Below are 42768 nucleotides of genomic sequence, written 5' to 3'. Positions count from 1 at the left end.
GAGAAGCCCCATGGAGCGCCCAAGACCGGCTCCGGATCAGGACTTCAGCCCAGAAGAGCCCAATCCGGCGTCCGGCTCCGGCGCGAAAAATGGCCCACCGGAAAAACCCGGGCATAATAGATCCGCCTTAATCAGCGGGCTCCTAGGCTTATAGGTCCGCGCCGAGCCGCTGGCTGATCACTGTCGAGACGCCGTCGCCGCGCATGGTGACCCCGTACAGTGCGTCGGCCACCTCCATGGTGCGCTTCTGGTGGGTGATGATGATCAGCTGGCTGGACTCGCGCAGTTCCTCAAAGAGAGTAATCAGGCGGCCCAGGTTCGTCTCGTCCAAGGCAGCCTCCACCTCGTCCATGACAGAGAACGGGGATGGGCGCGCCTTGAAGATGGCCACCAGCAGGGCGACGGCGGTAAGCGAACGTTCGCCACCGGACAGCAGTGAGAGGCGCTTGATTTTTTTGCCGGCCGGGCGGGCTTGGATTTCGATCCCGGTGGTGAGCATGTCTGTGGGCTCGGTCAAAACCAGCCGCCCTTCGCCGCCGGGAAACAGGCGGCCAAAAACTTGCTCAAAGTGGGCGGCGGTATCGGTGTAGGCGGCGCTGAAGACCTCCTCCACCCGCTGGTCCACCTCCCGGATGATGTCCATCAGGTCCCGGCGGCTGGACTTCAGATCCTCAAGCTGAGTGCTCAGGAACTGGTGCCGTTCCTCCAGCGCGGCAAATTCCTCCAGCGCGAGCGGGTTGACCCGGCCCAGCGCCGCCAGATCGCGCTCTGCCCGCCGCAGCCGTTTTTCCTGCTCCGACCGGACAAATGGCACGCCCTCCCTGACCTCCTGGCCGTTTTCGTCCACCGGCGCCCGCAGCGCGGCCCACTTATCCGTCACCTCGCCGGGCCCCGGCGGGACCAGCGTGTCAGGACCGTATTCCTTGACCAGGTGCTCCGCGGTCAGGCCCAGTTCCTGGATACAGCGGTTCTCCACCGCTTCGATCCGCAGCCGCTGCTGGGTCCGTGCCAGTTCGTCACGATGCACCGAGTCTGTCAGTTCCGCCAGTTCCGCGGTCAGCTTCTCATTGCCGGCGCGGACAGCGGCCAGCTCGGCCTCGTGTGCGGCGCGCACCTCCTGCGCCGCGGCTCGTTCGCCGTCCGCGCGGGCCACGGAGACATCGGCGAATTTGAGCAGCTGCACAACGGCGTGGGCCACCGCCGCTGCCTTACCGGCCTGAAGCTGCCGGCGGCGGGCACGTTGGGCGGCCTGCACCCGAGCCTGCCGCTCGGTGGCTGCCGCACGTTCCAGCGACGCCGCCCGATTCGAGGTGGAACTCGATTGTTCCTCCGCGGTCCGTACTGCCAACCGCGCCTCCATTTCGTGGGCACGGGCAGCCGTGGCAGCGGCCGCCAGCCGGTCGCGCTCCTCCGGGGACGGAGCCGCGTCCGCGGGAGCCTGCTGCGCGGCGGTAAGGCGGGCGGAAACGGCTGCCAGCGCAATGCGTTCCTTCTCGATATTGGCCTCCGCACCTTCAATCAGCTTCGCCGCCCGGCCGCTCTCCGCAACGGCCGATCGCAGGGATGAGCCGAGCTGGCCCAGCCGCTCGGCCACGGCGGCGAAGCGGGCATCGGATTCGTTCAGCCGCTCCAAGGCGGCATCAGTGCGCTCCTGCAGTTCCTGCCGCCGCGCGGTGGCACCAGCCAGGGCAAACCGCAGCTGTTCGGCTTCGGCCGTGACCGTGTCCAGCTCCCCCACGGTTTCATCGACAGCCGCCTGGACCTCCAACAGCGAAGGGGCGCTTGAGGATCCGCCGCGCACGCTGAACGCGCTAAGTACATCCCCGGACCGGGTGACGGCGGACAGTTCAGGACGAAGGGAAATCACGCTGCCGGCAACGGCGAGATCGTCCACGACGACGACGGCGGCCAGCAGCCGTGCGATCAGCTCACCGAGCCTGCCGGGCGCGGCTACAAGGTCTCCCGCGGGAAGTGCCCCAGCTGGCAGAGCTTGCTCGGACTCAGGCGCCAAGGTATCCGCTTCGGGACCAGCAGAAAAACTGGCCTCCAGGAAGCCACCGGCGCCCGCAGTAGTAAGGGCCGGACTATTCGTTTCGGGACCAGCCGAGGGGTCAGCTGAAGGATCAGCGGCGGCCGGGCCACCAGCCGGGATGCCGCCGGCCGCCGTGTCCGCAGCCCACGTTTCCTGCCCGGCGCCGACGGCTGCGGGACCTGTGACGATCAGCTCAACCCGACCGCCGTCGTCGTTCTTCACCAGCTCCAGGGCGGCAATGGCTGCCTCGAGGTCGGTCACGGCGACCGCTTCGGCGACCGATCCCAGCGCGGCCGCGATGGCGCTCTCGTAGCCGGCCTTGACCGTCATCAGCTCCGCAACCGAAGTGAGCACGCCAGCCTGCCCGGAGGCCAGCAACAATTGCGCGCCGTCCTGCCGGCGCAGGCCGAGCGCCAGCGCATCACGACGCGCCAGCAGCCCGGCGCGGGTGCGCTCGGCCTCACGCTGTTGCCCGGTCAGTTCCGCTATCTCGGCCAGCACGGCATCCAGCGCCTCATTGGCCAGCTCATAGTCCGCGTCCAGGCTCTCTTCGCCCTGCTCCACCCCCGCCACCTGGGATTCCAGCGCGGTGAACTCCTGCTGTGCCTGCTGGCGGCGCTGGTCACCGTCCAGCATCGAGGCCTGCAGCCGGCCCAGCTCCGCCTGGGCGGATTCAACCCGGGATCGCGCCGCGCCTACCTGTCCGGCGAGGGTGGCCAGCCCTTCCCGCCGGTCCGCGGCGGCGCGCAGGATCGCGGCAAGCCGCCGCTCTTCCTCGAAAGCTGCCTGCTCGGCGCCGGTCTTCGCCCCGACAGCCTTCTCCAGCGTGGACCGGCGCTGCAGCAGCAGGCGCTCCAGATCGGCCTGTTCGGCGCGGACCCGGGCAGCATGGCGTTCCAGCTGCTCCGGATCCCGCCCCGGATCCGGCGCAGCGTCCGCGGTACCCAGCAACCGCTGGCGTTCCGTCGCCAGATTTCCCAACGCCCGGAGCCGCTCTCGAACAGCCGACAGTTGGTACCAGGTGTCCTGCGCTGTGCTCAGCCGGGGTCCGGCCGCCGCCGCGTGCTGTTCCAGCTCCGCCTGCCGGGTGCGGCCCGCGTCCAGGGTCTTCTCCACCTCGGCCCGGCGCGCCTTCAGGGCTGACTCATCCGCAACCTCCTGTGCCAGGGCGGTGCTGAGCTGGACCAGGTCATCGGCGAGCAGGCGTGCCCGGGCGTCCCGGACCTCGAACTGCACCCGCTGCGCGCGGCGGGCCACTTCGGCCTGCTTACCCAGCGGCGTCAATTGGCGGCGGATTTCCCCGGTCAGATCCGTCAACCGGGTCAGGTTTGCCTGCATGGCATCGAGCTTGCGGAGCGTCTTTTCCTTGCGCCGTCGGTGCTTGAGGATTCCCGCGGCCTCCTCAATAAAGCCGCGGCGCTCCTCCGGTGTGGCATGCAGGATCTTATCCAGCTGCCCCTGGCCAACAATGACGTGCATCTCCCGGCCGAGCCCCGAGTCGGAAAGCAGTTCCTGGATGTCCAGCAGCCGGCACGAGGTGGAGTTGATCGCGTATTCGGAACCGCCGGTGCGGAACAGGGTCCGCGAGATGGTGACTTCGCTGTAAGCGATCGGCAGCAGGCCATCCGCGTTGTCGATGGTCAGCGACACGTGCGCCCTGCCCAGTGGTGGCCGGCCGGATGTACCGGCGAAAATCACGTCCTCCATCTTGCCGCCGCGCAGTGTCTTGGCTCCCTGCTCCCCCATGACCCAAGCCAGAGCATCCACCACGTTGGACTTTCCCGAGCCGTTGGGACCAACGACGGCGGTGACGCCGGGCTCAAAGTCGAACGTCGTGGCGGACGCGAAGGACTTAAACCCCCGGACTGTCAGGCTTTTCAGATGCAAGGTGTTCGGGATCTTCCGGATCGGTTGGGTAAGAGGGGCGTCCCTAAATCTACCGGGTTAGCTCCCCGATGCGCTGGATATAGGATGGATATCCCGGGATGGGTGGACGGAAGCATGCCCGCGGGCGCATGTGCAGGAAGTGTCGCGTTGGTGCATAGTTAAGATCTCGGACGGTTAGCGGGCGTCCTTTTCCCGGCAATCAGACCAATTACGGATAAAGGCTGGATTTTGATCGGCAACGCGACGTTTCGGCATGACAACACGGCCCTGTTGGCCGTTACAAGTGTGGAGGCGCCGGTTGTCGTCAGTTCCGCCGACTTTGACCAGCGGCTGGCGCCGAGCCTGAAGCGGCTGAGGCTGTCCAAACGGCTGCTGGAACGGGTGGCCGGCGTCAGTGAACGCCGCTGGTGGTCCCCCGGCACCGGCTTTGACGACGCCGCCATTGAAGCAGGCGCCAAAGCTCTCGCCGAATCGGGTATCGAGCCGGGGCAGATCGGACTGCTGATCAACACCTCTGTCACGCGACGGAACCTGGAACCGTCCGTGGCGGTCAAGATTCACCACAGTCTGGGCCTCCCGTCGTCGGCCATGAATTTCGATCTGGCCAACGCCTGCCTGGGGTTCGTCAACGGCATCACACTCGCTGCGAACATGATCGATTCCGGCCAGATCAAATACGCCCTGATCGTCGCCGGCGAGGACGCGCAGGGGACCCAGGAAGCCACTTTCGCCCGGCTCAACCACCCGGACTCCACCCGCGATGATTACCTGCGGGAATTTGCCACGCTGACGCTCGGCTCCGGAGCCGCGGCTGCGGTGATCGGCCCGGCGGACCTGCATCCCGGCTCGCATCGAATCCTGGGCGGCGTTTCCCGCGCCGGCACCCAGCACCACGAATTGTGCGTCGGCGGCGTGGACGGGATGTACACCGACACGAAGGGCCTGCTGGATGGCGGCCTGGAACTGGTGGTGGACGCCTGGAACGAAGCGCACACCGACGGCTGGAACTGGGCCTCGATGGACCGGTATGTCACGCACCAGGTCTCCACGTCCTACACCAACGCCATCATCAAAGCGGTCAACCTGGCTCGGGAACGGGTGCCCATCACCTTTCCGCACTGGGGCAACGTGGGACCGGCTTCGCTGCCGATGACCCTGGCCCAGGAAGCGCAGACCCTGGCGCAAGGTGATCGGGTGCTGTGCATGGGCGTCGGCTCCGGCCTCAATACCACCATGATGGAAATTGCGTGGTAGCAGAACCTTGGCCCGGGGTAGATCCATCCTGGTCCCGCACTCTTCGCGTGCCCTCCACCGCCTCAGTCGACCCAGCCGGTACCGTGCATCGCTGGCATCTGCTGGACAATGGCGCGGAACTAACTGAGCGCGGTCTGGAACCGGCCGGCACCCTGCTGTGCGTGCACGGCAACCCCACGTGGTCCTATCTGTGGCGGACCCTGCTGGCGGCGGGAACGGCCGCCGGTTCCGCACCTTGGCGGGTCATCGCCGTGGATCAGCTGGACATGGGATTTTCCGCCCGGACGGGCAGCCTGCGCCGGCTGCCCGTCCGGATCACGGACTTGGGCGACCTGACCCGCACCCTGGACCTGCAGGGCCCGGTGGTGACGGTGGGCCACGACTGGGGCGGGGTCATCAGTCTTGGCTGGGCCTTGGCACACCGGGACCAGCTCGCCGGCATTGTGCTGACCAACACGGCGGTCCACCACGACCCGGGCAAACCCATTCCGGCGGCTCTGCGGCTGGCACTGCACCCGGCTGTCCACGGTTGGGGCACTACGACGACGTCGGCCTTCCTTGGTGTGACGCACGCACTGGCGCATCCGCCACTGGCCAAGGACGTCGCTGCAGCGCTGATGGCGCCGTACCGCACCGCCCGCCGTCGGGCTGGTGTGGGCAACTTTGTCGCCGACATCCCCGCCGACGCGGCTCATCCCAGTTTCGGCGCCCTCCGCGCAGTCGCCGAGGGCATCCGTGACCTGGACGTCCCGGCACTGCTGCTGTGGGGACCGCGGGATCCAATCTTCTCGGACCGCTACCTGCGCGACCTGGTGGAGCGGCTGCCGGCCGCAAAGGTTCACCGTTTCGAGGGAGCCGGCCACCTGCTGGCCGAAGACGTCAACGTGGCCGGAGCCGTCTTCGACTGGCTCGGCGACAACGCCGCCGGCAGCCGCAACACCGCCTCAACCGGCGGCGACACAGAGAGCACCAACGCTGCCCAAGGCCCCGACTCCTACGTGCCGATGTGGGCCGAGTTGGTTCGGCGCGCGCAGGAGACCTCCCCCGCGGTGGTGGACATGGCCCCCCTGAGCAGGACCGCCGATGCCACAGGTGCAGCGCCGGCCGTGATGAGCTGGGCGCAGCTCGCCGATGAGGTTTCCCGGCTCGCGCAGGGACTGACCGCCATCGGCGTCCGCCCCGGCCACCGCATCAGTTTGCTGGTGCCTCCGGGGTCGGAGCTGACGTCCTTGATTTACGCCTGCCTGCGGGTGGGCGCGGTGATTGTGCTGGCCGACGCAGGGCTGGGAGCCCGTGGGCTTAATAGGGCCATCCAGGGTGCCGGCCCGGACTTCGTCATTGGCATCGAGCGCGCCTTGACGGCCGCCCGGCTGTTCGGCTGGCCGGGAGTGCGCATCAGCGCCCAACCGTTGTCGGCCGCGAAGCGGGCGCTGTACAGCGTTCGTTCCTCCCTCGCCGAGCTTCCCGGTGGTACATCGCCCGCAGCAGGCGCGACGATGACGGCGGCTGGTGCCGCGACGCCCGCAGGAGGTCCGACGACGGCAGCCGGTCCGTTTCCTGCCGACCACCTGCCGCCGGAACCAGATCCGGACTCGCCCGCGGCCGTCCTGTTCACTTCCGGCTCGACCGGACCTGCCAAGGGTGTGCTGTACACGCATCGCCGGCTTTCGGCCATGCGGGCTGCCTTGGCCGCCTCTTATGGTCTGACGTCCGGAACGGCCCTGGTGGCCGGCTTTGCCCCGTTTGCCTTGCTCGGACCGGCGCTGGGAGCCACATCGGTGACCCCGGATATGGACGTCACTGCGCCCAAGACGCTCACGGCCACTGCCTTGGCCGCCGCCGCCGCGGCCGTGTCCGCGACGGCAGTGTTCGTCTCCCCCGCCGCGCTGCGGAACGTTCTGGCGACGACGGCGCAGCTCGGGCCAGGCGACCGGGACGCGCTGGCGCACGTGACGCTGCTGCTGTCCGCCGGAGCGCCGGTGCCGGCGTCATTGCTCGACGCCGCTTCCGACTTGGTGCCCAACGCTAAGCTGCACACGCCCTACGGAATGACCGAGGCGCTGCCCGTCACGGACATCGAACTCGGCCAGATCCACGCCGCGGAAACAGATGCGGGAGCTGAGAACGTCGTCGGCGCGGGCAACGGTGTCTGCGTGGGCATACCGGTGCCGGGTGCCGCCGTCGTCGTGAGCCCGCTCGACGTCGAAGGCCGCGCCAGCGGCGACCTAACCTCGGCGCCGGCCATCACCGGCGAGATCCTGGTCCGCGCGGCGCATGTGAAGGAAACCTACGACCGTCTGTGGCTGACCGAACGCAGCAGCGCCCGCAACCCCGGCTGGCACCGCACCGGTGATGTGGGGCATCTGGATGCGAAAGGCAGGCTCTGGGTCGAGGGCCGGTTGGCTCACATACTCAGCACGCCCAACGGGATTCTCACCCCCGTGCATCTGGAACAGCGGGTGGAAAGCGTGCCCGGGGTGGACCGGGCCGCCGTCGTCGGGGTTGGCCCGGTTGGAAACCAGGTCGTCGTCGCCGTCGTGGAAACCTCGCCCGGAACGGCCCGGCCCTCGCTCGCCGCACCGGAACTCACCGAACAAATCCGCCGTGCCGTTGCCAATGCCCGGATCGCCGCGGTGCTGGTGGTTCGGGAGCTGCCAACCGACATCCGGCACAACGCCAAGGTGGACCGCGCCCGGATTGCCGCCTGGGCGAAGCGGGTGCTGGCCGGCGGACGGATGGGCACGCCGTGAAAGTCCTGGTCACCGGAGCCAGCGGACTGCTGGGCGGAGCGGTGGCTAGGCTGCTGCTCGATCATGGACACACCGTGCGCAGTTTCCAGCGTCGGCCAAGCAACGTTGCCGGCGTAGAGGATGTTCTGGGCTCGGTCACGGACGCCGCGGCGGTCGTTCGGGCTGTGGCTGGTATGGATGCGGTATTCCACCTGGCCGCCAAAGTTTCCTTTGCCGGCGCCGCCGAGGAGTTCGACCGGGTCAACGTTGACGGCACCCGGACGCTGCTTGATGCGGCACGCGACGCGGGTGTCGGGGATCTGGTTTTTGTCTCCTCCCCCTCCGTGGCCCATTCAGGCACGTCCATAGTGGGCGCCGGTGCCGGGCCAGCCGTACCGGAGCTGGCCCGCGGAAATTACGCCCGCAGCAAGGCGGCCGCCGAGCTGCTGGCCCTGGCCGCTGCCGGTCCCGGCTTTCGGGTTGCAGCCATCCGGCCGCATATTGTTTGGGGCCCGGGAGACACACAGTTGGTGGAACGCGTCCTGAACCGGGCCCGGTCCGGTCGGCTGCCGCTGCTCGGTCATGGCGCAGCGCTGATCGACACCACCTATGTGGACAACGCGGCCGGCGCCATTGTTGCCGCCCTCTCACACATGGAGGCTGCCAACGGGTTGGCGCTGGTGGTCAGCAACGGCGAGCCGCGGCCCGTTGAGGAACTGCTGGCGCAGATCTGCGCGGCCGGCGGCGTCCGGGCACCGCGTATTCGCGTCCCCGGCTGGCTGGCCCGCGGCGCCGGGACCGGCATTGAGGCCGTGTGGTCCATCCGGCCGGGTCAGGACGAACCGCCGATGACCCGGTTCCTGGCCGAACAGCTCTCCACCGCGCACTGGTTCGATCAGCGGCGAACCCGCCAGGTATTGGAATGGGAACCGGCGGTGAGCCTGGACGAAGGCTTCCAACGGCTCGCCGCCTACTACCGCCCCTGACACCAGCGGAAAGGCCGGAACACGTCGCGATCATCCCGGCGCTTCCTCGCTGTTGCCGTGCGGTCGACTCCAGTTGGCACTTCCCGCTAAGTAGGCGCCGTTCGTCCTGACCATTTGAGACTAAGGGCTACCAGAATGAGTGCGTCCGATTAGAGCGCATGGCGCGGGGCGTTTCTAAATACCCCGCCGATCACAGTTTAGCCACGGGATTTTAGGTTTGATTTTGAGCGGAGATGCATACTGAGACAATGGAGGAATCGTTAGCTGCACCCGCCCGTCGACTCGGTATCCGTGCTGCGATGTTTGTCGATTTTGACAATGTCTACACAGGCTTGAAAACACTAGACTCGCCAGCAGCAGAACGGTTCGCTACTGACCCAGGGCAATGGATCAAAGCCATCGCCTATTCTGACGGTTCCGGTGACGGCAATGGCCGGCGCTTCCTAGTCAGAAATTGTTACCTAAATCCTGAGATCTATTCAAAGTACCGGCCCTTCTGGACGCGCGCGGGATTTCGCGTTATTGACTGCCCCTCACTGACTCAACAGGGCAAAAGCAGCACGGACATCAACCTCGTACTTGACGCGATGGATGTGCTAGCCGGCTCGGCCCATATGGATGAATTTTTCATCGCTTCTGCGGATGCAGACTTCACGTCATTAGTCCAGCGGTTTAGAGCAGCGGATCGGCGCACCACTGTCATCGTTGCAGGTGCCGCCGCTGCAGCCTACCGAGAAATGGCGGACGCGGTGATCCAATCGTATGATTTCCTCGCAATGCTCAATGGTTCCAACAGCCCGTCCGTGGCATTAGGCGCTGGCCGAAGCCAATTGTCCTTGGCAGCCGGAGCCGCGAACCATGGTTCGGCTGCAGAAGCGGTTCGCGACTTTCTCCGCACGGCTCCCGGGCCGGTAAAGGGTGCTATCGTCGCCCAGCGCGCCCTGTCCAAGGAGCCCTCGCTGGCCAATGACTGGGGCGGACGAGGCAAATTCGGGACATGGGTTGGGCAAGTCGACGAGCACATTCAATATTCGTCCACACCTGCTCCTGGCTGGGTGTGGGACTCGACCCGGTTCTCAGTTGAGGAGTTGCCCATGGAGCAGGCGGCACCAGCTATCGAACAACAGGTGTCGCGGGTGACTGACGTCCCTGATCTGTCAGCTGAGCAGTATCGTCAATTGTTCGTTTCTTTGGAGGTCAGTGCACGCCAGACGCCTAATCGCAATGAGTTGTCGAAACTGGTCAGGGACGAATGCGTCGCAGCAGACGTTCCAGTCGCGCGCAACGCCATCAACTTCGTGATTCAGGGCCTGAAATATGCCAAAGTTCCGCTAAATGGAGAGTCCTCAGCGATTAGGCTTGCCACCGCATGGACGAAAAACGTCGAGACCATGTGCCGCATTGCAGGAATGCAGTTCGATGATGAGGAGACGGACGCATTGCGGGACTGGGCCAGTGGTGGTCTTCTGGAGAAGGCTCCAGCCGAAGCGGCTCCCTGATCCTGCACCGCAGGCTGCCGGAACAACTGTCATCCGATGGAATGACGTGGTCTTACCACTGGTTAGTGGCATAACCGATGGTAAGGGATCGGGCAGTCATCGGTTGCGGATAGGCGCGACGCCGAAAGGATCGCTGGTTGCTGTAGTGATTTTGAAGCGAGGCGGCCGCGTCTGCGGCGGTTACCAGCGCCCGTTGCGTGGCCGGGGCTGACAAACCGGGCAGCTGTAGGAGGAGCGGTTCATGAAGGTGTCGCGGCGAATTTTGGTGTTGAGGCCCAGGCCGGCGCAGCGCGGACAGGGTTGGCCCTCGCGGCCGTAGGCGTTCAGGGAGCGTTCGAAGTAGCCCGAGGTGCCGTTGACGTTGACATAGAGCGAGTCGAAACTGGTTCCCCCAGCGTCCAGGGCACGGAGCATCACGGCCCGGCTCGCCTCGAGCACGCGGTCAGCTTCGGCCCGGCGAAGGGTGTCAGTGGGGCGCGCGTAATGCAGTTTGGCCGCCCACAGGGCTTCGTCGGCGTAGATGTTGCCGATGCCCGAGACCAGACCCTGATCCAGCAGCGCGCGCTTGAGTCCGGTCTTGCGGGCGTGCAGTCGGCGGTAGAAGTGGTCCATGGAAAAGGCGGGATCCAGCGGGTCGCGGCCAATATGGGCAGCCTCGGCGGCGATCAAAGGCAGGGCCGCCGCGGAATGGCCGCCCGGATGACCGTCCGCCGTCGGTATCAGCGAGGTGACGAACAGGCCACCAAAAATCCGCTGGTCCACGAAACGCAGTTCATCCGGCGCACCGTCTTGGGGTGAAAGGGTCAGCCGGACCTTGAGATGTTTTTCGTCGGGCTGGCCGGGGTCCTGCATCAGCAGTTGGCCGCTCATGCCCAAATGCGCCATCAGTGCCGTGTGCGGCAGGCCGTCGCCGCCCGCTTGGACCAGACCGCCGTCGCCGCCCGCATGGACCGGGCCGCCGTCGTCGTCCGCATGGACCAGACCGTCGTCGTCGGGCTTCATCTCGCCCAGCGGGAGCCACAGGAATTTGCCGCGTCGCACCACGTCGAGCACCGTGGTCCCGATCAGGTTGCCGCGGAAATCCTCGACTCCCAGCGCATGCCGACGGATGGAGCGTGGATCGAGCACCTGAACGCCGGTGATGGTGCGGCCGCTCACCCAGCGGGCCAGGCCGCGGCGCACCACCTCAACTTCGGGCAGCTCAGGCATTGAGGGCAGGGCCACCCATGCGCCGTTTCGCAGCCAGCGCCTTCCACGCGTCGGCCGCGGCCTCCTGCTCCGCTTCCTTCTTGGAGTTGCCGCCGCCGTTGCCGTGCTCACGGCCGCCGATCAGCAGCTTCGCCTCAAAGGTGCGGGCGTGGTCGGGGCCGGAACCAGCCACCACGTACTGCACAGCGCCCATCCGGCGGCTCGCGGCGATCTCCTGGATGTTGGTCTTCCAGTCCGTCCCCGCTCCCAGAACGCCTGCATCCTGGAGCAGCGGACCGGTCAGGCGCATCACCAGGGCGCGCGCCACTTCGATGCCGCAGTCCAAATAAGTGGCGCCAATCAGCGCCTCCATGGTGTCGGCCAGGATGGAGGACTTGTTCTTGCCGTTGGTCAGCCGCTCGCCCTGGCCAAGGTAGATGAACTCGCCAATCTCCAGGTCGCGGGCAATCCCGGCCAACGCCCGCGTGCTCACGACGGCGGAGCGGCGCTTGGCCAGCTCGCCCTCGGGCAGCTGCGGGTTGTCCCGGTACAGCGCGTCGGTGACCGAAAAGCCCAGGATCGAATCTCCCAGGAACTCCAGCCGTTCATTGGTGGGAATCCCACCGTTCTCATACGCGAAGGAGCGGTGCGTCAGGGCAAGACGAAGCGTCCCGGCGTCGATATCGACACCGAGACGCTTCAACAAAACGTGCTCACGGCCCTGCTCAGGCGGGGCCGACGCGGACGCCGACCCTCCGGCGCCGCCGGCAGCACTATTTGAATTTTTCAATCCGGCGTCCTTAGACGTCGGCGACCTTGCGGCCCTTGTACTCAAGGTACAGCGCCGTTCCAGCGGAGTCGGTGACAACCTTGGCCTGGTGCGGCAGGCTGTAGCTGACGCGGCCGTTCTCCACGGTCTTCACCAGTGCGGGCGCGGTGGCCTTCCACTGGGACCGGCGGGCGTGCGTATTCGAGCGGGACATTTTCCGCTTGGGAACAGCCACGGCAAACTCTTTTCTCTCTCAGCGGCCCCTGGTGGGACCGGAAATCTTATTCAGCTCTCGGTCAAACTGTCTTTGCCGGTCAGCCCCTGCAGGCCGGCCCAGCGAGGATCCAGAACCTCGTGGTGGTGCCCCGGTTCGTCCGCCAGATGAATTCCGCATTCGGAACACAAGCCCTGGCAATCTTCCCGGCACACCGGCTGGAACGGCAGTGCTGTTACCACTGCGTCCCGCAACACCGGTTCAAGATCGATCATGTCGTGCTCGATCCAATGCTGCTCTTCTTCATCCTCCCCTGCCGCAGCACCGTCATGGGACGGTTCCTCGTAGGAGAAAAGTTCCTGCACATCAACTTCAAGGTCATAGGCAAGGGGATCCAGGCATCGGGAACACTCACCCGTCACAGGGACGAGCACGCTTCCGGAAACCAGGATTCCTTCGTATACGGCCTCCAGTGTCAGGTCCAGGTCCATGTCGGACCCTTCCTGCACACCGATCATTGCCACACCAAAATCCTTCGGTGCTGGCACATGTTCCTGCAGTGCTCGGCTGCTGCCTGCGCTGCTGCGTCCAAGATCTTGGACCTGCAGCATCAGGGGTGAACCCGGATTGCTCCGTTTGGTCGTGCTAATGAGAACTCCTGTAGAACATATGACCGACGTATCATCTTAGCGTGAAAGCTCCGCCGGTCCCAAAACGGCCGCCGCTACTGCCGGAAACGACACCAGCGTCCGATGCGCAACGGCCTCAATAAGTTTAGTGTCCCCCGGGGGAATCCGGGCGAGGCGCGCCCGCGAGAAGTCTTTTCAGCACTGCCTTGGGGACAAAGTCCGATACATCCCCGCCCAGGGTGGCAACTTCCTTGATCATGGTGGAGGACAGGTGCTGATAGCGGCTTTCGGCCGGCAGGAACACCGTTTCAACGCCGCTGAGCTGGCGGTTCATCGTGGCCATGGGCAGCTCGTAGTCAAAGTCCGACGACGACCGCAGGCCTTTGATGATGGCCGACGCCCCGCGGTCGTGGCAGTACTCCGCCAGCAGACCCTCACCCATCGGCTCGATCGAGATGCCGCGCAGGGAGGCAAAGGCGGACTTGGCCATCTCCAGCCGCTCGTCCAGGCTGAAGCGATACTTTTTGGAGTAGTTGGTGGACACCGCCACAATCAACTCATCGAAGAGGCCCGCAGCCCGGGCGATCACCTCAAGGTGGCCGTTGTGGATCGGGTCAAAGGATCCGGGATACACGGCGCGTCGCATAATCCGAATCTAGCTTATGGATGCCACCGCCGTAACTATTACCCCGGCGGCCGGTCACGGTCCGACGTGGTCCGGAATTATGTAAACGGGCACAGCGTCGATTGTGCGGGGATGGCTAACTAACGCGCTTATTGCCAGACCCAACTTTGGCGACGGAAGCAACTTTCGCCAGGAGGGTCCGTTCCGTGAGCTGCACAATTTTGCGTGTCGCGGGCGACAAATACGACGCCTCGCGCTGCACTATAGCGAGCGTGTCATAGAGTGGCTCGGCAAAGGGGACGAGCGTGATGTTGCCCGGAAAGGAACGGCCTTCCGCGACGGCCTTGCACACAATGGTGTCCGCCGCACCGGTTGAAACCAGATTCAGTGCTGTTTCGACGTGCTCGACTTCAATGGCCGGATCGATGGTCAGACCATTGAGCTGGGCGCGCTCCTGGATCTGTTTGCGGGTGGGATCGTTCCAGCCCGCGTAGGCATCGTAAAGCACAACTTTGGCAGTCGACATTTCCTCAATGGTCATCGGTCCTTTGCTGGGGTTCCGCCGCGTTGACGCATAAAAAATTTCGTCTCTGAACAGCGGTTTCACCACCAAACCGGTCTCTAAAACAGGAAGCACTACGAGCCCGGCTTCGAGTTCGCCTCGTGCAATGGACTCGGCCACCAAGGCAGAATTCAATCCGACCAGCCGGACCTTAACGTTGGGATATCGCTTGTGGAAGCGCTGGACGAGGTCGGAGAGGTCGTAGTAGCCGGCGTTGCGCATAACCCCGAAGGTGCACACCCCGCCTTCCAGCGACGCAATGGATTTCATGGCCTGCAGGCCATTGTCGACCGATGTAACGGATTGCTGGGCGTGAACACGCAGCTCCACTGCTGCGGCGGTGGGGACCAGCCGTCGACCACCGCGGGTAAAGAGGCTGATTCCCACTTCCTGCTCCAGTCGGCTCATCAATTCGGAAATCGAGGCCTGGCTCGTCTCCAACTTCACGGCGGCGGCGGTAAATGATCCCAGGTCGTAGGCAGCCAGGAAAGCCCGAAGTTGCGCGAGAGTCATAGCCAGAATCATATGCTCACGGCGACGACTAAAAGCGGCCCTGACCGGAAAACCCGCTTTCCTCCCATTGACCATGCGCCATCGGGTTACCCGATGGCAAGAATCGGTTCTCATAGGGTTGTGCGGGGGCATCCATGCGCATAAGTTCTCCCTATGCAGATTAATGAAGCCGAGAAGTTTTACATACGGGGTAAGTTTACGACTCTAAAGGAACCCGCCATCGGAGGAGTGCCGGCCCAGCGCTTGCCAGCGGTCATCAAGACGGTCTCCGACATGTTGGGCACGATTGAGAAAAACGGCATGGACGCAGTTATTGATTACTCCAGAAAACTGGATGGCTGGGAAGGCAAAGACGTTGAGATCAGCGCCTTCGATCTGGCAAAGACCGGCGACGCACTCACACCTGTCCTTCGCGAAGCTTTGGCCGCCGGAGCTGAGCGCACCCGAATCTTCGCCATCGAACAGCGGGAACACCTGACGGACTTCGAAACCGAGATCCTTCCCGGCGTCGTCGTCGGACAGAAATATGTCCCCGTTCCCCGGGTCGGCGCGTACCTTCCCGCCGGGCGCTTTCCCATCCTTGCAAGTGCCTTCATGACGGTGGGCGTCGCCAAGGCCGCCGGCGTACCGACGGTCCTCGCTTGCACGCCGCCCACGAGCCCCACCGGTGGACATCCGGCCGTCCTGCACGCCGCATACCTCTCCGGAGTCGACCGGGCCTTCGCCATCGGTGGAGTCCAGGCTGTGGCGGCGATGGCATTCGGACTGCTTGGAGAGCAGCCAGCGGACATCCTCGTCGGAGCCGGCAATGCGTACGTTACGGAAGCTAAACGCCAGCTTTTCGGCCGCGTTGGCATTGACCTTCTGGCCGGCCCGTCCGAAGTCGCGGTGATCGCCGATGACACCGCCGATCCGGAACTTGTCGCGGCCGATCTGCTCGGCCAGGCCGAGCATGGTCCGCAGTCCCCGGCATGCCTGGTCACGACATCGCGCTCCTTAGGGGAGGAAGTCGTCCGCCATATCGAAAAACAGCTTCAGACCCTCGCCACCAAGGACATCGCCGGCCCGGCGTGGCGGGACTACGGAACCGTGTACGTGGCCGAAGACCGCGACACTGCCATTGAAATAATGGACCAACTCGCTCCTGAACATCTGGAGCTGCAGACCAGTGACGATGATTATTACCACCAGAATCTGAAGAACTACGGCTCGATCTTCCTGGGTCCATGGTCAACCGTCGCTTACTCCGACAAGGGCATTTCAGGCACCAACCATGTTCTGCCCACCGGCGGGGGTGCACGCTCCGCAGCGGGCCTGTCCGTAGCCCGGTTCCTCAAGCCCTTGACCTTCCAACGCATCGAGAAGGAGGCGACCCCGCGGCTGGCAAATTACGTCGCGGCAATATCCGAATTCGAGGGCATGGAAGCCCATCGGGCGACTGCTACTCTCCGGCTTGAACGCTTCACCCGGTAACCCCGCAATTCCACTTAGAAAAAGGAATGCTCATGAAAAATACATTCAAACTCTCCTCGCCGTTGAAAGCCCTGGTACCCATGGGAATGGTGGTGGCCCTTGCCCTGACGGGCTGCGGTTCCGGGGGCTCAAGCAGTGCCGGGGGCACGGAACAGAAGACCATCACGATCGGCACGTCCAACGACGCCCCGTTCTCCTTCACCGATCAGGGAACCGGTGCCCTCAAGGGCATTGACGGCGAAATGATCAACGCAATTGCCGCCAACAAAGGTTGGAAGATCAAGGTTTTCACCTCTGAGTACGCCACCCTGATCGCCGCCCTGTCGGCCAAGAAGGCCGACGTCATTGTCGATGCCATGTACATCACGGACGAGCGAAAGAAGAAGATCAACTTCACGGATCCCTGGTACACCGAGGGCGAGGCCATGGTGGTTCCCGGAGACTCCACGCTAACCTCCCGCGATGACGTAAAGGGCAAGGTCTTGGGTGCCCAAACGGGAACGGTATTCAAGGACCTCGTCGACTCCCTGGGCGGAAAACAGGTGAAGCTCTTCGACTCTCAGGCAGCCTTGCTGGCAGCGGTCGAAAACAAACAGGTTGACGCGGTGTTCACCGACAGCGCTGTCATCGCCTACAGCTTGGTGCAGAAGCCGAACCCGAAGCTCAAACTGGTTTCCCCTTACAAGCCCTACTATCCCGGCATTATCGGCGCCGGAGTACGCAAGGACGATATGCAGCTGCTGAAGGACCTCAACTCGGGGCTTGCCGACTTGAAAAAGACACCGAAGTACATGGAGATCCTCAAGAAGTACGGCCTCGGCGAGGCCAACTCCTCGAAATAGATCTTTGCACCGCCTGCGTCCGGGTGCCCGCTGCGATGATGCGGCGGGACCCGGATGCCGGGCTGTTCCGGTCGTAACCGCCTCTTAGTAAGGCCTCACCATGGACTTCATCAATAACACGCTCGCCGTTTTCCCGGCACTGATCCTCGCCGTACCTGTGGTCGTCCAACTGGCTCTGGGCGCAATGATCCTGGCTCTCGTTCTGGGCCTGCTGATTGCGCTGGCGAGAATTTCCGCTGTCAAGGTGCTTCGCGGCGCAGCGGTTTTCTACCTGGAAATAATCCGCGGAACGCCCCTGCTCGTCCAGTTGGTCTACATCTTCTTCGTCTTGCCCAGCATCGGTATCCAGATTGAACCCGTTCCCGCCGGTATTTTGGGCCTTGGGTTGAACTACGCCGCGTACCTGTCGGAGGTGTTCCGTTCGGCGATCCTGTCGGTCGAACATGGCCAGACTGAAGCGGCCTTGTCGCTGGGATATACGCCGACCAAGACCTTGTGGAAAGTGGTCATTCCGCAGTCGTTCGTCGTTTCGATGGGCCCGATCGGAAACTACTTCATCGCCATGATCAAGGACACTGCCCTGACGTCGGTCATCGCTGTGACCGAGATCCTGAAAACAGCCAACATCCTCAACAGCGAAACGTTCCAGACCACGGCGATCTACACTGCCGCGGCGATTCTCTACCTGATTATCAGCCTGCCACTTTCACGTATTGTGGTCGTGCTTGAACGAAAGGCACGCTCCCGTGGCTAACGACACCAATACCATCATCAGTGTGCGGGACGTCCACAAAACGTTCGTGACCGAGTCCAAGCGGACGATGTGGAGTCGGCTGAGGGGCCGTGCCCATGTTCAAAAGAGGGTAGAAGTACTCAAGGGCGTCGACCTGACGGTTCACCGCGGCGAAACAGTGGTCATTCTCGGTTCCAGCGGATCCGGTAAAAGCACGCTCCTGCGCTGCATCAATAAACTCGAAACCATCGAAGCCGGCCGAATATACGTCAATGACCACCTGATCGGATACGAGGAACGCGACGGGCAGCTGGTCAGCGAGAAGGCATCGGTCACCGCGAAAAAGCGCACCGATATTGGCATGGTGTTCCAGCACTTCAACCTGTTCCTAAACAAGACCGCACTGGGGAATGTCATGGCGCCCCTGCGCGACGTGAAAAAAATGACAGCCGCGGCTGCCCGCGACCTCGCCGTGCCGACGCTTGAAATGGTCGGGTTGGGAGACAAAATGGACAATTATCCGAGCAAGCTCTCCGGTGGACAAAAACAACGCGTCGCCATCGCCCGAGCCCTGGCCATGGAGCCGAGTGTCATGCTCTTTGACGAGCCGACCTCCGCGCTCGACCCCGAGCTCGTCGGCGAGGTCCTGTCCGTTATCAGGAAGATTGCCCAGCAGGGAACGACAATGGTCATCGTTACCCACGAGATGCAGTTTGCGCGGGAAATCGCGGACCGAATCGTCGTCATGGACCAAGGCATTATTGTCGAACAAGGTCCGCCGGAAACCATTTTCACCAACCCCCAACACCTGAAAACACGCGCTCTGTTGAGCAGATCCGGTTTCATTCCAAAGGGATTGGCGGACGAAACTGGTCTCTCCGGCGACTAGACTCGAAACCCCGGATGGAAATGAGGACCAGCATGAGCGCACCCTGGCAACGAACAGCCCGTGGAGCTAATCTTCTTGCCGCCGATGGTTCCTTGGGTGTGACGATCTTCGAGGAGATCACCACCTTGGCCACCCACACCGGCGCCATCAACCTGGGCCAGGGCTTTCCCGACGAGGACGGTCCGGAGGCCATCAAGGATGCGGCCCGGGCCGCCATCGCTGCCGGAGCCAACCAGTACGCCCCGGGCAAGGGAACGGCGGAACTGCGCGCTGCCGTGGCCGCCCACCAGGAGCGGTTTTACTCGCTCACGCCGGACCCGGACACGGAAATCATCATCAGCACCGGAGCCACCGAAGCGATTGCCGCCGCGCTGTTGGCCCTTGCCGGCCCGGGCGATGAGGTGCTGACCTTCGAACCGTTCTACGACTCGTACGGCGCCATCATCGGCCTCAGCGGAGCCACTCACACCACAGCTCCCCTGCTGGCCCCCGATTTCCATCCAGACATGTCCGCGCTGGAGGCCGCCTTCACCGAACGGACGAGGGTGGTGCTGGTCAACAACCCGCACAATCCCACCGGGGCGGTCTTTCCCGAGGCCGTCCTCACCCGCATAGTGCAGTTGGCCACCAAGTACGACGCGGTCATCGTGACGGATGAGGTGTATGAACACCTCACGTTCGGCCCCCGGCATATTCCGATCGCCACGCTGCCGGGTGCGGCCGGGCGCACCCTGACCATATCCTCGGCGGGCAAGACGTTCTCCTTCACCGGCTGGAAGATCGGCTGGCTGAGCGGCCCGGCGGATCTGGTGGCGGCGGCCCGGACGGTCAAGCAGTTTTTGACATACAGTTCCGGCACTCCGTTCCAAAATGCGATAGCGCTGGGATTGGGGTTCGACGACGATTTCTACACCGGGATCGCCGCCACCCTGGCCCACAAGCGGGATATTCTCAGCGACGGTCTGCGCGCCGCAGGGCTGGAGGTCCTTGCATCGCAGGGCACATATTTCGTCAATGCGGACACCTCCGCGCTGGGAATCACCGACGCCACAGCGCTGGCCCGCAGGCTTCCATCGCTGATCGGCGTGGCAGCCATTCCGGTCCCGGTTTTCTGCCACCCGGAGGGTGCGGAGCGCACCAAATCGCTGCTCCGCTTTGCCTTCTGCAAGAAAGTGCCGCTGCTGGAGGAAGCTGCAGCTTGGCTGTCCACGCTCCGGGACCGGCTCTAGTCCATGCAGCCGGTACCGGAAGCCTCAACACGCTTCCTACGCGCATCCGGCCAGCATGCCTCCATCGAACCGGACCGGTGGCATCCGGGTGCCTATGTCCTCAGCATCGGCGGTGCGGAGCAGTCGCACGTCAATCTGGGGCATCCCGACGATATTTTTTATGAATACCTGCGGCGGATCGGGCACCTGATTGACCTCGCAGCACCAGGCGGAGAACCCATCAACGCGCTGCATCTGGGCGCAGGAGCCCTCACGCTGGCCCGCTACATCCAAAGCACGCGCCCCGGATCCGTCCAGCACACCGTGGAGCTGGAGCGCGAACTGCTGGACTATGTCCTGAAACAGCTGCCGCTCCCGCCGGGAACCGACTTGGTACCGCACATCGGCGACGCCCGCTACGCCCTCGCGGAACTGCCCAACGACCTGGCTTTCGATGCCATCATCGTGGACATTTTTTCGGGTCCGGAGGCGCCGGAACATCTGGCCTGCAGGGAGTTCTATCAGGAGGCCGCGGCGCACTTGGCTCCGGGCGGCATCCTGGTGGTCAACGTGGGAGACGAGCCCGGGCTCACCCTGGTCCGCAGCCAGGTCAGCGCTCTCCGGCGAGCAATGGCGGCGCCCGCGGCAGGCAGCGCGCCCGGTGATGTGGCGGCCTTCGCGGAGACCGGCATGTTCACTGGCCGCTACCCGGGCAACATCATCCTGGTCGGCACCACCTTTGCCTGGCCGGCCAATTGGACCACCGAACTCATCGCCCGGGGCCCGCACCCAGCCACAGTCCTGACCGGCCCGGAGCTGGACCAACTGCATGCAGCTGGCGCATCAAAACAGGAATTGTGATCATGATCACGTGATTCAGGGTGTGATAGGTATGGTGATCCTTCGCGGCCGGGAGGCATGATGGGGTTATGACGACCGCACCAATGGCTCCCCGCACTGGACTCCAAGCCCACCGAGATTCCCGACAGTGGCCGATGGCACAGATCGTGACCAAACTTCGCGATATCGTAGGCGCCCGTCTCGTTGCATACCTCGGCGGTGTCAAGGAGACCAGGGCAGTTCGAGAGTGGGCGGATGGCAGTCGCCAACCTGCTTCAGAAGAGGTCAGGCAACGGCTGCGCGACGCCTACCACATTGCTGCACTGCTCGCTGAACGTGACTCCCCGGGAGTTGTTCAAGCATGGTTTCTTGGCATGAATCCCCAGCTCGCGGATCGGGCCCCGGCTCGATTGCTTCGCGAAGGTGACCCGGAGCAAGTCACAGCCGACGTCATGGCGGCCGCTCGGGCGTTCATAGCAACCGCCAGCTGAAATGACCCTCGTCATGGTGCCGTCGCCGAATACGGCTATCTGGCGAGTTGGATACCGGCCAGAACCGCTTGCGTGGAGTGGGTGGGAACACGCTGTCAATGGAGTGTTCCCCGGGCGCTGGGACGACCCTAACGGCCGTTTCAGGACCATGTACCTAGCGGAGTCGCTAGTTGGCTGCCTTTTGGAGGTCCTCGCCCACGCGCGGAAAGAGCCCTACATGGTCGCCGCGTTAGGCGAGATCGAAGAAGATCCTGAAGATGCTCGAGAGTTCCCCACCCTGGAACCAGGCACGGTAGACCGAGCCTGGCTTGGACCGCGGTGTGCAGCGAATGTTGTCCTCTATGGCAAGTACTGCCGCGTGACTGCGACGGAAACTATTTCCGCACTTTATCCGCTCTTCATTGCGGCGACACTCAAAGACGGCCATGACGACTTCGACGCATCCGTACTCAAGAGCGGCGGAGCTCGCACGATCACGCGCGCCGTTGCCGCCCACCTTTACCTCGTGCCTCACGTGAACGGCGTCGAATTCAATTCTCGCCACGGTGATGAAGCCAAAATGTGGTCCGTCTTTGAACAACCGCAAGATTCGCCCGTCAGCGGCCAAATCACCAAACTGGGACAGTCTCACCTTGAGGAAGACACCCCAGAGCTCGTTCGGGCCTTCGAACTACTTGGGTTGACCTGGGCCAATTGGCCCTAGCCTCCGCGTATCCGCTGAAATCCGGAATCGCTGAGCACCTGGGTTCTGCGAGCCGCCGGATCGCTTCACCATAGCGTCAGTCCACCAGAGCCGGGCCGTCGAACAAGAGCTTGGTTTCGCCGTACTTCTTCTCCGCAAAGCGCTCCAGGGCAGCCGTCCAGCCGGGTTCGGGCGAGCGGGAGGAACACTCAACGACGACGGCTTCCGCGGAAGGGCTCGGAGCCAGGGCGCCCAGGACCGCGGTCAGTCCGCCTTCGGCGAGGCGACCGGGTGGTCATGCGGGCGACGAGCCCGGACTCACCCTGGTCCGCAGCCAGGTCAGCGCCCTTCGACACGCCATGGCGGCGCCCGCAGCAGGCAGCGCGGCCGGTGATGTGGCGGCCTTCGCGGAGACCGGCATTTTCACTGGCCGCTACCCAGGCAACATCACCCTGGTGGGCACCACCTTTGCCTGGCCGGCCAGCTGGACCACCGAACTCCTCGCCCGGGGTCCGCACCCGGCCACTGTCCTGACCGGCCCTGAGCTGGATCGGCTGGCTGGCTGAATATCCCCCCGCGGCTGCTAGCCTCCCCAATGTTCAAATTAGGGACGCCAGCTCAGTGGTTTGGAGAATGAGTAGTCACAATCTTCGTGAGCGATGCTCGAGGGAGTTACTGCCCCGTCGCTGGGACCGGTTAGTTCTAGCGCTATCCGCTGACCACTCCTGTATGCGAGTTCCATACCAAACTACCACCGCGGAAATCGGATTCCCGGCCGATGGGAACCGAGTACTCGTCGGTCACCGGATAGCCCAGCGGGCCTTTCTCCCAGCCCTGTGATGCCCACTTGTTCCGGATCGCACCCTGGACCGAGTGGGCCCCGGTGGCCGGCGTCCAGTAGATCGAGGACCGACCCGAACCGGAGAAGTGGTTGTACCGCCCCACCCCGTCCGGCGTGCCCTTCTCGTCGGTGGTCGGGAAGCGGAGGAAGCCGGCCGCACCGCCTGCGGCCTTATAGCGGGTGTAGATGGCACCGTGGACCGCGTGCGCCCCGGTCGTGGGTGACCAACAGATAACTCCTCTCACGTAGTCCTGGCACGTCCCTCCCGCCACGGCGAACTCCATGGTGAGCGATCGGCCAAGGGTCGAGCGCGGGTCGCCGGCGCCGATCTTCCACGCGTAGGCAGCGACCGGATCGTCGGTGCCGTTCCCGGTAAGCATCACCTTCAACGCGCCTTGGCCGTCGTCGGCGGTGATCAGGTAAAAGGTGTCCAGCGTCCCGGCTGACCCTACGGCCGCTGGCGTGAAGGTCACGCTCTGATAGGCGGAGTCACCCGCGGGGATTTTCAGGCCCTCGGCGATGGGAGTGGTCGTTGAGAAGACCCCCTGCGGCGCCTTCGCCTTGGTGACGGTCATCGGTACGTTGCCGGTGTTCTGTATCTGGAAGGCTCTGGTGACCGATGTCCCGACGGGGACGTCACCGAAGTTTAGCGAGGGTGGCAGTTGCAGGTGCGCCGCTCCGGAGACGGCGGTCGCGGTCACCGGCACGGTCACGGTCCCGAGGTCGCTGACGACGACCAGCGAGTCGGTCACAGGATTCGCAGTGGTGGGGCTGAAGGTCACAGACACCGGAACGGATGCGAGGGGTTGGATCTGTTGTCCCACGACCGGCACCGTGGTCGCGTCGACGCTGAGCTCTGCGTTGGCCGGCAAGGTGACGCGGGTGATCTTGACGACGGTGGTGCCGGTGTTGACAATGTTGACCGTCTGCCGGCTGATCGTCTGGGTCGGCACGCCGGTGAACTGAAGCGCGGCCGGTGTCGCGCCCAGGCCATCCTTGGTGCCGATGGCGTGGACGCCGAGGAGGTCTGTCTCCCCGTCGGAGGTTTTGACGGTCAGCGTGCCGTCAGCCTGTCCGGGAGCCGTCGGAGAGAAGGTCACCGGGGCCGTGAGGCTGCTGCCTTTCGACAGCATCCGAGGCAGGGTGATCGACGTTCCGATCGCGAAAGGGGCTACTGTTGTGACGGTGCTGACCGTAACGGCCCGGGACGCGGTGATCGTTACAGTGCCAGTCCTGGTGGCGCCCACCTGGGCCGTGCCCAAGTCCGTGTTCGCCGCACCCACCGCCGCGGTTGTTGGGGCGCCGAAGGCGAGCACGTGGCCGTCGCGGGTGCCAACATACACCCGACCGCCGTCAGTGGCCACCGAGGAGAACTTGGACGCCGTACCCAGCGGGGCACTGAACACTTGCTTGAGCTGCCCGGTGTTGTCTGGTAACGCGCGGTAGGCCCGCAGTTCCGCACTGGCTCCGGTCGGTCCGGTGGCGTAGACCATCCAGACGAGGGCGGAGGATCCGTCTGTGCCGTTGGAGGTGATCGCTGGCGCACCGGAGGTGTATCCGAATGTGCCGGCGGAAGTCCCGATGGAGGCGAGTTGGATCCCGCCGGTGTTGCTCGGAACGAGCTTGAACGCGCGCAGGTAACCCTTGTTCTCGACGGTGTAGATGTACCCACCGCTGCTCGTTCCGAGGAACGCGGGACGTCCCCACACACCGTTGTACGGACCGGCTTCGTCGAGGACGGCATCGGTTCCGCCGGTCCCCTGCGCCATGCCGCCCAGGTTGTCCCGGTCCAGTAGGTAGACGTGTCCGTCTTTACCTACTTGGGCCATCAGGTGTGGGTGCGCCCCGGTGCCATAGCCATCCGGGATAGCAATCGGAGCCCCGGAACCCAGGTCGGCGTCGTTCAGGTTTAGTTGGGCGTTGGCGGCGGGGCTGAAGAAGTCAGTGGGCGCTAGGTTGCCGTCACTACCGACCTGGAGCCGGACCACCGACTCGGCCAGGGTGGCGGGGGGCGTCTTGCCCGGGCCCGCCTTCGGGGAGATGCCGTTCCCTGTGGCGAACAGGATCTGACCGGCACCGTCGGACACCAGTCCTCCGCCGGACTGCCAGATCCCGCCTTCCGCGCTGCTGTTGCCTGACTCGGTTGCCCACATCGTTGTCTGCTTACCATGGGTCGACACACCGACAATGTAACCGACGAAGGGAGTGTAGTCGCAGTGGCTGGCGAAGCCCGCGTACACGACCCCGTTCATTAGCAGCAGCCCGGGCCGCTGCATCGCCGTCATCGCGTTGAACGGACGAGTCGGGTCGTTGGTCGGGGCGCCGTCGATGAGGACGGGAAACCCGGACGTCTCCGCTCCCGTGATCAGATCGAGGGAGTGCATGTACCAGTGCGGGAGCTGCGGACTCGCACCGTCGTTCGTCTTCGCGAGCAGGAAGACGCTCCTTGTAACGGGATCGTAGACGGGAGTGGACGTGATTCCGATGTTGGGCGTGAGATCACCGCAACTCACGGTCGACGCCGGCCAAGCCGGTCCGAGGGTGCGCGTCCACTTCGCCACGCCCGTGGCGCTGTCCAACCCGTAGACGGCGTTGTTCTCCGTCGCTGCAACCACGGTGCTGCCCACCACGAGGGGCTGGGCGTAGACCTGCCCGTCCACGGTCGCGGAGAACAGTTTTCCGAAGTTCGAGGAGGCGACCGACGACGGCGAGAGAGCGCTCTCGTTGCTGTCCCATCCCGTCCGCAACGCATCATGGGCGATCGTGCCCACGTCGGCGACGGCGACGGCGCTGACGGACAGCCCAACAAGCGCAAGCGTCAGCAGCGCGGACAGCAGAGCTGTCCCCGCGCGTCGCGACCACCGGAAGGGTCGGTAGGAAGATGCGAGGAACTTGGCGCCTCCTTCCTGGCTGAAGCCAGGCACCCCATCCTCTCGTCCCCCGTGCGGGCGGCCAAAGGATTGGTCGGTTAACGTTCGAATTTTCGGTTGATCACGCATGTCGGAGACCCGTTTCTGACCGTCATATTGGGCAAACTTGCTCAATACTGAGGAGCCTAGAAGCCTCGAAAGGCGGGCACGCGAGTAGGTCCTACCTGATTTCTAAGGATCAACTCTCGCTTTCTCCCGGGTGCTACTTGCCCGTCGCCTGGCACGAACCCGAGTGCCAACTCGATTCCCCGAACAGGCCCGGGGACGGCAGCGTCGATCATGACCGCCATGTCCGGTGCCACTTTCGCCCCTGACGGAACTCGCCAGGGGGCTGGCAGCCCTCGGAGTAGAGATCATGGCGGACTCACCCGGATGACCGGTGGCGCGAGGGGCCGCCCGTGCTGGTACTCTTTTTGGCATCACGCTGTACCAACGCCAGTGGCTAATGGCCGGTCAAGCCACCCACCCGGGAAGGCGTCAGTCCACCAGAGCGGGTCCGGCGAACCAGAGCTTGGTTTCGCCGTACTTCTTCTCCGCAAAGCGCTCAAGGGCCGGGGTCCAGCCGGGCTCGGGTGAGCGGGAGGAACGTTCGACGACGACGACGGCTTCCGCGGCGAGGTTCGGCGCGAGGGCGGCCAGCACCGCGGTGAGTCCGTCTTCGGCCAGCGGGTAGGGCGGGTCCAGGAAAACCAGATCCCACTGATCCACTCCCGCCTCGGCTACCCGGCCAAGGAAGGACTCGACCTTGGAGCGCTGCACGGTTACCACCTTGCGGCCCAGTACGTCGTTAATGGCGGTGGCATTACGCTGGCAGACCTCGGCCGCCCGGGCGCCGTACTCGACCAATTTCACGGATGCCGCTCCCCTGCTGGCGCTTTCCACTCCCAGCGACCCGGAACCGGCGTACAGATCCAAGACCCGGGCATCGAGCAAGGCGTCCAGGGATTCCAGCCGGGAAAAGAGTGCTTCCTTCACGCGGTCGGTAGTGGGACGGGTGCCCGTGCCCAGGACGGAGGCCAACGGTGTTCCGCCAGCAATTCCGGCAACGATGCGCGTCACGGCGCCACCTCAGCCACGTTCAAGGAAGGCCTCCTTTTCCGGGTTCAGGTACTCCTCGATGGCAGCCTCCAGCGCCGAATAGGCACGCAGCTGCGGGTCCTTGGCCACGATTTTCCAAGCATCCTCCCGGGCTTTGGCGATGATGTCCTCGTGCTGGAGCACGCGCAGCAGCCGCAGGGTGGATCGGCCGCCGGACTGCGAGGCACCCAGAATGTCCCCCTCGCGCCGCAGCTTCAGATCCTCCTGGGAGAGCACAAACCCGTCGGTGGTCGCCGCTACGGCATCAAGCCGGCGCCGGCTGGGATGACCTACCTCCAGGCTGGTGACCAGCAGGCAGGTTCCGGGCAGCCCGCCGCGGCCCACCCGGCCGCGCAGCTGGTGCAGCTGGGAAATACCGAATCGGTCCGCATCCAAAATCACCATCAGGGTGGCATTGTGCACATCAACGCCCACCTCGATCACCGTGGTGGACACCAGCAGGTCCAGGTTTCCGGCGGCGAAGGACGCCATTGTCTCCGACTTCACGGTGGCGTCGAGTTTGCCGTGCAGGGCCGCGATCCGGGTCCCGGCCAGTGCCGGTTCTGTCTGCAGGAGTTCGACGACGGTGGCCACCTCGGCCAGTGGGCGTCCCGGAGCATCGTCCTCCGGCGGCGCGGAACCGTCGCCGTCGTCGTCCGAGCCGATCTTGGGACAGACCACATAAACCTGGTGACCCGCGGCGATCTCCTCCCGCGAGCGGGACCAGAGCCGCGCAACCCAGCCAGGATGCTCCGCGAGCCCCACCACGTGGGTGGAAATCGGGGCGCGACCGGCGGGCAGCTCCGTCAGCACGGAGGTTTCCAGGTCGCCGAACACGGTCATCGCCACCGTGCGCGGGATGGGCGTGGCCGTCATGACCAACAGATGCGGCGGCTTGCTGGCCTTGCTGCGCAGCACGTCGCGCTGCTCCACGCCGAACCGGTGCTGCTCATCCACCACAATCAGGCCGAGGTCGAAGAACTGCACGGTGTCCGACAGCAGCGCGTGCGTGCCGATCACGATGCCCGCCATACCGGACGCCGCGTCCAGCAGCGCTCGCTTGCGGGCCGCGGCGGGCATGGAACCGGTCAGCAGTGTGACCGCCGTGCCGTCCGGACCACTGCCCACGCTGCCCAGCAGACCGCCCTCGCCCAGCGGACCCAAAATGGCGCGGATGGACTGGTAGTGCTGCGCCGCGAGCACCTCGGTGGGTGCCAGCAGGGCCGCCTGGCCACCTGAATCGATGACCTGGAGCATCGCCCGCAGCGCCACCACCGTCTTGCCGGACCCCACCTCGCCCTGCAGCAGCCGGTTCATCGGGTGGTCCGCGGCGAGCTCGCGCGCCAGCACCTCGCCTACATCCCGCTGCCCCGCGGTGAGGGTGAATGGCAGCGCGGCGTCAAAGGCCGCGAGCAGTCCATCCGGAGTGCCGCGGCGGGCGGTGGCATCCTCGGCGGCGGCCTGCGCCCGGCGGCGTGCCAGCGCCGTCTGCAGCACCAGCGCCTCCTGGTAGCGGAACCGGTCCCGGGCACGCTGCCAGTCCTCCGGTGCGGACGGGGTATGGATCAACTGATAGGCATTCGGCAGGCTCAAAAACTTCTCCCGCGCCACGATCTGCGCCGGCAGCGGGTCCGGCAGTTTCTCCAGGTCCACCGCCCGCAGCACCGACTCCACCGCGCGTTGGATCTTCCAGCTGGGCAGTTTGGCGGTGGCCGGATACACCGGCACCGGCCGCTGCGCCTGGAGCTCCGCCTCCTGGCCGGAGAGCTCATCGTCCGGGAGCACCGAAAAGTCCGGATTCGTCAGGCTGCGTGCGTGGTTGAAGACGGTGACCTTTCCGGAGAACATGGCCAGCGTCCCCGTCTGCAGCTCCTTCTGCGCCTTCCAGCCGTTGAAGAAGCTGATCTTCAGGCTGCTCAAACCGCCGGAATCGTCGGTGATCACCACGTCCGTGATGGTGCCCTTGCGCGCCCGCATGGACCGGGTGGACAGGGAAAGCACCCGGGCCAGGATGGTCACGTCTTCATTGAGCGGAACCTGGTCAATCGGGGTCAGCTCCCCGCGGTTGAGGTAGCGCCGCGGAAAATGGTGCAGCAACTCGCCCACGCTGCGCAGGCCCAGACTCTTCTCGATGCTGGTGGCAGAGGCCTTCCCGATCAGCCGCTCCAGCGGAAAGGCGATGTCGCTTGTGCCGTGGATCAGACCGCTGCCGGGGGCCAGGCCGGTGCCGTCAGCCGGCCCATCGCCGCCGGCGAACCCGGCGCCAGCTCCACCAAGCCCACTGCCGGCCGCAGCCGCCGTGCCGCTGGGCTTGGCGCTACGGGTGCTCATGAGCATCGGGGGTGAAAACGGTGCCGGGAAGGGCGCCGACGGCGTCGATATTGTCCGCGGCGGCGTTCAAAGCGGTGACGCTCACGCTGCTGGGCACCCCCGCGGCATGGATCAGCTCCAGCGCCGGCCCGGCCTCGGCGACGTGGACGTGCAGCCGCCAGCGGTAACCGCCTTCGGGCTCATCCACCGGGCCCACCGAACTCATGATCACCGAATTGCCCAGCTCATCGAGCTGCAGGCGCAGGCCGGCTGCCGCCAGCGGAGACAGCGCGATGGTGCACATCACTTCGACTCCGCCGGTCACCGGGACGTCCACGTGGATATGCGGATCCTGGACGTCGTACCCGGAGAGTCCGTCCAGCAGCTCCTCCTGCAGTTCCTCACCCAGCAACGTCGACCGCAGGCAGTCCAAGATCAGCAGCAGGCCCACCCCGCCGGCATCCACCACCTCGGCATCGCGCAGCGCACCGAGCTGGTTCTCCGTCTGCACCACAGCCTCCAACGCCGCCTGCACCGCCGCATCCAGGGTCAGCGCCAGCGCGTGGTTGCTGTCATCGCCTGCCTGCGCCGAGTCCACTATGGACGCTGCCTGGGCAGCGGCCTCCAGCACGGAAAGCATGGTCCCGGGAATCGGATCACTCAGCGCGGACCAGGCGCGGATCTGAGCCCGCGCCAGCGCCGCGGCGAGCAGCGGGCTGTTGAGCCGGGTGGACCCAAGCAGCGGCTCCGCCATGGCCGCAAGGAATACCGAAAACAGCGTCCCCGAATTACCCCTGGCCTCCTCCATCGCCGCACGGCCCGCGATGGTCAGGACCTCGCCCACGTCGGCGCTCTCCGAGTCCTGGATGGCCAACGAGGCCGAGCGGACGGTCAGATACAGGTTGGTGCCGGTATCCCCATCCGCCACCGGAAAAATATTGATCGCGTTGAGCCGGTCGCTGTGGTTGCCCAGCGTCTCCTCAGACTTGGCCAGCCAACGCCTGATGGCAGGCGCGTTGGCGGCAATCTTAGAGTGCAAAGTGATCCCATCCCGCTGTCTGCGGTTCCGCTGAATGTGCAGCTTCCCCGGCAATGGTCACCGGCGGGAGACCATCCCCACCGGCCATAACCGAGCCTATCGCAACGAACCCGTGCGGGAGCTGGGACCCGGCCGGAAATGTGCATAACAGTCCGTGGTCCTCTCCCCCGCCCAGAATCCAGCCCCATGGATCCATGCCCAGCAGGTCCGCCGCCGCCCGCAGCGGCGCGGCGAAGGGTTCCAGCGCTGCCGGATCCAGATCGACGACGACGTTGCTCGCCTTCGCGAGCCGGCCACCGTCGCGCAGCAGGCCATCAGAAATGTCCAGCATGGCCGTGGCTCCGGCACGGGCGGCGGCCGGGCCGGCAGCAAGCGGCGGACGGGGCCGGCAGAAAAGTTCGACGACGGCGTCCTGTTCCGGGTTCAGCTCGGCCACCGCCGTGGTTCCCTCCAACAGTGCCCAGCCCGCTGCCGCCCTGCCCACCGTTCCCGCCAGCGCCACGATATCCCCGACGCGGGCACCGGACCGCAGCACCGGGTCCCGGCCCTGCAGATTTCCCAGCACCGCCACCGTGACCACAATTTCCCTGCCGCCGGAGAGGTCACCGCCCGCAACGGAACAATCCTCCGCGCCCAGTCCGGCGATCGCGGCGCTGAGCCCCTCGGCCAGCTCCTCCACCCAGCTGACCAAAGTGCCCGCGGGAAGATTCAGGCTGACCACCAAGGAGGTGGCAACCGCGCCCATCGCGTTGATGTCGCTCAGATTCTGCGCGGCAGCCTTCCAGCCCACGTCATAACCCGTGCTCCGGTAACCGTTTGGCCAAAGCAACCGGAAATCAAGGTCCTGCACCTGCGTGTCAATGGACACCACTGTGCGCCCGTCCGGTGCCGCCACCACGGCGGCATCGTCCCCGGGTCCGAGCAGCACCGACGCCGACCCGGCCAGGCGCGGGAATATCCGCGCCAGCAGGGCGCCCTCGTCCAGCTCGCCGACCACCACGGCGCTTTGGGAAGCGCCGTCGGTGCGCGTAGTAATCATAGTCAAACCGTAACCTGCCGCACCGACATCCCGGCCAGGCGACAGGTGCGCCGATGCGCGTGGAAGTCCTGGAGTACATTCCTGTCAACAGAAGACAGCGATGGGGGCGGCGTGGGGATACAACTGGGCATAGTGGAGCGTCAGGATTCGGTGCGATCGGGGTCCGATAGCGGCATCGCATCCGGCCGACCCGAACGGACGAACAAGGCCACGATAACCGCCGCTGCAGCGGCTGCCGAGAAGTCCCCACCGAGTATCAATGCCCTGGAGCCAATTCCACCTTTTACTGGCGTTGGTTTGCTGCCTGACAAGAAGTTGATCGCCGCCATCGGTGGCATCCAGCCAGGACACACGTCGCTATCACCGCGGGAAGCCGAGGCGTTGCGCCTGTACGCGTCCGGCTTTGGTCAATACCAGGTTGCCCGGCGGATGGGCATCTCGCAGGCATCAGTCAAAGAGCACATCGACCGGGTCCGCGCCAAGTATGCCCACGGAGGCCGACCTGCCCCAACCAAAATCGATCTCTTCAAACGAGCCATCGAAGACGGTCTGCTGCCACCTGTGGTTCCGCTGAGCCGTTGAGATCCACGGAGCCCGCAGCACCGCCCGGCACCGCTGAGTGCCGGGCAGCGCTGCCAACTTCATTTGGTCAGAAGGGCATCGCCTATTACGAAATAGGCTGCGTCATACCCGGAACCGCTGGGGCGGGTACCGGTAATGTCAATCTTCAACCGCAACGCACTGACGACGGAGACGTTCAGCTTGACGGTCTGATTGAACGCAACGTCTCCTGAAGCAATAACCCGGTTATCCGTGCTTACTTCGTAGTGGAAGGTTGCTCCTGTGAAGGGACTTGTCTCTTCCTGTCCAATCGTCGCCTGCAGTGTCTTGTAGATTTTCCCGAGGTTCATCTCATAGCTGGTTGAGCTATCGAGGTAATAGTTGTAATAACTCAAAGAATACGGGAAGTACTTTCCACCGATCCGCTGCACATCGTTCGACAGGTCCGAGGAAATAGGATCCAAATTCGTCAGATAGAAGAGTTGCGCCCCCTTTGGATTTGGGGCGGCTGGTTTCGGCGTGATATTTGTCTGGACCGCTGCCTGCGCGAGAACGAAGGTGGAGTCAGGTCCAGCCAAATTGGCTACCATAACATTCAATCTCTGAATCCCGCTGACTGAAATGGCTATCCTGTTGCTTGCACCATAACCCACTTCGCCCTGGGTGATCATTCTTCCGTCGCCGAAGATGCGGTAGCTGTAGCGAGCCTCGCTGTCCCGACTGTTGTCGTCGATTCCAGCTAGAGCGCTCAGCTGATCCTGTTTACCGGACAGATTGTATTCAACGCTGCTATAGGTGTGATACCTATCGAACGATAAAGAATTTGCGTAAGTCTTGCCGAGGATTTCGTACGATCCGGTTTCTAAACTCGTTTGGTCTACGGGCTCCATGTTGGACAGATATGTGCTGCGGACCGGCGGCGGTGGCGTGCAATTGCTCACGGCCGAGTTGGCGCTCAACACGCCAGTCCCGCCCAGCAAGTACCGCGTAGCGGGATTAAGGCGCGCAGTTTGTCCTGCGACGAGGGATGGCATGCACCCCGATGTTGTCAGCAACAAGGGCGCCGCTTTCCGACCCGCTGCGGGCACCCCAGCCAGCGCATCGGCAAACCCTTTGCCCGTAGCGTAAAAAACCGATGAAGCTGTGGAGTAAAACGATTTTGCGACAATGGCGCTGGTTGCGTAGCGATCCGCACCTGACAGTCTGATCACCGAGGCCGTACCTGCGGAGGCGGCCTGGGACGCCACATTCGCACTGATGACGCCGGTCCCTCCGAGTAGATAAATCTTTGAGGGATTCAGCCGTCGCAGTGCCGCTGCCGTTTCCGGAGGCAGCGAGCCACCGTTGGTTAGCAGCATAGGAGCCTTGTCGCGGGCCGCCGGCGCCCCCCCAGACAATGCATCCGCGAAGCCCAAACCCTCGGCTAGAAAAACGGTCGAGGCACCGGTCCAAAGCTGCGACACTTTTGCCGCAGTATCGTAGCGGTTTGTGCCAGCAATGCGGCTCACGGACGAGGAATAGGCTTTGAGTGCGTTGGACACGCCGCTGCCGACAGCACCGGTCCCACCAAGGATGACGATTTTTGTTGGCCGCAGCCGTTGCAGTTCTGTCCGCGTAGCTGATGGAAGGACCGCGGCACCGGTCAGCAACAGGCTGCCATTCGCCTTTGCCACGGCAGGCCCCACGGCTAGTGCATCCGCCGCTGTCGCACCTGAAGCAACGTACACGGTTCCCCCGACAGCGGCATAAGAGCGGGAAATCGCGGCGGCTGTTTGGTATCGGTCGGCGCCGGCCAACCGAACTGGAGCAGGCACCGACGCTGCCTCGACGCTAATCGCGGGCACCAAGCCCAGGCCGGCCGCCACTGTCAGCGCCGCCATCGACGACGCGACCAATCTTCGTGTTTTCATGCATTTCTCCCATGTGGCCTTGCGCGGAGCGGCTCAGTACGGCTGGCCGCTATATTCTTGGAGACTAACAACCCGGAGTGGCATCCCGAGGCTTATTACTGTCCCCAAAAGTGTGGACAGTCATTGCAATAAGGGCTTTCGCTCCTAGGGATCTCATGGAGTGGGGCCATTCAATACCCATGTCCCCGTTATCCCTGCCCTTGAGCCCATTCTTCACTTCGGACGTTAACTCCACATCTGCCCGCAGTTATCCCGCAACCGCGAAGTCGAAGAAGCGCTTGATCAACTCGGTAGGTACTTGGCGGCTCCATGAACTACGCTTTCGGCAGGCTGTTTTTCACTTTTTTGCAACTACGATCGGGAGGGCCAGTATGGAAACCGAGCTCCTACTGCCCGCCGCCCGGCACCTACGCAAACGTCGCCGATTCCGTTCCAGCGGACAATCGAGGCAGACGAAAGCGGGCACGGCTGAAGCTCCACAGTTACCTTGGTTGGTCGGAGAACCATCCCGTGGCGAGTCAGTAGCCGTCGAAGCAACCGGCCCGGACGTCACTGCACTCACCGAAATCGCGACTGACCCTGCCGTCGTCGACCGTTCCGCGGAAGCGGCCGCGGACGCCAAGTCGCTAGAGTTAAGTGACGAACCGAAGGCGCAAGATTCGCCAGTGAAGGGGCGGTCCGCGGCTGACCGGTCGTACCGGAGAAAACGACGAGTGGCATTTGCGCTGGTCGTTTTGATCATCCTGAGCATCCCCTCCCTGGTGGCGGCGCTGATCTTGGCCGGCTAGGCCGGGCTCAGCACTTACCATGGGAATGGCTGATGCGGCGGGCGCCGCCGTAGAACGAATGCTGGGGGAACCTCCATGCCAACCGTGATGCCCATATTCGGTACCCGGCCCGAAGCCATCAAGATGGCCCCCATCATTCTTGCCCTGCAAGAATCCCCGCACTTCGATTGCATTGTGACGGTGACCGGCCAGCACAGGGAAATGCTGGACCAAGTAAACATTCTCTTCGGCATTGAGCCCGACTACGATCTGAACATCCATGAAGCGGGCCAATCGCTGTCGGCCATTATGACTCGAACCATTGACGGTCTGGAGAAACTCTTTTCATCTGTCATACCGGATGCCGTTCTAGTGCAAGGAGATACGACGACGTCGACGGCGGCCGCCATCGCGGCCTTTTACCACGGCATTCCGGTGGTCCACGTGGAGGCAGGTCTACGCAGTGGCAACCCGTCGTCGCCCTTCCCCGAAGAAGCAAACCGCAAAATCACCAGCCAAATAGCCAGCCTGCACCTGGCACCGACCGCGACGAGCCGGCGGAACCTCCTGGCAGAAGGCATTGCCGCGGAGGACATTGTGGTGACAGGCAACTCCGTGATCGATGCGCTGCTGATGACGGTCGACAAGAAGGTCCCCTTTGCTAACCCGGAGTTGGAGGAATTGGCTGACAGCGGGCGAAGAATCCTGCTGGCGACGACGCATCGGCGCGAAAACCAGGGCGACGCTATGGAGGGGGTGGGTCGGGCATTGGCCCGCGTCGCAGACGCCGAGCCGGATCTGACCATTGTTCTGCCTGTGCACAAAAATCCCATAGTTCGGGCCGCCATCTTGCCTGCACTAGCAGGGAAGCCCAATGTGGTGGTTACGGAGCCGCTCGGCTATGGCGAATTTACCCGCCTACTCTCGCTTGCCCACGTAGTCTTGACGGATTCTGGCGGTGTACAGGAGGAAGCACCGAGTCTCGGAAAGCCTGTGCTGGTGATGCGGAACAACACTGAGCGGCCGGAGGCCGTCGTGGCTAGAACAGTTGCTCTTATCGGTACGGATGAGGAGCGGATCTTCTCCGAAGTGGAGCGGCTTCTCCACGATACGGCGCACTACGAAACCATGGCAAATGCCGTCAATCCGTACGGCGACGGGCAGGCTTCTGTTAGGACAGTCGCCGCTATTGCCCAGTTGTTGGACATCGGGATACGAGCCGAAGAGTTCACCCAGAAGCTGTCGAGCCGCGAGCCTCAAGGTAACGGAAAACAAGGAACAGCCGAACTACCGGTATCATGATGAGAGGGGGGGATAATCGAGAACGCCGTTTCGTGAGGATCGGTTACCTAGTTTTCGACACGCGGCCAAGCCGTCCCCAAGCAATTATTACCAAGCAGGAATGGGACTCAATGACTGTACAGGCCGTAATTCTTGCTGCGGGCATGGGCACGCGACTGGCCCGTCCGCACCCGAAATCGCTTACCGAACTTCGTGATGGCCGGACCATCATGCACCAGCAGGTTCAAAACCTGCAGCGGGCCTTCGCAAAAAAGCTTCGACTGACAGTCGTCGTGGGCTACAAACTTGAGCAAATCCTTGAGCACGTCCCGCACGCGTCATTCGTATATAACGAGAACTTCGACCAGACAAATACGTCGAAAAGCCTGCTGAAGGCCCTGCGGAACTCTGGCAAAGGCGGAGTGCTGTGGATGAACGGCGATGTCGTCTTCGATCCGCAAATCCTGGAAATGCTGCGGCCGTACATCAAAGAGGACCGGTCGTTCGTAACGGTCGATGTCTCTTCCGTGTCAGACGAAGAAGTCAAATACACAGTAGATGAAGGCGGCTTTATCAATAGCCTGTCCAAAGCGGTGCCTTCCACGGAAGCCAAGGGCGAGGCCGTGGGCATCAACTACGTTTCCTCGAAAGACAAGAAAAGGCTGCGGAAGCGCTTGGTGGAAGTTCCAGAGCAGGAATATTTTGAGGGCGGAATCGAGCTGACCATTCAACAGGATGGAATCCAATGGTTGCCCATTGACATCAGCGAATTTTACGCCGTTGAGGTCGACTTCCCGGATGACCTCATTCGGGCGAACGACAGTATCTAGGTTCCAGCAGACTGAGCGGACCACAAATTAGAAAGCGTGACCAAGAGGAGAAAAGAGTGGGCGACCGCTTGAGTGCTGGCGGATCGCACGGCGGTGAAAGAACAGATTTTTCTCGTAGGACTCTTCTTCGACTCTCGGTTGCGGGCGCCTCTGCCGTTACACTAGCCTCACTCGATGGCTCAAGGGGCCCGTATCTGGGCCTTGGACGGGCAGCAGGACCGTCAACGACATTGGATGAAACCATTATCCTCGGAGATCTGAGATCGCCAAGGCATGTATATCGGCGTTTGACTACCGGGGCTGGCCGGGCAATGGTGACCCGGGAGGACCTCGCGACGGGCATGGCTGGACGTCGGAAGCGCCGACAGGGATTGCTATCGTTCGGGCACCTAACCGATCTTCATGTGGTGGACGCCTCCTCACCTGGGCGCACCGCCTTTCTCTGGCAATACTACGAATTCGAGAATGGTTTTCCCGCATCTGGCCGCTTTCGCCCGCAGGATTTGCTCACCGTCCACGTGCTGGACGCAATGGTCCGCAAAATGAATACGGTTGGCCGCGGACCGCTCAGTGGCAGGCCGCTGGATCTGGTGGTTTCAACCGGCGATAATGCGGATGGACGCGGCACCAATGAGTGGCTCGCGGTCATCAACGTGATGAACGGCCGTCCCGCTTCTGCCCATGTTGCGGGCGGAGAATATCAGGGCCCGCAGGATCATGCCTGGGCACCCGAAGCGTTGCGGACAACGGTGTGGCACCCTGATCCCGAGCCAGAAGGCACTACACCGGATGACTGGAAGCGGTCCTACGGATACCCGGACGTCCCGGGGCTGCTGGCTACAGCGATTCAGCCCGTTTTGGCGGCCGGATCCTCTGTTCCTTGGTACACAGGCTTCGGAAACCACGATGAGCTGGACCATGGATCCGCGGCTCCTACATCTGCCCACAGCCGTCTCGTCGATAGGCTGAGCGTCGGCGACTCCATGCCTCTTGCACTTCCGGCCGGAATGTCCCCCCAGCGGTTCTGGAAGGAGTTGAACGATTCCGGTCCCGTGGCCACTGATCAACTGCTGGCCAGTATGCCCGCCCGTAAAGTTCGTGCCTGCGCACAACGAAGGGCCTTCACAAAGTCCGAGTTCATTTCAGCACTGTTCGACAATCCCGGCCCACATGGACCGGCCGGTCATGGATTCACCGCGGAGAACGTTGCCAACGACACAACCTATTACACCTTTGCCATGGCAAAAGGAGTGACCGGCATAATGCTCGATACAACGGATCCTTACGGGTCTGCCGGTGGATACATGGACCGGTCACAGATCGATTGGCTTTCCAAACAGCTGGACGGGCTGTCGAGCCGAAGCTACAGTTCCCGTGGGAAGAAGCGCAGCTCGGACACCGAGGATCAGCTGGTAATCATCTTCAGCCATCATCCGTCAGTTTCATTTCCTGGATCCATCGAATCGTCGTCCTCATCTCATGACTCTAATATCGATAGGACAGGAATCATCGACTTGTTGTCGGAATATCCGAATGTTATCCTCTGGGTAAATGGGCACCAGCACCGAAATAAGGTTTGGCCACATGCAAGTAAGCATTACGATGGTGGATTCTGGGAAGTGAATACTGCCGCGCACATCGATTATCCGCAGCAGTCGCGAACCATTGAAGTACTCGACAACAAAGACGGGACACTTTCAATCGTGGCAACTCTTTTGGACCACTCAGATCCCACAAGCGTTGCCTACGACGGACCTCGGTCACTCTCCTCCCTTGCTGCCCTGAGTCTGGAGCTTGCCATGAACCGGCCGGGACTGGACCTCGAAAGCAAAGTAGGGCAGGCGACAGACCAAAACGTGGAGCTGCTCGTTAAAAAGCCCTTCGGGACAAATGACCAATCAATAATTTAGTTCGGGTTAAGATGTCCGTGGGCATCAACGAGTACTCAGTAGAGCCAATGGCGTCGACTTCCGGAAAGTTGACCAAACAAGGAGAGTCACAACGCGCATGGCAGGTCGGAAACAGCCTCAGATTTTAAGCAACCTTCGTGCCGCAGCCGAGGCGCGCGCCCGGCGGGCGTGGCGTGCCCTGCCTCAGGAGCGTCGCAACCAGGTCAAGGAGGTTTTGCAACCAGATAATGTGGCCAAGGTCCAGCAGGTGTTGGCCGTTGCCAAACCTCAAGCGCCTTCAACCGAGCCGCAGATCGCAATTGTCATCCTTGCAAACCCCGAATCCACCAATGTGCAGACGACTCTAGACAGCATAAGCGCTCAGAAGCCACGGGCGCTTGAGATCTTCGTCATTGACGCGTCAACTGACGATGCCGTGCACGTTTACACACAGAACTACGCAGATCGAGACGCTCGTGTTCGCTACATTCTGGCAGACACATACCGCGCTGAGGAAAGCCTCGGAATCCTGGCTGAGACTCAAGCCGCCTATGTTCTCGTCCTTACCGCCGGCGATATCGTTCAAAAGAGTGCCCTAGACAAGGGCTTGAGGTCCCTCCGAGAGTCAGAGTCTGAATTCGCGGTGGGTACGGTTGGAGTCACCTCCGGGAAGAAAACGATCGTAGCTGCCTGGCAACGTGACCTCCACGCTGCTCCTCTTCAAGCCACGGATGTTGAAGAGATACCCCAAATCCTGATTGACGGGTTCCTGTGCAATAAGCTGTTCGCGCGCTCTTTCTGGCTACGGGAGCTGGCAGAAGTACCGGCAGGGATCGAACATTGGCAGTATGAGATAACCCGTCGCGCGTATCTGAAGGCCACTTCGTTCGATGTCCTCGACCTTCGGTTCTGCGATACGACCAACGATGACGGCGCCAAGAGCCCTATACGGGAAGACTTGTGCCGGACCGACTTCCTGAAGGCCAGACTGGAAAGACTGGGTTCCTTGCAGCGAGAGTTCCAACGCCATGCATCATCCGAGCTTTATGCCCGGTGGATTACCCAGGAATTGGGGACTGACCTTTTTCCCTACTACGAGGTGGTCCCGAGAACCGACGACGCCTACTGGGTGACCCTCCAGGCGAACGTGGCGTCAATCGCGGCAGAGTCGTCCCTCCTCTGGACTGAGATCAAGCTCCACAACCGCCTCATTCTCTCTAGTGTGCTGTCCGACAGCCGTGCCGATGTCGAGGTGATTTGCAATTCCCGCAGCGACTACGGGTCCAGCTTCGCATCAGGGTTCTCCGACGGTCAGCTCGTAGCCCTACCGCCCTATCTCCGCGCCCTCGGCCATAAATTCAGCCCTGACTTGCTCATCATGGAGCCAGTAGATCTTCGGCTAGTCAGCAAACTGAATCATTTTGAGTGGCGCGAGGACGGAATGCTTGAAATTGGAGGCTATGCCTTCATCTCTTCCGTAGACCCGGATGCAAGCGACATGAAGCTGACGGCCGCCGTGGTCGCTCGCGACGGAAACGCCGTCGCAGAGCTGACTGTCAGTCGCCTCGAGGACCCACGTGTCGACTGGGAGGCGAACGACAACTGGACCGGATACAAAAGTGCGGCGTTCCAAGCTCTTATCGACCCATCCGCACTGCTCGGAAGCGAGACCGAGAATACTTCGGAATTGCATGTCCTGCTAACGGCCACGGCCTACGACAAGCAAGTCCAGAGCCCAATTCTCAAGCGCGACCTAACGGGATCAACCGGAGAGCTTGCAAGCGGGTCTCTCCTTGACGGCCGGCGGCTCGCCATTGAGATTCGTCCAGCCAGCACAGGACTGACGCTTATCCCAGTCCAGCCGATGTATCAAGCGACAGACATCACCCTCATCGGGCGAACCCTCAAAATCGTCGTGGAGTCGCAGTCCGCTCCCTTGGCGGCCAAGATCTCCGTAGAATGTCTCAAACTCGGTCTCAAAAAGTCCGCGACATGTATCAGTGTCGAGGGCCATACAGCCGTCTACGCCATTACTTTGCCACCTCTTAGCGCACAAGCGGGACCACGAACAGAATACCAGTGGCAAGTCCGGTTGGACAGTGGCTTCAGGGCGCCGCAGCCCATAGCATGGCGTGAGGACACGCGGAGACTGGAAGAAAAATTCGACCAGTCCGCCAGTCTCCGGCTTCGACTGACCGGATACGGGTTTTTGATGCTTGACGAGCGCAAGACACGTATTCTAGCGGACTCCGTCGAACTTTCCTCCGACCGAAGAACTCTGACGGTCGCCGGCACGGCGGATTTCCCAGCCATCCACGCGCCCCGTTTCGTGCTCTCAAGCGGAAAACTGATCATCCCAGCGAGCGAGGTGCGCTTGGACGTGCGCACCAATACGGGAAGCAATGAGTTTTGGGCCAAGTTCACTCTCCCCCAGACACCCTGGTCCGAGGACGAGTTCATGCCGGAATCGGGGGCGTATAGCGTCCGGTACGTGCCGCCCGGAGTGGCGGACCCCGCAGGATATTGGATTCCCGTGAGCCGGCGGCTGCAGGCGGGGCTTCCGGCCAGGCTCGATGCGGGACTCTCGGAAATCGGGCTGAGCCGATCACCGGCTGCCGCCGCTCTAACAGTTCACCTGCGGCCTCCGTTCCGGGCAGAGGAACAAGGCCGGTACAACCAGCAACGATTGCGTCAGGAGGCCGAGTCTTCTGAGTTGACAGACTCCGTTCTTTTCATGTGCTTTGGTGGTCGAAGGGCAACGGATACTCCGCGGCGACTCCTTGAAGAATTTCAGCGGCGCAATTGTTCATTGCCAATGTATTGGGCCGTCGAAGATTACTCAGTACCCGTCCCCGATAGTGCTACGCCAGTCCTGATCGGCTCGAGCGACTGGTATCGTCTGCTCAACCAGTGCCGTCTTCTGATCAACAACAACAACTTCCCCTTCTACTTCCGCAAGAAGGAAGGGCAAACGTACATCCAAACCTGGCACGGAACACCGCTGAAAAAACTCGGAAACGATGTTGCGAAGACGAGCTTTTCGCTCTCCTACTGGAACCTTATGGCCCGCGAAGCAAGCTTTTGGGACGCCCTGCTGGCACAAAACGACTATGCGGCAGAGGTGCTGGCCAAGTGCTTCGGCTTCGACGGAAAGGTCGTGGCGGAAGGTTACCCCCGGAACGATTCGCTAAAGTCGCCGGATGCTGAGAAGGTCCGGACGTCGGTGCGCGCCAAGCTTGGCATCCCGGAAGGTAAGACTGCGATTCTTTACGCCCCGACCTGGCGGGATGATGCTAAGAATGCAGCAAAACAGTACGAGTTGGTCACATACCTCGACTTCGAAGCAGCGCAGAAAGCTCTGGGTAACAATTACGTCTTGTTGCTGCGAGGCCATCACAATATCGCGGACCAACGCCAGACCGCAGCCAACACATTCGTCATCGACGTTACGGAATATCCGGAAGTCAACGACCTGTATTTGGCCGCGGATATTCTTATCAACGACTACTCATCTGTAATGTTTGACTTCTGTGTGACCAGAAAGCCGATCCTGTTTCTCACGCCGGACATTGCCCAGTACCGCGACTCCACAAGAGGCTTTTACTTCGACCTCGAAGAAATGGCTCCGGGGCCCATCCTCATGACGACCGACGAAGTCGTTCGGGAGATCAAGCGCCTGCCTGTCGTCAAGCGGCGTTACGCCAAAAAGTACAACGCCTTTGTCAACACCTTTGCGCCTCACTGCGACGGCCACGCAACCGACCGCGTTTTCGACGCGCTCAACATCCCCCTGGAACCGTCAATCCGTCCGATAGCGCAGCCTGATCCGGTAAATTCGTAGCCTCCCGTTATCAACCTCTGCACTCCGAAGGGTAGCAAGAATGCGCCATATACTACCAGCCGACGCCAACTTCCAACGTCACCTGCGTACGCGAAAAATATTCATGACAGCGGGCGGCCATATCCGCAAACTAGACAAGATTCTTATCGACTCACATACCGAGATTGAACCTTACGTTGGTTTTTTTGGGGGTGATTCTTTTTGCGAGATGGGAGCTTTCTCTTACAGTATGTCCGGCTTGCGCACAGGAATGAAAGTAGGCAGATATTGTTCAATAGCAAAGGGCCTCTCCGTCCCCGGGACACGGCATCCTATAGAGTGGGTAACGACCTCCAATATTACCTACGAGCGTAAAAATTCGCTCTTATCAACCTATTTTCACGATGAGGGTAATGACATTCCGAGTGT

The 42768-nt window shown here is 62.8% G+C and carries 31 protein-coding genes and 1 pseudogene; 19 read left to right on the top strand and 13 right to left on the bottom strand.

The annotated features are described in order from the left end of the window. Positions 1–148: 148 nt before the first annotated feature. Complete coding sequence (locus IV498_RS09985; RefSeq protein ID WP_269046407.1) at positions 149–3919, bottom strand: AAA family ATPase; 3771 nt, start codon at positions 3917–3919, stop codon at positions 149–151. Between the two features lie 228 nt (positions 3920–4147). On the opposite strand from IV498_RS09985, the gene IV498_RS09980 reads away from it, so the two are divergent. The 4 genes from IV498_RS09980 to IV498_RS09965 all read left to right on the top strand — a co-directional run bounded on the left by IV498_RS09980 (position 4148) and on the right by IV498_RS09965 (position 10387). After that, complete coding sequence (locus tag IV498_RS09980) at positions 4148–5173, top strand: 3-oxoacyl-ACP synthase III (RefSeq protein WP_269046406.1); 1026 nt, start codon at positions 4148–4150, stop codon at positions 5171–5173. Next, entirely contained in the window at positions 5167–7923 is a 2757-nt protein-coding gene (locus IV498_RS09975; RefSeq protein WP_269046405.1) for an alpha/beta fold hydrolase, read from the top strand. The genes IV498_RS09980 and IV498_RS09975 overlap by 7 nt, the downstream gene beginning before the upstream one ends. After that, entirely contained in the window at positions 7920–8888 is a 969-nt protein-coding gene (locus tag IV498_RS09970) for an NAD-dependent epimerase/dehydratase family protein (protein ID WP_269046404.1), read from the top strand. The genes IV498_RS09975 and IV498_RS09970 overlap by 4 nt, the downstream gene beginning before the upstream one ends. 233 nt (positions 8889–9121) lie before the next feature. Next, entirely contained in the window at positions 9122–10387 is a 1266-nt protein-coding gene (locus tag IV498_RS09965; RefSeq protein ID WP_269046403.1) for an NYN domain-containing protein, read from the top strand. Positions 10388–10567: 180 nt separating this feature from the next. On the opposite strand, the gene mutM is transcribed toward IV498_RS09965, so the two are convergent. The 6 genes from mutM to IV498_RS09935 form a co-directional block, all read right to left on the bottom strand. Next, positions 10568–11596, bottom strand: coding sequence for a bifunctional DNA-formamidopyrimidine glycosylase/DNA-(apurinic or apyrimidinic site) lyase (gene mutM / locus IV498_RS09960; protein WP_269046402.1), 1029 nt, complete (start codon positions 11594–11596; stop codon positions 10568–10570). Next, positions 11589–12281 carry a ribonuclease III gene (gene rnc, locus IV498_RS09955; protein ID WP_269046411.1) on the bottom strand — a complete coding sequence of 231 codons (693 nt, stop codon included), beginning with the start codon at positions 12279–12281 and terminating at the stop codon, positions 11589–11591. The genes mutM and rnc overlap by 8 nt, the downstream gene beginning before the upstream one ends. Before the next feature lie 94 nt (positions 12282–12375). Further along, the gene (rpmF, locus tag IV498_RS09950; protein ID WP_269046401.1) at positions 12376–12579 is read right to left on the bottom strand and encodes a 50S ribosomal protein L32; all 204 of its coding nucleotides are present in this window, start codon (positions 12577–12579) and stop codon (positions 12376–12378) included. 50 nt (positions 12580–12629) lie between these two features. After that, the gene (locus IV498_RS09945) at positions 12630–13169 is read right to left on the bottom strand and encodes a YceD family protein (RefSeq protein ID WP_442951335.1); all 540 of its coding nucleotides are present in this window, start codon (positions 13167–13169) and stop codon (positions 12630–12632) included. 163 nt (positions 13170–13332) lie between these two features. Next, a complete protein-coding gene (gene coaD, locus IV498_RS09940; protein WP_269046400.1) occupies positions 13333–13833 on the bottom strand; it encodes a pantetheine-phosphate adenylyltransferase in 501 nt (166 codons plus the stop codon). Positions 13834–13948: 115 nt separating this feature from the next. Continuing rightward, positions 13949–14887, bottom strand: a complete 939-nt coding sequence (locus IV498_RS09935) for a LysR family transcriptional regulator (protein WP_269046399.1) — start codon at positions 14885–14887, stop codon at positions 13949–13951. A 153-nt stretch (positions 14888–15040) separates the two neighbouring features. Here IV498_RS09935 and hisD point away from each other — a divergent pair, with 153 nt between their 5' ends. The 9 genes from hisD to IV498_RS19070 all read left to right on the top strand — a co-directional run bounded on the left by hisD (position 15041) and on the right by IV498_RS19070 (position 22611). Further along, the gene (gene hisD / locus IV498_RS09930) at positions 15041–16360 is read left to right on the top strand and encodes a histidinol dehydrogenase (RefSeq protein WP_269046398.1); all 1320 of its coding nucleotides are present in this window, start codon (positions 15041–15043) and stop codon (positions 16358–16360) included. Between the two features lie 32 nt (positions 16361–16392). Next, entirely contained in the window at positions 16393–17202 is an 810-nt protein-coding gene (locus IV498_RS09925) for an ABC transporter substrate-binding protein (protein ID WP_269046397.1), read from the top strand. Positions 17203–17302: 100 nt separating this feature from the next. Continuing rightward, complete coding sequence (locus IV498_RS09920) at positions 17303–17956, top strand: amino acid ABC transporter permease (RefSeq protein WP_269046396.1); 654 nt, start codon at positions 17303–17305, stop codon at positions 17954–17956. A gap of 67 nt (positions 17957–18023) precedes the next feature. Continuing rightward, on the top strand, positions 18024–18824 hold the full coding sequence (locus IV498_RS09915) for an amino acid ABC transporter ATP-binding protein (protein ID WP_269046409.1): 801 nt from the start codon (positions 18024–18026) through the stop codon (positions 18822–18824). Positions 18825–18856: 32 nt separating this feature from the next. Then, positions 18857–20053, top strand: coding sequence for an aminotransferase class I/II-fold pyridoxal phosphate-dependent enzyme (locus tag IV498_RS09910; protein ID WP_330059406.1), 1197 nt, complete (start codon positions 18857–18859; stop codon positions 20051–20053). A 3-nt stretch (positions 20054–20056) separates the two neighbouring features. After that, complete coding sequence (locus IV498_RS09905; protein ID WP_269046394.1) at positions 20057–20893, top strand: spermidine synthase; 837 nt, start codon at positions 20057–20059, stop codon at positions 20891–20893. Positions 20894–21039: 146 nt separating this feature from the next. After that, complete coding sequence (locus tag IV498_RS09900; RefSeq protein ID WP_269046393.1) at positions 21040–21363, top strand: hypothetical protein; 324 nt, start codon at positions 21040–21042, stop codon at positions 21361–21363. Position 21364: 1 nt separating this feature from the next. Further along, positions 21365–22066 carry an RES family NAD+ phosphorylase gene (locus IV498_RS09895; RefSeq protein ID WP_330059404.1) on the top strand — a complete coding sequence of 234 codons (702 nt, stop codon included), beginning with the start codon at positions 21365–21367 and terminating at the stop codon, positions 22064–22066. A 110-nt stretch (positions 22067–22176) separates the two neighbouring features. After that, on the top strand, positions 22177–22611 hold the full coding sequence (locus IV498_RS19070; RefSeq protein ID WP_442951334.1) for a hypothetical protein: 435 nt from the start codon (positions 22177–22179) through the stop codon (positions 22609–22611). Positions 22612–22753: 142 nt separating this feature from the next. On the opposite strand, the gene IV498_RS09880 is transcribed toward IV498_RS19070, so the two are convergent. From IV498_RS09880 to IV498_RS09860, 5 genes are all read right to left on the bottom strand, one after another. Next, a complete protein-coding gene (locus IV498_RS09880) occupies positions 22754–25810 on the bottom strand; it encodes a choice-of-anchor D domain-containing protein (protein ID WP_269046391.1) in 3057 nt (1018 codons plus the stop codon). A gap of 483 nt (positions 25811–26293) precedes the next feature. Beyond that, positions 26294–26875, bottom strand: a complete 582-nt coding sequence (gene rsmD / locus IV498_RS09875; RefSeq protein WP_269046390.1) for a 16S rRNA (guanine(966)-N(2))-methyltransferase RsmD — start codon at positions 26873–26875, stop codon at positions 26294–26296. Positions 26876–26884: 9 nt separating this feature from the next. After that, on the bottom strand, positions 26885–29224 hold the full coding sequence (locus tag IV498_RS09870; RefSeq protein WP_269046389.1) for an ATP-dependent DNA helicase RecG: 2340 nt from the start codon (positions 29222–29224) through the stop codon (positions 26885–26887). Next, entirely contained in the window at positions 29211–30242 is a 1032-nt protein-coding gene (locus IV498_RS09865) for a DAK2 domain-containing protein (protein WP_269046388.1), read from the bottom strand. The genes IV498_RS09870 and IV498_RS09865 overlap by 14 nt, the downstream gene beginning before the upstream one ends. Continuing rightward, a complete protein-coding gene (locus IV498_RS09860; protein ID WP_269046408.1) occupies positions 30232–31281 on the bottom strand; it encodes a thiamine-phosphate kinase in 1050 nt (349 codons plus the stop codon). Before IV498_RS09860 ends, IV498_RS09865 begins: the two co-directional genes overlap by 11 nt. Before the next feature lie 297 nt (positions 31282–31578). Between IV498_RS09860 and IV498_RS09855 the strand changes: the two genes are divergently transcribed. Next, entirely contained in the window at positions 31579–31863 is a 285-nt protein-coding gene (locus IV498_RS09855; protein ID WP_269046387.1) for a response regulator transcription factor, read from the top strand. Positions 31864–31922: 59 nt separating this feature from the next. Here IV498_RS09855 and IV498_RS09850 read toward each other — a convergent pair whose 3' ends face one another. Continuing rightward, positions 31923–33752 carry a cell wall-binding repeat-containing protein gene (locus IV498_RS09850; protein WP_269046386.1) on the bottom strand — a complete coding sequence of 610 codons (1830 nt, stop codon included), beginning with the start codon at positions 33750–33752 and terminating at the stop codon, positions 31923–31925. 863 nt (positions 33753–34615) lie between these two features. On the opposite strand from IV498_RS09850, the gene wecB reads away from it, so the two are divergent. From wecB to IV498_RS09825, 5 genes and pseudogenes are all read left to right on the top strand, one after another. Then, complete coding sequence (gene wecB / locus IV498_RS09845) at positions 34616–35821, top strand: non-hydrolyzing UDP-N-acetylglucosamine 2-epimerase (protein WP_269046385.1); 1206 nt, start codon at positions 34616–34618, stop codon at positions 35819–35821. Between the two features lie 110 nt (positions 35822–35931). After that, entirely contained in the window at positions 35932–36630 is a 699-nt protein-coding gene (locus tag IV498_RS09840) for a phosphocholine cytidylyltransferase family protein (protein WP_269046384.1), read from the top strand. Between the two features lie 56 nt (positions 36631–36686). Beyond that, positions 36687–38540, top strand: a complete 1854-nt coding sequence (locus IV498_RS09835) for a TIGR03767 family metallophosphoesterase (protein ID WP_269046383.1) — start codon at positions 36687–36689, stop codon at positions 38538–38540. 97 nt (positions 38541–38637) lie between these two features. Then, positions 38638–42360: a bifunctional glycosyltransferase/CDP-glycerol:glycerophosphate glycerophosphotransferase gene (locus IV498_RS09830; protein WP_269046382.1), complete on the top strand. Its 3723-nt coding sequence runs from the start codon at positions 38638–38640 to the stop codon at positions 42358–42360. A gap of 103 nt (positions 42361–42463) precedes the next feature. Beyond that, positions 42464–42768 (top strand): annotated as a pseudogene (locus IV498_RS09825) (hypothetical protein); the annotation flags it as partial.

The sequence above is a fragment of the Paenarthrobacter sp. Z7-10 genome (assembly GCF_026932795.1).
Taxonomy (GTDB): domain Bacteria; phylum Actinomycetota; class Actinomycetes; order Actinomycetales; family Micrococcaceae; genus Arthrobacter_M.
The sequence above is the reverse complement of the archived record's forward strand: the minus strand, read 5'-3'. Positions and strand labels throughout refer to the sequence as shown.

Coding starts and splice junctions, on each gene's coding strand:
- IV498_RS09850 (WP_269046386.1), bottom strand. CDS start 33,752: ATGAAAACACGAAGATTGGTCGCGTCGTCGATGGCGGCGCTGACAGTG.
- coaD (WP_269046400.1), bottom strand. CDS start 13,833: ATGCGACGCGCCGTGTATCCCGGATCCTTTGACCCGATCCACAACGGC.
- IV498_RS09945 (WP_442951335.1), bottom strand. CDS start 13,169: ATGCTGCAGGTCCAAGATCTTGGACGCAGCAGCGCAGGCAGCAGCCGA.
- IV498_RS09915 (WP_269046409.1), top strand. CDS start 18,024: ATGTGGAGTCGGCTGAGGGGCCGTGCCCATGTTCAAAAGAGGGTAGAA.
- IV498_RS09860 (WP_269046408.1), bottom strand. CDS start 31,281: ATGATTACTACGCGCACCGACGGCGCTTCCCAAAGCGCCGTGGTGGTC.
- IV498_RS09965 (WP_269046403.1), top strand. CDS start 9,122: ATGCATACTGAGACAATGGAGGAATCGTTAGCTGCACCCGCCCGTCGA.
- IV498_RS09935 (WP_269046399.1), bottom strand. CDS start 14,887: ATGACTCTCGCGCAACTTCGGGCTTTCCTGGCTGCCTACGACCTGGGA.
- IV498_RS09840 (WP_269046384.1), top strand. CDS start 35,932: ATGACTGTACAGGCCGTAATTCTTGCTGCGGGCATGGGCACGCGACTG.
- wecB (WP_269046385.1), top strand. CDS start 34,616: ATGCCAACCGTGATGCCCATATTCGGTACCCGGCCCGAAGCCATCAAG.
- mutM (WP_269046402.1), bottom strand. CDS start 11,596: ATGCCTGAGCTGCCCGAAGTTGAGGTGGTGCGCCGCGGCCTGGCCCGC.
- IV498_RS09895 (WP_330059404.1), top strand. CDS start 21,365: ATGACCCTCGTCATGGTGCCGTCGCCGAATACGGCTATCTGGCGAGTT.
- IV498_RS09925 (WP_269046397.1), top strand. CDS start 16,393: ATGAAAAATACATTCAAACTCTCCTCGCCGTTGAAAGCCCTGGTACCC.
- IV498_RS09905 (WP_269046394.1), top strand. CDS start 20,057: ATGCAGCCGGTACCGGAAGCCTCAACACGCTTCCTACGCGCATCCGGC.
- IV498_RS09830 (WP_269046382.1), top strand. CDS start 38,638: ATGGCAGGTCGGAAACAGCCTCAGATTTTAAGCAACCTTCGTGCCGCA.
- IV498_RS09920 (WP_269046396.1), top strand. CDS start 17,303: ATGGACTTCATCAATAACACGCTCGCCGTTTTCCCGGCACTGATCCTC.
- IV498_RS09870 (WP_269046389.1), bottom strand. CDS start 29,224: ATGAGCACCCGTAGCGCCAAGCCCAGCGGCACGGCGGCTGCGGCCGGC.
- IV498_RS09910 (WP_330059406.1), top strand. CDS start 18,857: ATGAGCGCACCCTGGCAACGAACAGCCCGTGGAGCTAATCTTCTTGCC.
- hisD (WP_269046398.1), top strand. CDS start 15,041: ATGCAGATTAATGAAGCCGAGAAGTTTTACATACGGGGTAAGTTTACG.